This window comes from Mesorhizobium alhagi CCNWXJ12-2, from assembly GCF_000236565.1.
Taxonomy (GTDB): domain Bacteria; phylum Pseudomonadota; class Alphaproteobacteria; order Rhizobiales; family Rhizobiaceae; genus Allomesorhizobium; species Allomesorhizobium alhagi.
Window position 1 is genome coordinate 1 of the sequence record NZ_AHAM01000206.1, and the last position, 56,152, is coordinate 56,152.

The 56,152-nt window shown below is 60.8% G+C and carries 55 protein-coding genes and 4 pseudogenes; 24 read left to right on the top strand and 35 right to left on the bottom strand.

Annotated elements, in window-relative coordinates; all coding sequences use genetic code 11:
- Positions 1-146 precede the first annotated feature (146 nt).
- Complete coding sequence (locus MAXJ12_RS36990) at positions 147-383, top strand: hypothetical protein (RefSeq protein ID WP_139044004.1); 237 nt, start codon at positions 147-149, stop codon at positions 381-383.
- Between the two features lie 238 nt (positions 384-621).
- On the opposite strand, the gene MAXJ12_RS23060 is transcribed toward MAXJ12_RS36990, so the two are convergent.
- The 11 genes from MAXJ12_RS23060 to MAXJ12_RS23110 are packed head-to-tail and all read right to left on the bottom strand — an operon-like array spanning position 622 to position 9,041.
- Positions 622-1,659 (bottom strand): EscU/YscU/HrcU family type III secretion system export apparatus switch protein, encoded by a 1,038-nt coding sequence (locus MAXJ12_RS23060; RefSeq protein ID WP_008838441.1) that lies wholly within the window; start codon positions 1,657-1,659, stop codon positions 622-624.
- The gene (gene sctT / locus MAXJ12_RS23065) at positions 1,656-2,474 is read right to left on the bottom strand and encodes a type III secretion system export apparatus subunit SctT (protein WP_008838442.1); all 819 of its coding nucleotides are present in this window, start codon (positions 2,472-2,474) and stop codon (positions 1,656-1,658) included. The genes MAXJ12_RS23060 and sctT overlap by 4 nt, the downstream gene beginning before the upstream one ends.
- Positions 2,475-2,482: 8 nt before the next feature.
- Positions 2,483-2,731, bottom strand: a complete 249-nt coding sequence (locus MAXJ12_RS23070) for an EscS/YscS/HrcS family type III secretion system export apparatus protein (RefSeq protein ID WP_008838443.1) — start codon at positions 2,729-2,731, stop codon at positions 2,483-2,485.
- 29 nt (positions 2,732-2,760) lie between these two features.
- Positions 2,761-3,426: a type III secretion system export apparatus subunit SctR gene (sctR, locus tag MAXJ12_RS23075; RefSeq protein ID WP_008838444.1), complete on the bottom strand. Its 666-nt coding sequence runs from the start codon at positions 3,424-3,426 to the stop codon at positions 2,761-2,763.
- The gene (sctQ, locus tag MAXJ12_RS23080) at positions 3,419-4,498 is read right to left on the bottom strand and encodes a type III secretion system cytoplasmic ring protein SctQ (protein ID WP_085984039.1); all 1,080 of its coding nucleotides are present in this window, start codon (positions 4,496-4,498) and stop codon (positions 3,419-3,421) included. Before sctQ ends, sctR begins: the two co-directional genes overlap by 8 nt.
- 26 nt (positions 4,499-4,524) lie before the next feature.
- Positions 4,525-5,061: a hypothetical protein gene (locus MAXJ12_RS23085; RefSeq protein ID WP_008838446.1), complete on the bottom strand. Its 537-nt coding sequence runs from the start codon at positions 5,059-5,061 to the stop codon at positions 4,525-4,527.
- On the bottom strand, positions 5,037-6,395 hold the full coding sequence (sctN, locus tag MAXJ12_RS23090) for a type III secretion system ATPase SctN (protein ID WP_008838447.1): 1,359 nt from the start codon (positions 6,393-6,395) through the stop codon (positions 5,037-5,039). The genes MAXJ12_RS23085 and sctN overlap by 25 nt, the downstream gene beginning before the upstream one ends.
- Positions 6,392-7,015, bottom strand: coding sequence for a type III secretion system stator protein SctL (sctL, locus tag MAXJ12_RS23095; RefSeq protein ID WP_008838448.1), 624 nt, complete (start codon positions 7,013-7,015; stop codon positions 6,392-6,394). The genes sctN and sctL overlap by 4 nt, the downstream gene beginning before the upstream one ends.
- On the bottom strand, positions 7,012-7,644 hold the full coding sequence (locus tag MAXJ12_RS23100; RefSeq protein WP_008838449.1) for a hypothetical protein: 633 nt from the start codon (positions 7,642-7,644) through the stop codon (positions 7,012-7,014). Before MAXJ12_RS23100 ends, sctL begins: the two co-directional genes overlap by 4 nt.
- An 11-nt stretch (positions 7,645-7,655) precedes the next feature.
- Complete coding sequence (sctJ, locus tag MAXJ12_RS23105; protein ID WP_050898881.1) at positions 7,656-8,519, bottom strand: type III secretion system inner membrane ring lipoprotein SctJ; 864 nt, start codon at positions 8,517-8,519, stop codon at positions 7,656-7,658.
- A gap of 9 nt (positions 8,520-8,528) precedes the next feature.
- Positions 8,529-9,041 (bottom strand): nodulation protein NolB, encoded by a 513-nt coding sequence (locus MAXJ12_RS23110; RefSeq protein WP_008838451.1) that lies wholly within the window; start codon positions 9,039-9,041, stop codon positions 8,529-8,531.
- Positions 9,042-9,227: 186 nt separating this feature from the next.
- Here MAXJ12_RS23110 and MAXJ12_RS23115 point away from each other — a divergent pair, with 186 nt between their 5' ends.
- Both MAXJ12_RS23115 and MAXJ12_RS23120 read left to right on the top strand, forming a co-directional pair.
- Positions 9,228-9,929, top strand: coding sequence for a secretin N-terminal domain-containing protein (locus MAXJ12_RS23115; RefSeq protein WP_162097504.1), 702 nt, complete (start codon positions 9,228-9,230; stop codon positions 9,927-9,929).
- 463 nt (positions 9,930-10,392) lie between these two features.
- On the top strand, positions 10,393-12,165 hold the full coding sequence (locus MAXJ12_RS23120) for an HrpF/NolX family T3SS translocon protein (protein WP_008838454.1): 1,773 nt from the start codon (positions 10,393-10,395) through the stop codon (positions 12,163-12,165).
- A gap of 334 nt (positions 12,166-12,499) precedes the next feature.
- Here MAXJ12_RS23120 and MAXJ12_RS34585 read toward each other — a convergent pair.
- The 4 genes and pseudogenes from MAXJ12_RS34585 to MAXJ12_RS23140 form a co-directional block, all read right to left on the bottom strand.
- A pseudogene (locus MAXJ12_RS34585) lies at positions 12,500-12,945 on the bottom strand (transposase); the annotation flags it as partial.
- A gap of 385 nt (positions 12,946-13,330) precedes the next feature.
- Positions 13,331-13,891, bottom strand: a complete 561-nt coding sequence (locus tag MAXJ12_RS23130) for a CpaD family pilus assembly lipoprotein (RefSeq protein WP_008838456.1) — start codon at positions 13,889-13,891, stop codon at positions 13,331-13,333.
- 9 nt (positions 13,892-13,900) lie between these two features.
- The gene (locus tag MAXJ12_RS23135; RefSeq protein WP_008838457.1) at positions 13,901-15,352 is read right to left on the bottom strand and encodes a type II and III secretion system protein family protein; all 1,452 of its coding nucleotides are present in this window, start codon (positions 15,350-15,352) and stop codon (positions 13,901-13,903) included.
- A gap of 26 nt (positions 15,353-15,378) precedes the next feature.
- A complete protein-coding gene (locus tag MAXJ12_RS23140) occupies positions 15,379-16,065 on the bottom strand; it encodes a response regulator (RefSeq protein ID WP_008838458.1) in 687 nt (228 codons plus the stop codon).
- Positions 16,066-17,009: 944 nt separating this feature from the next.
- On the opposite strand from MAXJ12_RS23140, the gene glmS reads away from it, so the two are divergent.
- The 3 genes from glmS to MAXJ12_RS39715 all read left to right on the top strand — a co-directional run bounded on the left by glmS (position 17,010) and on the right by MAXJ12_RS39715 (position 20,967).
- On the top strand, positions 17,010-18,833 hold the full coding sequence (gene glmS / locus MAXJ12_RS23145) for a glutamine--fructose-6-phosphate transaminase (isomerizing) (protein WP_008838459.1): 1,824 nt from the start codon (positions 17,010-17,012) through the stop codon (positions 18,831-18,833).
- 243 nt (positions 18,834-19,076) lie between these two features.
- A complete protein-coding gene (locus MAXJ12_RS23150; RefSeq protein ID WP_040587532.1) occupies positions 19,077-19,832 on the top strand; it encodes a carbonic anhydrase in 756 nt (251 codons plus the stop codon).
- A gap of 523 nt (positions 19,833-20,355) precedes the next feature.
- On the top strand, positions 20,356-20,967 hold the full coding sequence (locus tag MAXJ12_RS39715; RefSeq protein ID WP_040587533.1) for a cold-shock protein: 612 nt from the start codon (positions 20,356-20,358) through the stop codon (positions 20,965-20,967).
- 168 nt (positions 20,968-21,135) lie between these two features.
- Here the strand turns inward: MAXJ12_RS39715 and panD are convergent.
- The 10 genes and pseudogenes from panD to MAXJ12_RS23205 all read right to left on the bottom strand — a co-directional run bounded on the left by panD (position 21,136) and on the right by MAXJ12_RS23205 (position 31,146).
- Positions 21,136-21,587 (bottom strand): annotated as a pseudogene (gene panD / locus MAXJ12_RS23160) (aspartate 1-decarboxylase).
- A 56-nt stretch (positions 21,588-21,643) separates the two neighbouring features.
- On the bottom strand, positions 21,644-22,627 hold the full coding sequence (locus MAXJ12_RS23165; protein WP_008838463.1) for a beta-ketoacyl-ACP synthase III: 984 nt from the start codon (positions 22,625-22,627) through the stop codon (positions 21,644-21,646).
- Entirely contained in the window at positions 22,624-23,889 is a 1,266-nt protein-coding gene (locus MAXJ12_RS23170; RefSeq protein WP_008838464.1) for an adenosylmethionine--8-amino-7-oxononanoate transaminase, read from the bottom strand. Before MAXJ12_RS23170 ends, MAXJ12_RS23165 begins: the two co-directional genes overlap by 4 nt.
- A complete protein-coding gene (bioD, locus tag MAXJ12_RS23175) occupies positions 23,886-24,524 on the bottom strand; it encodes a dethiobiotin synthase (protein WP_008838465.1) in 639 nt (212 codons plus the stop codon). The genes MAXJ12_RS23170 and bioD overlap by 4 nt, the downstream gene beginning before the upstream one ends.
- Positions 24,521-25,660: an 8-amino-7-oxononanoate synthase gene (locus MAXJ12_RS23180; protein WP_008838466.1), complete on the bottom strand. Its 1,140-nt coding sequence runs from the start codon at positions 25,658-25,660 to the stop codon at positions 24,521-24,523. The genes bioD and MAXJ12_RS23180 overlap by 4 nt, the downstream gene beginning before the upstream one ends.
- Entirely contained in the window at positions 25,657-26,598 is a 942-nt protein-coding gene (gene bioB, locus MAXJ12_RS23185; RefSeq protein ID WP_244421568.1) for a biotin synthase BioB, read from the bottom strand. Before bioB ends, MAXJ12_RS23180 begins: the two co-directional genes overlap by 4 nt.
- Before the next feature lie 150 nt (positions 26,599-26,748).
- Complete coding sequence (gene nadC / locus MAXJ12_RS23190) at positions 26,749-27,609, bottom strand: carboxylating nicotinate-nucleotide diphosphorylase (RefSeq protein ID WP_008838468.1); 861 nt, start codon at positions 27,607-27,609, stop codon at positions 26,749-26,751.
- Complete coding sequence (locus MAXJ12_RS23195; protein WP_008838469.1) at positions 27,606-29,150, bottom strand: L-aspartate oxidase; 1,545 nt, start codon at positions 29,148-29,150, stop codon at positions 27,606-27,608. Before MAXJ12_RS23195 ends, nadC begins: the two co-directional genes overlap by 4 nt.
- A complete protein-coding gene (gene nadA, locus MAXJ12_RS23200; protein WP_008838470.1) occupies positions 29,147-30,121 on the bottom strand; it encodes a quinolinate synthase NadA in 975 nt (324 codons plus the stop codon). The genes MAXJ12_RS23195 and nadA overlap by 4 nt, the downstream gene beginning before the upstream one ends.
- A 62-nt stretch (positions 30,122-30,183) precedes the next feature.
- A complete protein-coding gene (locus MAXJ12_RS23205; protein ID WP_008838471.1) occupies positions 30,184-31,146 on the bottom strand; it encodes an NUDIX hydrolase in 963 nt (320 codons plus the stop codon).
- A 177-nt stretch (positions 31,147-31,323) separates the two neighbouring features.
- Between MAXJ12_RS23205 and panB the strand changes: the two genes are divergently transcribed.
- From panB to MAXJ12_RS39095, 6 genes are all read left to right on the top strand, one after another.
- Complete coding sequence (panB, locus tag MAXJ12_RS23210; RefSeq protein ID WP_008838472.1) at positions 31,324-32,178, top strand: 3-methyl-2-oxobutanoate hydroxymethyltransferase; 855 nt, start codon at positions 31,324-31,326, stop codon at positions 32,176-32,178.
- On the top strand, positions 32,175-33,104 hold the full coding sequence (gene panC, locus MAXJ12_RS23215; protein ID WP_008838473.1) for a pantoate--beta-alanine ligase: 930 nt from the start codon (positions 32,175-32,177) through the stop codon (positions 33,102-33,104). Before panB ends, panC begins: the two co-directional genes overlap by 4 nt.
- A gap of 192 nt (positions 33,105-33,296) precedes the next feature.
- Entirely contained in the window at positions 33,297-34,022 is a 726-nt protein-coding gene (locus tag MAXJ12_RS23220) for a LuxR family transcriptional regulator (protein WP_420492388.1), read from the top strand.
- Between the two features lie 101 nt (positions 34,023-34,123).
- Positions 34,124-34,756: an acyl-homoserine-lactone synthase gene (locus MAXJ12_RS23225; protein WP_008838475.1), complete on the top strand. Its 633-nt coding sequence runs from the start codon at positions 34,124-34,126 to the stop codon at positions 34,754-34,756.
- Positions 34,757-34,796: 40 nt separating this feature from the next.
- Entirely contained in the window at positions 34,797-35,051 is a 255-nt protein-coding gene (locus tag MAXJ12_RS39090; protein ID WP_008838476.1) for a transcriptional regulator domain-containing protein, read from the top strand.
- Positions 35,052-35,349: 298 nt separating this feature from the next.
- A complete protein-coding gene (locus MAXJ12_RS39095; protein WP_244421569.1) occupies positions 35,350-35,604 on the top strand; it encodes a DUF2285 domain-containing protein in 255 nt (84 codons plus the stop codon).
- A gap of 28 nt (positions 35,605-35,632) precedes the next feature.
- Here the strand turns inward: MAXJ12_RS39095 and MAXJ12_RS23235 are convergent, their stop codons facing one another.
- Positions 35,633-35,899, bottom strand: coding sequence for a DNA -binding domain-containing protein (locus MAXJ12_RS23235; protein WP_008838478.1), 267 nt, complete (start codon positions 35,897-35,899; stop codon positions 35,633-35,635).
- Positions 35,900-36,023: 124 nt separating this feature from the next.
- Between MAXJ12_RS23235 and MAXJ12_RS23240 the strand changes: the two genes are divergently transcribed.
- Positions 36,024-36,242 carry a helix-turn-helix transcriptional regulator gene (locus MAXJ12_RS23240; protein ID WP_008838479.1) on the top strand — a complete coding sequence of 73 codons (219 nt, stop codon included), beginning with the start codon at positions 36,024-36,026 and terminating at the stop codon, positions 36,240-36,242.
- 329 nt (positions 36,243-36,571) lie between these two features.
- Here the strand turns inward: MAXJ12_RS23240 and MAXJ12_RS23245 are convergent, their stop codons facing one another.
- The 3 genes from MAXJ12_RS23245 to MAXJ12_RS39100 all read right to left on the bottom strand — a co-directional run bounded on the left by MAXJ12_RS23245 (position 36,572) and on the right by MAXJ12_RS39100 (position 40,985).
- A complete protein-coding gene (locus MAXJ12_RS23245; RefSeq protein ID WP_008838480.1) occupies positions 36,572-37,267 on the bottom strand; it encodes an OmpW/AlkL family protein in 696 nt (231 codons plus the stop codon).
- 175 nt (positions 37,268-37,442) lie between these two features.
- Positions 37,443-39,530, bottom strand: a complete 2,088-nt coding sequence (locus tag MAXJ12_RS23250; RefSeq protein WP_008838481.1) for a prolyl oligopeptidase family serine peptidase — start codon at positions 39,528-39,530, stop codon at positions 37,443-37,445.
- Positions 39,531-40,598: 1,068 nt separating this feature from the next.
- A complete protein-coding gene (locus MAXJ12_RS39100) occupies positions 40,599-40,985 on the bottom strand; it encodes a hypothetical protein (protein WP_008838482.1) in 387 nt (128 codons plus the stop codon).
- Between the two features lie 441 nt (positions 40,986-41,426).
- Here MAXJ12_RS39100 and MAXJ12_RS37740 point away from each other — a divergent pair, with 441 nt between their 5' ends.
- From MAXJ12_RS37740 to MAXJ12_RS23285, 8 genes and pseudogenes are all read left to right on the top strand, one after another.
- Positions 41,427-41,600: a hypothetical protein gene (locus tag MAXJ12_RS37740; protein ID WP_157999654.1), complete on the top strand. Its 174-nt coding sequence runs from the start codon at positions 41,427-41,429 to the stop codon at positions 41,598-41,600.
- 284 nt (positions 41,601-41,884) lie between these two features.
- Entirely contained in the window at positions 41,885-42,517 is a 633-nt protein-coding gene (locus tag MAXJ12_RS23260; RefSeq protein ID WP_008838483.1) for an acyl-homoserine-lactone synthase, read from the top strand.
- A gap of 21 nt (positions 42,518-42,538) precedes the next feature.
- Positions 42,539-42,949 (top strand): transcriptional regulator domain-containing protein, encoded by a 411-nt coding sequence (locus tag MAXJ12_RS40125; RefSeq protein WP_420492389.1) that lies wholly within the window; start codon positions 42,539-42,541, stop codon positions 42,947-42,949.
- An 11-nt stretch (positions 42,950-42,960) separates the two neighbouring features.
- On the top strand, positions 42,961-43,374 hold the full coding sequence (locus MAXJ12_RS23270) for a DUF2285 domain-containing protein (RefSeq protein WP_008838485.1): 414 nt from the start codon (positions 42,961-42,963) through the stop codon (positions 43,372-43,374).
- Entirely contained in the window at positions 43,367-43,786 is a 420-nt protein-coding gene (locus tag MAXJ12_RS38275) for a ParB N-terminal domain-containing protein (RefSeq protein WP_008838486.1), read from the top strand. Before MAXJ12_RS23270 ends, MAXJ12_RS38275 begins: the two co-directional genes overlap by 8 nt.
- Positions 43,787-44,108: 322 nt before the next feature.
- A pseudogene (locus MAXJ12_RS39105) lies at positions 44,109-44,328 on the top strand (GNAT family protein); the annotation flags it as partial.
- A 126-nt stretch (positions 44,329-44,454) separates the two neighbouring features.
- Positions 44,455-45,747 (top strand): nodulation protein NoeE, encoded by a 1,293-nt coding sequence (noeE, locus tag MAXJ12_RS23280; protein ID WP_040587536.1) that lies wholly within the window; start codon positions 44,455-44,457, stop codon positions 45,745-45,747.
- Positions 45,748-46,022: 275 nt separating this feature from the next.
- Positions 46,023-46,280 (top strand): Lrp/AsnC ligand binding domain-containing protein, encoded by a 258-nt coding sequence (locus MAXJ12_RS23285; RefSeq protein WP_008838488.1) that lies wholly within the window; start codon positions 46,023-46,025, stop codon positions 46,278-46,280.
- Positions 46,281-46,305: 25 nt separating this feature from the next.
- On the opposite strand, the pseudogene MAXJ12_RS23290 reads toward MAXJ12_RS23285, so the two are convergent.
- The 6 genes and pseudogenes from MAXJ12_RS23290 to MAXJ12_RS39110 all read right to left on the bottom strand — a co-directional run.
- Positions 46,306-46,910, bottom strand: a pseudogene (locus tag MAXJ12_RS23290) (carbonic anhydrase family protein); the annotation flags it as partial.
- A gap of 280 nt (positions 46,911-47,190) precedes the next feature.
- Complete coding sequence (locus MAXJ12_RS23295) at positions 47,191-47,862, bottom strand: FkbM family methyltransferase (RefSeq protein WP_040587566.1); 672 nt, start codon at positions 47,860-47,862, stop codon at positions 47,191-47,193.
- A 659-nt stretch (positions 47,863-48,521) separates the two neighbouring features.
- Positions 48,522-49,286 carry a hypothetical protein gene (locus MAXJ12_RS23300; RefSeq protein ID WP_008838491.1) on the bottom strand — a complete coding sequence of 255 codons (765 nt, stop codon included), beginning with the start codon at positions 49,284-49,286 and terminating at the stop codon, positions 48,522-48,524.
- On the bottom strand, positions 49,280-50,299 hold the full coding sequence (locus tag MAXJ12_RS23305; protein WP_139044006.1) for a helix-turn-helix domain-containing protein: 1,020 nt from the start codon (positions 50,297-50,299) through the stop codon (positions 49,280-49,282). The genes MAXJ12_RS23300 and MAXJ12_RS23305 overlap by 7 nt, the downstream gene beginning before the upstream one ends.
- 476 nt (positions 50,300-50,775) lie before the next feature.
- A complete protein-coding gene (locus MAXJ12_RS23310; protein ID WP_244421570.1) occupies positions 50,776-51,441 on the bottom strand; it encodes a MurR/RpiR family transcriptional regulator in 666 nt (221 codons plus the stop codon).
- Positions 51,410-51,967, bottom strand: a complete 558-nt coding sequence (locus tag MAXJ12_RS39110; RefSeq protein WP_244421571.1) for a MurR/RpiR family transcriptional regulator — start codon at positions 51,965-51,967, stop codon at positions 51,410-51,412. Before MAXJ12_RS39110 ends, MAXJ12_RS23310 begins: the two co-directional genes overlap by 32 nt.
- Positions 51,968-52,752: 785 nt before the next feature.
- Here MAXJ12_RS39110 and MAXJ12_RS23315 point away from each other — a divergent pair.
- The 3 genes from MAXJ12_RS23315 (at position 52,753) to MAXJ12_RS23325 (ending at position 55,982) form a co-directional block, all read left to right on the top strand.
- Positions 52,753-53,718 carry an ArdC family protein gene (locus MAXJ12_RS23315; protein ID WP_008838493.1) on the top strand — a complete coding sequence of 322 codons (966 nt, stop codon included), beginning with the start codon at positions 52,753-52,755 and terminating at the stop codon, positions 53,716-53,718.
- Complete coding sequence (locus tag MAXJ12_RS23320) at positions 53,715-54,143, top strand: DUF2958 domain-containing protein (RefSeq protein ID WP_008838494.1); 429 nt, start codon at positions 53,715-53,717, stop codon at positions 54,141-54,143. The genes MAXJ12_RS23315 and MAXJ12_RS23320 overlap by 4 nt, the downstream gene beginning before the upstream one ends.
- A 99-nt stretch (positions 54,144-54,242) precedes the next feature.
- Complete coding sequence (locus tag MAXJ12_RS23325) at positions 54,243-55,982, top strand: ParB/RepB/Spo0J family partition protein (RefSeq protein ID WP_008838495.1); 1,740 nt, start codon at positions 54,243-54,245, stop codon at positions 55,980-55,982.
- Positions 55,983-56,152: the final 170 nt, after the last annotated feature.

Here is a 56,152-nt window from a genome sequence, read left to right on the forward strand (position 1 = left end):
CTAGATAGACCGCCTGGTTGACGATTAGCTGACGAAGGCGTTCTCCCGGACGCACAAAAGAAAAACCGACCTGGCTTTAAGCGTCAGCGATTGCGGGTCTTGCCAGGGCTGCCAGTTCCAAGGGAGCAGTTGCGTAGAAGCAGGCCATGGCAGTGCTGTTCCGAGCTCGCCAACGCCTCGTCCATCAGCGCACCGATCTGGTGCATGCATTGCGTGCCATTCTCTGCGAATACGGCCACGTCGTCGCACAAGGTATCCACCACCTCACTCGCATTGAGGGGATCGTCGAGGACCCAAAGAGCAATCTGCCTCGGAATCCGGCGTCGGCTGAGGCTGATGATCGACCTGCAGCAAACAGCCCGGCGCCGGAAAAGGGGGGTTGAGAAGGCGACGACCCGAATGGGCGCAAGGATCGAACACATCTGGATCAGGAAACCAGCCGGAGCCAAAGCCAATGCGCTCGTTGTTGAGACTTGGACCTGATCTGCAGATCACCAAACCGGCCAGCGGCTCCTGGAAATGCCGCACATGAAGGCCTGACAGAAGACCGCACTCGATCACATGTCGAAAAGGGCCAGAAGCCTCTCGTATTGCGGGCAGTAACCGCAGAAGGTTCCACAACTAGGCTAAGCCTGCGGCGAAGAGTGCTTTCGCGACAGGCTCGAAATGTTGCGCAGGAACGGCGTCACCCAGCTTCGTTGTGCTGATGAGCTGATGCGCAAGAACATGATCATCGACAATGTGGACACGTAGCGCCCGCGCCTGAATCAACATGTCTGAAGCAGCCTCGCCCTCGGCGCGGCAAACCAAGACCGGCACCCCGACCTCGTCACGAACATAACGCAGACCGACCAGAATCGCCCTCCCTCTCAAGACCAACGTGGCGCGGTGCACCCCAAGCGGAGGCTCGCCAGCAGCCTCGTCGCGGAGGCGACGTCGTTCACTCTTCAACTCCGGCGTACCTTGCTGTTCCTTCAACTCGCGCGTCACTTCGGTCTTAGTCATGCGCATTTCGCGCAGAAACAACGCACGCTGCACCAGGAGATCGATCAGTCCGCCGACCAGAAGTGCACCGGCGCCGATCGCGCACAGCAGTTTCGCCTCCGTAAAGACGAGGCCGATACAGCCCATGCCGCAGACCGGCAGGTAGACCATCGTCTTCCACGTACCGAGAAGGAAGAGGAGAAAGGTTGAGCTGAGGACCATTACCTTAAACAGCGTCTTCCCAACCTCGACTAAAGAGCGCGCAGACGCCATGCGCTTCAGCCCTTGAAAAGGGTCTATTTTCTCGAGGTTGGGCTTCATCGGCTCGAGAGAGAAGATAAATCCACCATTGGCTATTAACCCGGCCAAAATGACCGCGGCGACGAGAGTTCCAAGCAGCGGGCCAACGGTTGCCAAGGTGAGTTCGATTAGCAGGACCAGTGCCTGCCGGACCGCGATATTGAAAGGCAGGTTCTGCAGCTTGTCGGTTAAGAGTAGCGCTTCGTGGCATCTGTCCAATATCACGCTCCCTCTTAGCCAAAGATAGGCGAGCCCAGCGCAAGTGCCAGCCGCGCGGACGAAGTCGGAGCTGCGTGGAATCTGGCCTTTTTTACGCGCGTCGCTTAGCTTCTTCGGGGTGGCGGCGTGGTTCTTCTCTTCACTCGTGTTGCTCATTTCAGCAGCTTGTCGAACCACTCAAGCGCGCCATTCGCTTGTGTGATCTCCAGGTTCATCCCCTCGATGAGATAGGCAGTGTAGGTAATCATGATAATCGGAAAGCCGATATTCTTGATCGTCGGGGACAGTTGGCTCGACTTGAATTGGGGCGCAAAGCGCCGCAGTATCATCATTGACACGTCAACCAGCACCAGGAAGGACACTACAGGCCCGGAGACCAACAATGTCGTACGCATGATGTGGTCGAGGAGCCTTAATAACTCCATTGCTCCTTGCGCGGTCAATGTGGGGTGAAACCGATACAGGGGCCAGATCTGGAAGCTGCCATAAAGGGCGCTGATCACAGCCTCCAGGCCTCCTGATGCGACAAAGATCGTAATTGCAGTGATCCCGAGAAAAACCGCCATAGCGGAAGCCTGACTGTTCGTCGCGGGGTCGGACGGAGCGGACGGGCTGGTGATGCCGCGTTGGTTGTCGATAAACTCGCCGGCCGCCTGAAGGCTCCACAACGGGATGCCGAGAAAAGTGCCAAGTAGCAGGCCGACAAAAACCTCCTTTAATGCGAGTAGAGTTACTTGGATCAGACGTGTTTCAGGATCTAGCGCCTGCAACCCGTCACTGACGTGTGCCAAGCATGGTAGTCCGAAGGCAACAGCCAGGCAGCTGCGAATCAGCCCGCCGATCTGAGCCCGCGTAAACACAGGAAGGACCATCATGATGCCTATCGCGCGGGCTGCGCCAAGGCCGGCTGCAACGACGAGTTCGATAGCCGCATGGATCAGGATTTGAATCTCGGCCGATGACGCATACATGGCGGAGGCTAGTAGCTAGGTGTCATTGCGGGAAACTCCGTAAAGATCTGGTCGGCCAGCCCAATGAGCGGGGCGCTCAGCACAGGGGCAAACAGGCCAATCACCGCCACAACGACCAGAAGCTTCACGGTGAGGGGCAAGCTTTCATCCTGGATCTGCGTTGCCGCCTGGATGATACCAATGACTAGGCCAACAATCACCGATGCAATGAGCGGTGGCAGAATCCAGATCATGAAAACCACCAACGACTGGCTCATAAGAGTGACAATACTGGATTGAGTAATAATCAACCTCCCGGCTGGGTGTAACTCAACACAAGTCCGTGCATTAATCTCGACCAGCCATCAATAGCGACAAACACAAATAGCTTGAAAGGGACAGATATGACTGTGGGTGATACCATAGACATGCCCATCGCCATCAAAATTGTCGTTACAATAAGATCGATGACGATAAAGGGAAGGTAGAGAAGGAAACCTATTTCGAATGCGCGCTTGAGTTCTGAAATTAGGAAAGATGGTACGAGAATGGCGAAATCGTCAGGTGTGGTTCTGGCGCGCATTTCCTCTGGCCAGAGTTTTTCGGTCGAGGATAGAAAAAAACGGCGCTGCTCTTCATTTGTGAACTTCTTGAGATAACCGTGCATGGGCTCACGCCCCTCTTTAGCGGCGCTTATCCAGTCATCCAACGTTTCATAGCGGTGCTTTGGATCGGTCATCCGATCATAGGTCTGTTCAATAACAGGCGCGCTAACGAAAATGGTGAGGATGAACGCCGCAGCGTACAGCACTATGTTCGGCGGTATCGTCTGGGTTCCGAGCGCGTTGCGGACGAGGAATAGAACAACTGAGACTTTTATAAACGCCGTGGTTGTGACGACTGCTAAAACCAGCAGACCGAGTCCGGCTGTAACCGCAAGAAGCGACAGAATTGCCGGCTGAATCTCAGTCATTGGATGCCAAGCTGCCGCGGAGTCTGACGCCCAGCTCATCTCCGATCCGCACGATGTCGCCACGCCCGATACGCCGACCGTTGGCAAGTATGTCGACCGGACCGTCGATCGGCCGACCGAGTTCGAAAACATGCCCTTCGCCGGCACTCCTCAATTCCGCTAGAGGCATAGGCCAGCGGCCGCATTCAAAGACAAGCACGATCTCGACATCGTCGAGATCGGCTTCCGACGATTCTTGCTGCGATTCGGATTGTGTCGTCATATGCACATTCTCCAAGAGGCACGATCGCGGGCGGAAAGGCCCCCGCAGGATGAGGTGGTCGCGCTCAATATCTGCCCCGGCCCATAACCGGCCGACGGATAGAGTGATCTGGCCGCGGCCGAACGGCGATATGTCTGGCAACAGAGCATCACCGACACATGCTTTGCGAAGAAGCGCTGCCGGAACGCAAAGCGTCCCGATCTCTCCTGCGACTATGATCGGCAGCTCTGGGGATAGCTCGCGCGGCTGTCGCGGCAACTGGCCAAGCAGTTCGCCTAGCGCGCGGAAGGCAGACGGCACCAAGCCATCAAGAGGCGAGAACAGGAACAGACGGCCCTTGCCATTGACTGGGCCGAAGCCGATATCAAGTTCCAGATAAGGAGCCAGTGTCATGGCTTCACGCACGTGCAGAAGCTGCACGTTCAGCTGCGTCATATCCTCCAGTCGAGCGATAAGCGGCTCGAGTGCAAGTTCGAGAATGAGCGAAGCAGTTGGCTCGGAAGGGAAAGCAAGGCCGCTCTGCACTGTCGACACGAGCGCCTCGACAAGCCGTCGTGACAGCGACAAGACGATCGTTTCAGCCCCCACGCGCCAAACGCAGTCAAGCATCGGAATGGCAGAATGTTGCTGATGCCAGACAAGCCCTTCCATCCGCACCGATAGCGGCTTGTCGCTGATCCGGCTCTGAAACGGCCTGCGGGAGGTCGCTATATCATTGAGCCACGAGACAACCACGTGGGACAGTGTTAGCGCTGGTTCGAATATAACGGGTCTGACCACAGTTGTTACCAAAGCGGCTCTAAGCTGCACGATCGCGTCATTCAGAGAACCTGCGGTTATCGGACCTGGTTATCCGACATCAGGGCGAGCGAAACCCTCCCATATCGAAGCAATATCTCATCATCGGCCTCAATTTCGCCTGCGGCTTCCGAATGAATATCGACGGCGCGCCGGACGTCGTCCTCGATTTGTTGCCATTTATGCCTTGCCGCCGAACGTCTGACCCATAGGGCCCTCGTCTCAGACGCCGCTGTCTCTGCCTTTTCTTGAGCGATGCGTGCATCATCAAGCATCTGGCGTCTGGACGTGACCTCTGCCGCAAGCCGCTCAATGTGAAGGTTGTGATGGTCGAGTGCTGCGCTGGACAAGGTGTCGAGCGACATCAGCTCCTGGTAGAGCGCCGCTTCGGCGCCTGCACAGTGTTGCTGTGCGATTGCAAGCCCCTGGGAGGCATTCTGTACGGCCAAGGTGGCCCTATGGCGCTGGGCTTCCTTTGTGGACAGCTCCCTAAGGGCACTACGCTCTTGCATTTCCTTCAGAAGCCGTAGCCTCGAAGCGTGAACACGATTCACGCGGTCAGACGCGACATCCATGCTACCGTTTCCTCAAAATCCGACGCCTCGCCTTCGCCCTGGCGCAAAAATTCCCTCAGGTCGCCAATCGAGGCGACAGCCCGGTCAGTTAGGGGATCGCCGCCTTGCTTGTATTCGCCGACGTTGATCAAAAACTCGGACTCGGCGTAGCGCGAGAGGAGATCCCTGAAGAAGGATGCTGCCTTGCTATGTGTCCTGGAAACGACCGCATCCATGACGCGGCTGCGACTCTGCAGCACATCGATGGCGGGGAAATGCGATCGCGCCGCGATAGCGCGTGAGAGGACGACATGGCCGTCGAGAATGCCGCGCGATTCCTCGGCGATTGGATCGCCTGTGCCATCACCTTCGACAAGTACAGTATAGAAGGCCGTGATTGAGCCGCGCTCACCCATGCCGGCACGTTCCAGCAGGCCTGGCAGCATCGCAAAAACGGAAGGAGGAAAGCCCCGCCGGGTCGGCGGCTCGCCCGCAGCAAGCCCAATTTCTCGCATGGCGCGGCAGAAGCGCGTCAGCGAGTCCAACATGAGGGCGACGCGTAGCCCTTGTTCGCGAAAGTATTCCGCGAGCGCGGTCGCCATAGGAGCACATTGCGCCCGCTCCACTGCCGAGCGGTCGGAGGTTTCAACGACAACGACCGTACGGCGCAGGCCCTCCTCCCCGAGATGCCGCTCGATGAATTCACGAACCTCACGTCCACGCTCGCCTATGAGCGCGACTATGATAACGTCGGCGGCGGCGCCTTTTACGATCTGCGACAACAACGTCGACTTGCCACAACCAGGCTCGCCGTAAATCCCAATCCGCTGGCCCTCGCCGCATGTGAGGAGACCATCCAGGGCACGGACCCCGAGCGGGAACGGCAGCTCAACCATGCGCCTTGTCATTGGATTGGGCGCCCTGCCGTGCAGCGGGCGAGCTTCGGCGGTTTTGACTTCGCCTTTGCCGTCGAGTGGGCGGCAACGGCTGTCAATCACACGGCCAAGCAAATCGGGGCCGACTGGCACTTCACGCATTCGTCCAGTGGACACGACTTCTGCGCGGCTGGACAGGCCCACCAAGTCACCGATCGGCGTGAGCAACACGCCATTGTCCAGCAAACCGATCACCTCGGCTTCGAGCGACAGGCCGGTTCGCGTATCCTGCAGCAGACAAAGTTCTCCAATCCGAGTGTCTGGCAAGATGGCATGGACCAGTGTACCGACAGCCCGCGTGATCCGTCCGCGCACGACACGCGTGTCGATTCGCTTTGCTGTGGACCTCAAAGACGAGATCGCCGGATCGGGAGCCCGGCTGCCAGCGAGATTATTCTGCTGTGGTACCGGCGTGATCACAGTTTGCCTTCTTCAGAATGCGACCCGAAGCCGAGGCGCAGCGCGCGCATCTGTGCATCAAGCCCAAGATCGACATTGCCGTACTCGCTCCACAGCACGCACTGTTGCGGCGACAACGTCGGATCCGGCTCAATCCGAACCCTCGGGCGGCCCTCCCGTCCGTCGCAGCCAGCAAACTCGCGCTCGAGCATATCGACTTGCGTGGGACACCCATGAAGGCAAACTTCCGCCCCGTTATATTTGCGGTCAATCGCGTGACGAACAGCCCTCACCAACAGCTCGCCCGGATCGAACGCACCCAGAAGATCGCTTAGGATTTCTATCACGAGCTGTGGCAATTCCTGCTCCAGAACCGCCTTTCGTCGCGCAACTTCGGAGACTGCCCGTGCAATCAGCCGCGCCATTTCCTCGGCGCCTGCATTCAAGCCCTCGGCATGGCCGCGCGCCCGTTCACGCTGATAAGCGGCACGTACCCAGTTGCGAACCCGCTGCCGATGCCGTTCTACTGCGTCACGCGCTTCTGCGGCGCTGTACCAGATATCGAGCTCACTCGCTGGTACCAGTGGCCCCACTGGACGCATCTGCGGCGCGACGGGCGGTGCGGAAACATCGGCTGTCATATCACCGGGATCTCCGTCTCAAAATGGGCTACGACAAGCGAAAACAACTGGCCCGAGGCATTGCTGTGTTCGGGCGCTGGGGTCTCGGCGGCGGTCCCGACGGGCAACCGTAGAAGCACGCGGTTGCGCTCAAGCGCTGAACTGTCATTGAGCCAAGCACCAAGGCAGGCATGTCCATCGTGTTCAATTTGCTGTGCGAGTTCTTCCGGCTCAGCGATCAAGCTGTTTGCGATCGCATGCGCCAGATGTCGGATGCCAAACGCGTGGGCATCAGCGCCGATATGTCCAACAAGCGCGGTGAGGTGAGGCTTTGAAACAAGCTTCAGCAGCGAACGGGCATGCCAGATACTGCCGGCAAGGAGAGCAGCCCGACGCGGATCATGTCCGCGCAGAAGATCTGGCCCCCAGCCGCTTCCGTTCGAATCCATTTCATTGTCAAGCAGCAATTCTGCCAGTCTTGGCTGCAGCCTGGGACTCTTCTGCAACTGCGCCAACGTCGCAGCGGACAACGCCGGATCAAGACGTGCGGCAAGGCGAGTCGGGTGGGCCGAAGCGGCAAGATCGCTCAGGCACACGGAACGCAATTGGAACGACTGATCGCGTTCGGCAGTCTGTATCGCTATCGGCATGGGAATCTTACCTACGCCGTATCGCCGATGATCTTTTTGCGAGTGGCCGCGACAGCGGAAACACCCGAAGGGCCCTCGACCTTGGATAGTTCGCCCGATGATTGCCTGCGCCGATGCCTGAGAACACTGGCTAAGAGATAGCACGCTACTGCGAATACAGCTGCGGCAACACCCATCACCATCGCCAGAAGTGGCGATGGGACGGACCCAGCTTGGGCCGAAACAGTCGCCGGTACGGACCGTTGCTCCTGTGCGGACCGTTCCACTGGCACCAAAACCACTTCGACCTTTTCGTAGGACAGGCCTTCGATGCTGTCGGCGACGAGCATCTTTATCTTCGGCAGCAGAACTGAGAGATTTGCTTTGGCGTCGTGCCGGATAAAAACCGAGGCCGAGGATGGCGTACCTCCCGCTCGTAACAGGTCGTTATTGGGCAGAACGACATGAACACGTACTGAGAAGACGCCATCGATATCGCTGATCGTACGCGACAACTCTTCGCTCAGCGCATAGACGTAACGAGCACGCTCCTCGGTCGGCGAGGCAATCAGGCCCGATCCATTGAATATCTCGCCGAGGTTCTTGAAAGACTGGCGCGGCAGCCCCTTGGCATTCAGGAGGTTGATTGAGAAAGCAAGCAGCTTTTCGTCGACCTGGATCGTGCTGGTCCCATCCTTAGCGGCAATCCGGACCGCATCAACCCCGTTGTCGATCAGAAGCGCGAGCATCTCATTCGCCTCGCGCTCCTGCAATTGCGTGTAGAGATCGACCTTGCAACCACTCAGGGCAAGGAGAAGTGGCAGCACGATAAAATGAAGCAATCGCCGACCAGTCTGGCGACTATACATGATTTCGCCATGGGCTAAGCCAATCATGCGCGCCGTTCATCCTTCTTTCAATAGCTTGTTCACAGATGAGGTGATGCCGCTGACACCTTTGGAAATAAGGGCAACTTGGGTGGCGCCGTTGTAGAGATCCCGCAGATCAGCAATCATCGATTCGAAATCATGTCCTGCTTGCGGAACGCCCGACATCTGCGCTCCCGCTGCGCCACCTTCGACAGGGAGCTTCTGCGCCGGCCCAGGTAGACCGTCCTTCGCAAGGCCTACCTGATGGTCAAGCGCGGCAGAAGTAACTGCATTGTCCCGGTACATAGAAGAAATCGTCTGGAGCACGCGGTCGCCCAGCGGGCTAGACTGCGCAGTCGCGCGTTGAACATCCAACTGCGGAGGAATTGGCGCCGATGTCGCTGGCCCCGACGCGGTATCGTTTTTCATCGAGGCGGCCGCCTGCGCTAGCGCGTGCTCAAACTGGGCCTGCTCGCCGAATGAAGGTGACCCGACTCCGGGAAGAGAGTCTGTCAGACTGGCAGAGATCGACGGGACAGGCATCATCATGCAAGGACTCGATTGCTTTCTCTTTGACGTGGGATGAGTCCAGCCGGTTGTCACCCGCTGTTGGGTCAACACCTAGAGAGGCGAGCTGACGGCAGGCTGACGAGGGCGTCGTTTAGTCATTTAAAAAGTCACATTGGCGACTTTAGTGACTTGTGAGAGTTTCTGCCTTTGGTTTACCAAGACGAGATGTCAAGAACGCTCATCCGATCCATCATCCTGCACAGCTTGAAGGGACTTCTCTGTGTCGGGTTTTTTCTCTCCGGGATCCACGCAACTCTCGGCGTCCCTCTGTCGCTCCCCTCGACACCCTATACGTATACGGTTCTAGATCAGGATCTCTCTGCCGCGTTGCAGGAATTCGGCAGCAACCTGAATATCAGGGTCAACATCAGCGCCGAGGTGAAGGGGCGGATTCGCGGGCGTATGCCGGATTTGCCACCGCGCGAGTTCCTCGACCGCTTGACCAAGCTGTACGATCTCCAATGGTACTATGATGGGCTTGTGCTCTATGTATCTGCTGCAAAAGAAGCGCAAACTCGGATGCTTGTGTTGACTTCGATTCGCTTCGATGCGTTCAAGGCGGCTCTCGATGAGCTCAACATCTCCGATGATCGCTATGTCGTGAGACCCGCGCCGGGAAATGGCCTCGTCTTGGTTTCCGGTCCGCCGCGCTTCATCGCGCTCGTGGAGCAGACGTTCAACGGCCTCGTTGCGGAGGCGCAGGCGCGGCCTCACGTCGCGGCGGCGCCGACGAGAGAATCCGTGCTGATATTGTTTCGGGGCTCCTCCACCATGGTCGTCCGCGATGGACGACCGGAAGCCTCTTACTCTTCTGACGTGCCGCAACAGGACGGCGTTGGCGGGAAGCCTGAGCTGAGTCAGAAATGACATCTGTGGATACGCCGCAGCTTCCGGAGAAAACATTACCGGCGGCCGCCTCCTGATTATTCTTTTGAATTCGTCAGCTTCTCGAAAGCTGAACCGCTCATGATGAGATTCAGGATCTTCAACGATCGCCGGCCATTGTGCTGGAGTTGAACCCTGGAGCTACTAAGGAGCGGAGCAATTGAAGCGCGGCCAAGGGCAATTTGGTGACCCGGCCAATGCTCGGAATTGTCAACGTTCGTGAACACACATTGGCGTCACCCTTGCGGGGGATTGCAATTTCACGTCTGAGGAGCCACAAATGTTAATTACTAACGTCAGTAACGCCACTAACGTTTACAACAGCGCGAACCTCCCACAGTACAACAGCCCGAACCCGCAGTCCGCACAGGTCTGGTCGGGCCCGATACCTTCTGGGCATACGTTTGACAGGAGGACGCCGGAAAGCACGCCGTCCTTTGATGCGATGATGGCCATTTACATGCTCGAGGACAGGGCCGGTTCCTTCGCGCTCCGGGACCCGCTGCCGCGGAATTTCGAGTCGTCGATGGAAGAGTTTTTCCGGAACCCATTGGAACTGCTGTCGCCGGATGTCGGGGCGTCGTTGGACGAATTGTGCCGGAACCCCTTGAGCCTGCTGCCGCCAAATATGAGGGCAGCAATCGAAGCGATGGATCAGGGCCCGCAGCCCTCTGGGGTCGCCTCCGGTTCCGTCGCGCCGGCGCCCGTAAAAAGCTCGAGAATCACGTGGAACGGCGGCTCGCTGACCGAGCCCGAGTTGCAGATTGTGGCGGTGCTGAACCGTCACAAGGACCAATGCCCGCTCAGTTGGAAATCGTTGGGGGACAAAGCCAATGATCCCTCTACGCCACCGGATCTGAAGGCGGCGATCGAGGGATTGCAGCAGGACCCGGAGCTTTTTTATGCGATCGGCTCGCAGGGCGATGGCCGCTGTGGCGGCAAGATCACGGCGAAGGATTTGTCCGGATTCTCCCGCCATCACTCACAAGTTGCCGAATTTCAGGACCGCCAGGCGCAAAGCTACGCGCAGAACTACATTCCATCCGACAGCGCTGGAAATCCGCAGCCGTCGGTCATGACCTTGAGCGATGCATTGCGCGAGCTTTACCGGTACTCCGAAAACCTGCCCAAGAACCTGAGTCTGGCTGACTTCAAGCAGATCGTCGAAGGCGAATCGAAAACCGGCAAATGTCCGCCCCAGGTCATTGCGGCTGCTCAGTACTTCGTCAGTCACCCGGATGAGTGGAAGCAGTTGTACGGTGGTGCGATAGACAAGGTCCACAAAGAGGATTTCCTGCAAGTCGCTTCATCGTCGATGAGCCTCACGCGACCCGAGCTGGACACGATCGAAACGATTAAGCACAATCAGGATGCCTTCTTTGGGAGCGGTGTCCTGACTCGTGACAAGCTCGCGAGCATGGCACAAGACAAGAGTCTCGATCCGAAAGTGCAACAGGCGGCCGCGCAGCTACTCTCAGATCCTTTATTGTTCAGTCTGCTAAACAATTCGATCACAGGCTATAAGACCCACAATAAGTTCTTCGACTTCGGCGGCGGACATACGGTCGACTCTGGTGATGTCAGCAAAAAAGACTTTGCCCGCTTCTACGACGGCATGTCGTCTGCGAACCGCACCGTTCAGCAGCCAAAAACCAGTGTGCCCGAAACCACTGCGGGGCAGGACGCCGCCTCGGACATGATGATGGGCCGGGCGGACCAGCCTGATACCAAATCACCCAAAAAGAACGGCGGGGCTTTCATCCACACGGTCGGCGACGTGCTCAAGGTGGCCGCGCCAGTGCTTGATTGGGCTGCGACGGCGGTGGGTGTATTCAGCTTCGTTCCAGTCCTGGGCCAAGTGGCCGATGCCGTATCGATGACGCTTGCCTGCGAAGCGCAAGCGGCAAATCTTCTCCGTACAGCCATTACCGGAGGCAATATGAAGCAGGCGTTGCAAGAAGCTGGCATCAGTATCGGAGCGCAGGCGGCCAGCCTTGTCGCGGGCCCCGGGGTCAAGCTGGCAATTCGCAACGGGCTCGTGAAACAGGCGATGGAAGAGGCCGTTTCGGCCGGGATCAATCTGCCGGTTTCCATGGCGCAAACCTATGCAGATGGCTATTTGAACAACCTGCAAGCACGTCTTGCAGCCGAGCCTGTGCAAGCCGCTGGCGTTTCCAACCAGATCGGCACAATGCCATTATCCCAGAACGTGGCCTGACCAGCATATGTGCGCTGCCTCCACGTGCTTCGTCCATTCTATCAACCAGCTGCCGCTCAAGCTTTGCCTACACCGGCAGGTCTGAGCGGCGCTCGGAACATCGGAAGGTCGCGTCCAGTCCAGAGTCGGTCCAGCTTGGCCCGGCTTATATCCTGCGGCCTTGAAGTGCTTTCACCCTTGGCCGCTGAGAAGGTGAGAACAGCTCGACAGTGGAACCCGGCAGAGGGAATTCTACGCGCCAAAGCAGAGCGAACCAGCAAGGCCCTATGCGATGTGGGTTTTGAGAACGCGTTCTCGATTGCGGCAGAAATTTCAGCGTCGCGACGGCCAGTTCGATCGCGCCGCCGAATAGCCTAGCGAATGCACGCCGCACGCGCCTGGTGTTCGTGCCGGCGAGATAAACAGAGCGATCAGCGCGTCGACGGCCATCGTGCGCCGCTGATAGGCGCGCAGGGCCTTGCTCTTCCATTCCACCGGCTTGTCTTCGCCGGCATCGAGGCGCGCCCGCGGAACCGTGATCTCGGTGATGCCGAAGGTCCCTGTCAGCGTGCGCGTCCGGCGGCCGTGGCGGTGGCCGGCGACACCAGTGGTCTCATCACTGCGCGCCGCCGGCTGCCGGCCATAACGGGGGCGGGCAAGCACCGCGTCCAGCTCGGTCTTGAGCATCGTCTCGATGAAGCCGCGCACCCGCTCGCGCAGACCAGCTTCGATCGGATCAAACCAGTTGTCGAAAAGATAGTTCGTCGCCTCATCCTCAGGATGAACGGCTTCGGCATTCATGGTAGTCCTTGTCATGGCGTAGTCTGCTGTCCGGCCCTCTAACGCCGGATGATTCGAGGTTTGACACCCCGGAGACTACGCCAACTCCCAATTCCAACACTCCCGCGACGGCACCCGTCCCGGCTCCAATGGGGCGCTTGGAGTGGGATCCGTCCCGGCTCCGTTCACACTTTCAGCGTGATAGTAGCCGCTGTCTCACCAAGCAAAGTCTTGAGCGCAGCGCCCACACAAGAGCGCCGTAGTTTGGTGAGGGCAGCCTGTTGCCCATCTGGATTGTCGAAGGTCAATGACCTCGATGAGGCAACGATCGTGCGCCAAATCCGATGGATCCGCAATGTTAGTGCTGGAGCAGGTGCCGGGATCTACGAAGACGAGGGACCTGACATCAGCCATCTTTGCCCGTCGCGAATGTCCTGTATGTGGCAGCTGGTATGGCCGCACGATCACCATTGCTTGGCTTGACAGCCCTATTGTCGAGCAAATCGTGCGGATCGTTAACCATTACCGCCAGATTATGGCGTATCGAACAGCCAAGCGTCTGGTCGAAGGACTTTTCGTTAGGCAAAGGGCTGGAAAACGAGGGACAGACAGGAGGGTCGGCATGGAAGACGATCGCCTCTATTCGCGCTGCGCGGCCGTCGTCTTGGTCAAATAAGTGGATGTTGTAAACGTCGATGCCCATCTCCTTGGCCTGATGGACTGTCTCTGCGCTGAGCCGGCGCGACCCGCTGATAAGGAGATGAAGCGCATCGCGCCGACCGCGACTGGCCCTCTCAAGGAAAACACGCAAACGCTGCCGTTCGGAAGCGCGAAGGCTCTCGAACATTAGTACGGTGGTCTCCTGCCGGATAAGGATCGGTGTCAATGGTTCGACATTCGCGGTGCTTGTGCAGCCACTTACGCTTGCCGTCAGAGCGATCAGGAGACCTGTGATCCGCAACGTCATTCGGCACCGCTATTCGATGATAAAGCCGAGACCGCCCTTGGCGCCTGGCGCGCCGACGCGGTCTCGTGGCGGACTTGCCAACGAATTCGTCAGCGTGGCCCCCCCGTCCAAAGGCTGCCCCATCCGGTCCGTGGGTGCGCTCATCTGGTTGGGGGTCGATCCTGGTCTTACGATGTAAGGCGTAACCAGAATAACCAATTCCGACTCCTCCTTTTGAAATGAGGACGAACGGAACAGGGCGCCAAGGATCGGCACCTCGCCGAGCCAAGGAAAAGCTCTGATGTTATTGCTGACGTTACGCCTGATGAGCCCCCCGATTGCAAAGCTCTGCCCGCTGGCGAGTTCGACGACTGTGTCGGCACGGCGCGTGGAAATCGCCGGCACGGAGATACCGTTGATTTGAACGGCACCTTGTGACGTGAGTTCACTGACTTCCGGCTTTACGCGAATGTTGATTTGGTTGTTGTTGAGAACGGTGGGTACGAATTCCAGGCTGACGCCGAAGCGACGGAATTCAATCGAGACTTGCCCATTTTCCTGCGGGACAGGAATGGGGAATTCGCCGCCGGCGAGGAAGCTGGCGGTTTCACCGGACATCGCAGTGAGATTCGGCTCAGCCAAGACGGAAGCGATTTGCTCCTTGGCGAGCGCGTCGAGAACCGCGCCGACGCTGATATTGCCATCGTCGAATCCGACTTCTGCTGTACCGCCCCCGTTCGCCGCACCAGAGCCGGCACCTCTGCCGCCGCGTAACAAACCCACTTTGAAATTGCCGATTTGACCGGCGGCGGACAAGTTAATACCGAGTTCCTTCATGGCGCTACGGGAGACCTCCGCTACGCGCACACTCAGATTGACCTGCAAGGACCCAGCGACCTTGACGTTGTTGACGACCTGCGCACCGTCACCGAGAAATTGCTCAGTGACTCTTTTCGCGGTGTCGACGACCTCGGCATCGGGCGCTGTACCGCTAAGGATTGCGCCGCGCGGCGTGTAGCTGACATGGATCGGATAGTCGCCGACCTGGTCCCTCAACATGGCGCGCAGGTCCCCGATCGGTTGTGTGACGACAATACGCAACTGGGCAAGAGCCTCCCCGTTGTCGTTCAAGGCGAATAGGCTGGTCTGCCCGGATTTCTTCCCAAAGACGAAGATGGTTTTGTTCGAGGGCGCCTGATAATCTGCAATCGTCGGGTCGGCAACAAAGATGGTCGCGGCTGGCGCAGACAAATGAACTGTCTTGCCGAGCGAAGAGGAAAGGTTCAGCGTGGCGTTGATGCTATTGGAAGCGGCACGCGTCGCCCCATCATCCCCGCTGTTTTGGGCCGCGGCAGAATGTGGAGATAACAGAATGAGCGCGCAGAGGAGATGGCCCAAGTAGGGGGAAACCGTCGGTCTCGGACCGTCGATGAGGATCGGCTGCCGATTGGCGCCAGGATGGCGAGTTGGAACGATTTTCAAGGCAGTCTTTCTTTCAATTCGACCAACTATGCGGATGCCGCCTCAGTCAATTCAAGAATGTAACCAATGCCGCGCACGGTCTTGATCCGTGGCGTTGCACCCGACCTACACAGGTGTCCACGTAACCGATAGATTCCGACTTCGAGCGCGTTGGCAGATACCTCGTCGTTGAACGAATAGAGGTGATCTTCCAACTGCGCACGCGGCACGATGCGGCCTGCACGGATAAGCAGATGCTCTAGAATACAGAGTTCGCGGCGTGCGATCTTCAGCGGATGACCCGCAACGGAAACCTGTCGGCCGATCGGATCGAAACTGAGATTGCCAAATAAAACGATGGGGTCGGTCACCTGTGTCGACCGGCGCAGAATGGCTCTCATTCTGGCGATGAGCTCATCGGTAGAGACGGGCTTGAGCAGAAAGTCGTCCGCCCCACCGTTGAAAATCGCAATTCGCTTCTCAAGATCGTTGAGGCTACTCATGATGAGGGCAGGAACTGAATGCCCGTCGCTCCTTAGCTGCCTCAGCCAGCCCAAGCCATCACCATCTGGCAGAGCCAACTCCAGCAGGAGAATTTCATAGCTCGCGCAGCAAAAAGCACTCGACGCCTGTTCCAGGGTCCCAACGACATCAACGGCGAAACCGCTATCCCCGAGCGCAGCTCGCACGGCGCGCGTAAGATCCGCATGATGATCAACGAGCAGCGTTCGCATTTCATCTCCTATCAAGGTAGGACAGGCCACCGTCCGCTATGAGACCGGGGCGACAGCAGAAGTCGCGCAACTCGTCGCAGTGTTCGTAACCCTCTTTCCGGCGGGTAGTCGCAGGAGCATGCAAGCTGCACCCCTGCAATAGTTGGAGATGGAGCATGTAAGGACCTGTTGACGGGCCGAAACCGCCGGTTGGCCAGCCCAAAAAGCCACCAACTCTGCTTACCATTTCTCTGCGCATCGATCCTCCTTCGTACGGCCCCCTGCATTCGTTAAACCAGCGTCGCCTTCCAGAGCCCCATGATTCCACGACTAAGAGGGTTAGCTTTCGAGAAGTGAATTGAGCAAATCGATTGTTCGGATGGTAAGCAATCCATATGACGGATGTATCCGCATGCTCACCTCAGATGGCGTCTGCTCGTTCGCACTCTGCCCTACCGGTGGCATGAAGTGTTCGCACCGAAGGGCGGGCCGCCATCAAATTCATCTATGGCCGACATGCTGCGGCTGCCGGTTAATATCGACCCTCACCGATCTTTCGGTCGAGGATCGCGGGACGACACTGAAGGGCATCGACAACACGCTGGAGCGACTCAGGTAAGCTCAAAGGATCTGGCGACGCGAGCGGATGGGGAAACATCAGGGGAGGACTGCGACCGCGGTTGCGGGGGAGGCGCGTAGCCGCGCAATGGATAGCCGGCTGACTAAGGTTGATGCTTCTTGCCGCGACCGTGAGGTTGCGTTCGATCATCAGGGTCGAGCGCAACGAGGAGATTTAGATCGGGACTCGATTCCATCCATATGGCGGATGCTGGTTATCCCAATAATCAATTTTACCAATCTTACCGGATGCTATTAGAAGTCCTGAATGAAAGCGCGCCGGGCGGGTGTCTGTCCCCGTGATTGCTGCGTCGACTGAGGCGGCCGGTAAGAATTCGGAGACGAACATGTGCGGGATTGTTGGCATCGTTGGGCAACAGCCGGTGTCGGAGCGGTTGATCGACGCTTTGAAACGTCTGGAATATCGCGGCTATGATTCAGCCGGCGTTGCGACGATCACCGAGGGCGCCTTGCACCGCCGGCGCGCTGAGGGCAAGCTCGTCAATTTAGAGACGAGACTGAAGGAAGAGCCGCTGAGCGGCACCATCGGCATCGCCCACACGCGCTGGGCCACCCATGGAGCACCGACGGAACGCAATGCGCACCCGCACTTCACCGACGGTGTGGCCGTCGTCCACAACGGCATCATCGAGAATTTCGCAGAGCTGAAGGACGAATTGGCGGCGGCAGGAGCCGAGTTCCAGACCGACACCGACACCGAGGTCGTCGCGCATCTCTTGGCAAGACACCGCCGGGAGGGCATGAGGCGGCGTGAGGCGATGCACGCCACGCTGAAACGCGTCAGGGGTGCCTACGCGCTTGCCATCCTGTTCGAGGATGATCCGTCGACCATCATGGCGGCGCGCAATGGACCACCGCTGGCGATCGGCCACGGCGACGGCGAGATGTTCCTGGGCTCCGACGCTATCGCGCTTGCTCCCTTCACCAATGAAGTCACCTATCTCATCGACGGCGACTGGGCCGTTATTGGCAAGACGGGCGCCCATATCTTCGATTTCGACGGCCGTCCCGTCGAGCGTCCGCGCCAGACCTCCATGGCTGCGGCCTATCTGGCCAACAAGGGCAACCATCGCCACTTCATGGAGAAGGAAATCTACGAGCAGCCCGAAGTCATCACCCATGCGCTCGGCCATTATATCAACTTCATAGAGAATAGCGCCGATGCGGTTTCCAGCATCGATTTCGCCAGGATCCCGAGCCTGGCGATCTCTGCCTGCGGCACCGCCTATCTCGCCGGACTGATCGGAAAATACTGGTTCGAGCGCTATGCGCGCCTGCCGGTCGAAATCGACGTTGCGTCCGAATTCCGCTACCGCGAGATCCCGTTGTCGCCGCAGTCGGCGGCTCTTTTCATTTCGCAGTCGGGCGAAACCGCCGATACGCTGGCATCGCTGAGGTACTGCAAGGAGCTTGGGCTGAAAATTGGCGCCGTCGTCAATGTCCGCGAATCGACCATCGCTCGAGAGGCCGATGCAGTCTTTCCGATCCTTGCCGGCCCGGAGATCGGCGTCGCCTCCACCAAGGCTTTCACCTGCCAGTTAGCCGTTCTCGCCGCACTCGCCATCGGCGCCGCCAGGGCCCGCGGAACCATAAGCGAAGATGAGATGCAGGCGCTCGCCGGAAGCCTCGCCGAAATGCCGCGCCTCATGAGCCAGGTACTGAACAGCATCCAGCCGAAGATCGAGATTCTGTCGCGCGAACTGTCAAAGTGTCATGACGTCTTGTATCTCGGCCGTGGCACCAGTTTCCCACTGGCGATGGAAGGTGCGCTGAAGCTCAAGGAGATTTCCTACATCCACGCCGAGGGCTATGCGGCAGGTGAATTGAAGCATGGTCCGATCGCATTGATAGACGAGAACATGCCAGTGATCGTCATCGCCCCGCATGATCGCTTTTTCGACAAGACTGTCTCCAATATGCAGGAAGTGGCCGCCCGTGGAGGACGGATTATCCTCATCACCGACGAAAAAGGAGCAGCCGCATCGAAACTCGACACGACGGACACGATCGTGCTACCGACCGCCGACGAGATCATCGCGCCGATGATCTTCTCACTGCCGATACAGCTTCTTGCCTACCACACGGCGGTCTTCATGGGCACAGATGTCGACCAGCCGCGCAATCTCGCAAAATCAGTCACCGTCGAATGATTGTGACGCTTTCATAGGTGGCAACGCTCGTCCATCGGAAGACGCCAACACCTTCGTGTACGTCGCAGCACCCGCGCCAAGGAACGTGATGAACGGCATCCGCCAATTCCAACCAGACCGAGTGACCGGTCATGTTCCCGCTCGGATCTTCCCGCAGGACACGCGTGGCAAGGCCGTCCAACTCTCATCCCTGCGGACGCAGAGGCTTTTGATCCCACAACAGAAATGAAATGAAAGAACGACATGCAACGGCGCAATTTAATTAAAGGATTCATAGCATTGGGGGCATGCGCAATCTGCGCGCGGGCAGGTATTGCCAACGAGGGCGTCCATTGGAGTTATGGTGGGAAAAACGGTCCGGAGCACTGGGGCGCGCTCGATGGCGCGAACGCCGCGTGCTCGGCCGGGGCGCAGCAGTCGCCGCTGAACCTGACGGGCGCCATCAAGGCGGATATCCCGCAAATCGGCATCGACTGGAAGGCAGGCGGCGGCACGGTCGTTAATAACGGCCACACGATCCAGATCGACGTGCCGGAAGGCAGCACGCTCGCCCGGGGCGGCAAGACCTACGATTTGCTGCAATTTCATTTCCACGCGCCGAGCGAACATCTGGTGGAAGGCAAGACCTTCCCCATGGAGGTGCATTTCGTCCATAAGAATCGCGAAAGCGGAGCGCTTGGCGTGCTGGGCGTGTTCATGACACCGGGTGCGAAGAACGAGACGTTTGCAGGCCTCGCCGCGGTTTTCCCGACGCAGACGGGCGGCAAAGCCTTGGTCGGGGATGTCGATCCCAACAGCCTGCTGCCGGCCTCGCTGGGCTATTGGAGCTACGAGGGCTCTCTGACCACGCCGCCATGCTCGGAGATCGTCGACTGGATGGTGGCGCGTGAGCCGCTGCAGGTCGATGCATCCGACATTGAGAAGTTCACGGCGCTTTACCCGATGAATGCGCGGCCGGCGCTGGCTCCGAACCGCCGTTTCATCCTGACCACGAGCTGACACAGGGGCCCGCAGCGTTAAGCTAAGGGCCTGGGTGGATAATCAGGACACCGGGTACGGATCGCAATGCAGCAGCAGCTGCTTCCATGGCGTCGCGATCCGCATAATCGAATGGTTGGACGACTGAACTCTTGCCTTTTAATCGTCGCCATTTTCGGGGCGACGGCCCGGGGCTTAGAAGGTCAGCTTGAAGCCGGCCGATAGGGTAACGGCCGAGAAGTCCAGGCCTGCCGCCATCCTCGGGCGCAGCACGGTGGAGACATGAGTTTTATATTGGCTGGATCCCGGTGGCATCGATTTTTCGCTCCATGCAGCGCCGACAAAAGCAGGCCTGCTTCGAAGAGGACAATATCATGCCGGCTATGCTACTGTAATCGCGTCACTTCTACGCACGGGATCGAATGATTGTGCAGGTTTTGGGGACTTCGACGACGGCCGGAAGGCGTTATTCCTGCCACTCACATTGATCAGGGATTTTCCCGATGATACTCTGCGCCTTCCACCAGTTTTAGCCGGTACGAGAATGGGCAAATACCGAAATCATCGCGAGCCGCGACACCAAAGCTTCCACAACACAAAAACCGACAATCAGCCTCAAGAGCCCAGCTATTTCCAACGTCCAACTTCAGCAACTTCAGCTTCGGCTGAGGTTGATGCCGAGGTGCTGTGGTTCAACGCTCAGAAGGGATTTGGCTTCGTCAAATTGGCGGATGGGTCCGACGCCTACCTGCACATATCGAAATTGCAGGCCTCAGGGCATGCCGAAGTTTCCGAAGGGATGCTCCTGCGGGTCAGGACCGAGGCAGGCCCAAAAGGGCCACAGGTTGCGCAAGTGATCACGGTCAGTGGCGGCACGGAGCGCGCGTCGAGTACCGGACCCCGCGATCGTGTTGCGCCGAAGGGTGTCACAAGACCCGAGGTACCGGAACTGGAGAGCCCCGGCGCCGTGAAGTGGTACAATGCCGCCAAGGGGTTCGGTTTCATCAGCCTTGAAGACAGTGGCAGGGATGTGTTCGTTCATGCCACGGCTTTGACGCGCTCTGGTCTCGTCGGGCTGGACGAGGGTCAGAAAGTCATTGTCCGGTATGCTCGGGGCCAGAAGGGGCTTGAGGCTCGAGCCATTCATCCTGCCTAGCGAAGAGATGCGAGGGTTCGTGGCGTCTCAGCCCCTTGCCGAGACTCCCCTGGTGAATGCCTCAGGTTGAACGGTCCGGCGCTTTTTTGTCTAGCGCATCCGGTTCCGCACCGATGATCGGCGGCCAATCAAACCGGGCGGAAAGCTCGCGCATGTGTCGGCGAGAATTCACGCCCCAGAGACCAGGGCAGGGATGGCCAAAGCCGTATTGGACTCGTCAAGGATGGAAAGCTGTATCGGCCATGTGCATCGAGATCGACCGAGTAGCTCAGGCGGTCGCGTATGTGGTTGTCCTGGTCGAACGTGACGATCCGCGGCTTCAGCGAGGTGATATGCGCTTCGTCCAGATAGACGGAGTTGCAGACGATGATCTGGTCGCCTGGCTGGCAGGTGCGCGCGGCAGCACCGTTCAGGATGCAGCATCGTGAGCCGCGCTCGCCGAGAATGACATAGGTCGAAATCCGAGCACCGGAATTCTTGTTCCAAATCTCCACGAATTCCATGGGCAGGATCCCGGCTGCTTCGCAGTGGGCAGGATCCAGGGTTATCGAGCCATGGTAGTCGAGGTTCGCTTCGGTGACGTGGATGCCGTGCAGCTTGCCGGCCACTATTTTTCGCATTGGTCCCATCCATTTCAAATAGCGGTCTTGCCGTCCCGTGGGCGGTAGCAGTCCGACTAAATTCCGACGACGAGAGCGCCGCCGCTGAGACCGGCGCCCGCCGCCGCCAGAAGAATCTTTTCGCCCGGCCGAAGCGGCTCCGCCCGGTGGGCGAGCGAGAGCGAGAGCGGGATCGTCGCGGCGGATGAATTGCCGTATTCTGCGATCGTCTTGACGATCGCGTGATCGGCAATGCCGAGGTTTCGCCCGACGGCATCGAAAATACGGGCATTTGCTTGGTGCGGCACGAACCGATCGATGTCTTGCGGTTGCATCTGGGCAGCAGTGAGCGCTTTCTTTGAACAGGCAGTCATCATCTCCACGGCCTTGGCAAACACTTCGCGGCCGTCGGTGATCGTCATTCGGGTCTGCCCGAGATCTACACCGCCATGGAACGGCCTGTTGCTGCCGCCTGCCGGAATCTGGATCAGCCCGTAACGCGAGCCGTCCGAATCCACCGCGGCGCCAAGGATGCCTCGATCGGGGTCGTTGCACGGACCAATCACCACGGCGCCTGCGGCATCGGCAAACAGCACGGCGCTGGCCCGCTCGGCCGGATTGATGCGGCGGCTGAGGATATTGGCGGCAATCACAAGGGCCGCTTTGCCGTGCAGGCGGGTGAATCCATCCGCGAACATCAGCGCATAAATGAAGCCGGCACAGGCGCCGGTCAGATCGACCGCGCCGGCGCGACCGAGCCCCAACCGGTGTGCGACCAGCGGCGCGCTGGGCGGCAGCAGGTGATCGGGCGTCGAGGTCGCAAGCAACAGCAGGCCGATATCGCCGCGATCGATGCCGGCATTCGCCAGCGCCATGTCGCCGGCGCACGCGGCAAGGCCCGACAACGTGTCTTCGTCCGTTGCCCAGAAGCGCGACCGAATCCCCGTTCGCCGCTCGATCCAGCCGGGTTCGAGCCCGAGACGGTTTTCGATTTCCGGGTTCTCTACCTTGCGTGCGGGCGCATGATGGCCGAACCCGAGAATGCGCGACGACCTGCTCATGGCCTCGAACCGAAGCGTTCGCCGGCCTCCTCGATGGCATCATAGAGTCCATCCAACTCGTTGCCGGTGATGCAATAGGGCGGCAGAAGATAGAGAACATTGCCGAGCGGACGCACGAGCAGGCCGCGCTCGAGGAAGAACGCGCGAAGCTTCGGTCCGATCTCTGCCAGATAGCCGGCAGAGCCGGCGCGCAGATCGAGAGCCGCGATGGTCCCGGTCGCCCGGCTGTCGGTGAAAAAGGGATTGTCGCGAAAGCGCCGAAGCCCGGCGGCCTGCCTAGCGCTCAAGGCCGCGATCCGCTCAGTCACCGGTTCGTCACGCCAGATCTCGGCATTGGCGAGTGCTGCCGCGCAGGCAATCGGATTGGCGGTGTAGGAACTCGAGTGGAAGAAAGTCTTCTTCCGGTCCACGGAATAATGGGCCTGGAAGATGGCATCGGTGGCGAGCGTGGCCGCCAACGGGATGGCGCCGCCGGTCAAGCCTTTCGAGGTGCACAGGATGTCTGGAGAGATGGATGCCTGCTCGCAGGCGAATAGGGTTCCAGTGCGCCCCCAGCCGGTCATCACCTCATCGGCGATGAACAGCGTGCCGGAGGCCTCGGCGATCTTCTTCAGTTCGGCGAGCACCCATGCGGGGTACATCAGCATGCCGCCGGCACCGAGTACGAGCGGCTCGGCGATCAGCGCGGCAGCGCTTCGGTCGCGCGAGACCGCCTCGAACCGATCGAGCGTCTCCTGCTCGCGCCCGGCGGCCGGGAAGGGGATGGTGTCGACCTCGAACAGCAGCGGCTCGTAAGCCGCATTGAACACACCGCGGGCGCCGACGCTCATCGCGCCGATCGTGTCGCCGTGATAGCTGTGCTCCATGGCGACGATGCGCGAACGTGGCGCGCCGATGTTGCGGAAATAGCCGAGCGCCATCTTCAAGGCCACTTCGACGCTGGTCGAGCCGCTATCGGAATAGAACACCCAGTCGAGTCCGGACGGAGCGAGGCCAATGAGGGCGTTGGCCAGGCGCTCGGCCGGTTCATGCGTGAGTCCGGCGAAGATGATCTGGTCGAGGGAATCGGCCGTCTTTCGGATCGCCTCGACAATCGCCGGATGGCGATGGCCGTGGGTGACCACCCACCAGGACGAAATGGCGTCGAGAATGCGCCTTCCGTCCGCCGTTTCCAGATGGGCGCCCCCGGTCCGCGCAATCGACGGCATGGCCGGTTCGGCTGCATGCTGGGTGAAGGGGTGCCAGACAGCCGAGCGGTTCATGCGCGGAGCTCATCGAACGCCGCCATGTTGAAGTATGTGGTCATGGCCAAGCGCAGGATCCCGGCCGTCAGCGGGTCGAGCAAGGGCAGGCGGCCGAGCACGCGTACCTGGCCCATTCCAGCGATCGTGCACTCGGTGTCAGGCGCTGCCTCGCCGATAAAGGCCACGCCGAGCAACGGAATGTCACGGCGGCGCAGCGCCTCGATCGAAAGCAGCGTATGGTTGATCGTGCCGAGCGAGGTGCGCGCGCAAAGCACGACCGGCGCCTGCCATCGGGCGAAGACGTCGACGAACAGGGTGTTGCGGGTGAGCGGCACCATCAGGCCGCCGGCGCCCTCCACGATCAAGGGACATTCGACTTCGGGCAGGACGAGGCGGTCGGGGTCGATCGTCACGCCCTCGAGCTCGGCGGCACGATGCGGCGACAGCGGCCGCGTCAGGCGCCAGGCTTCAGGCAGGATCCGCTCGGGCGTCAGTTCGCCGAGGCGCGCAACCGTCTGGCTGTCGGTTTCGCCGTCAAGGCCCGACTGCACGGGTTTCCAGTAGGCGCCGCCCAGCAGGCCGGCGAGACCGGCCGCGACAACTGTCTTGCCGATTCCGGTATCAGTGCCCGTGATGACGATGCGTTTGGTCATGTCGAGGCCAGCACCTCGGCAAGCGCCTCGACCATCGCCGAAATGTCGGCTTCGTCCACGTTGAGCGTCAGTGAAATGCGCAGGCGCGATGTGCCCTCAGGCACCGTCGGCGGGCGAATGGCTCGTATGTCGAAGCCGCGGGCCTGCAGTGCTGCCGCCACCGCCATGGTGCGCCCAACGTCGCCGATGACAAATGGCTGGATCTGCGAGCCGCTGGGCTTCACGCCGCAGCGCTCGGCCAGCTGGCGCGCCGCGAAGGCAACGCGCTCATGCAGCTGAACACGGCGCATGGGCTCGTCGGACAGCATGGCAATCGCTTCGCGCGCCGCCACTGCCATCAGCGGCGATGGCGCGGTGGCGTAGATGAATGGCCGGCAGCGGTTGGCGAGATAGTGGCACAGCGTTCCCGGCCCGGTAACCAGCGCCCCGGACGCGCCGAGCGCCTTGCCGCACGTATGGAGCGCCACGATGTTGTCGCGGCACTTGAAGGGGGCGGCAAGGCCGCGGCCGTCCGGTCCCCACACGCCGGTGGCATGTGCCTCGTCGACAACGATAAATGCCTCATGCCGGTCGGCAAGCGCGACGAGGTTCTCCAAAGGGGCGCAGTCGCCATCCATGCTGTAAAGGCTTTCGGCCCCGATCCAGACACGCCCCATGCCACCTTCGGCGCGCCAATGCTTGATCGCGTCCTCGACAGCATTGACGTCGTTGTGCGCGGCCAGCTTGAACTCGGCGCGTCCGGCTAGCGCCCCCTCATGCATGCTGGCGTGGGCAAGCTGGTCGAGGATCACAAGGTCGCCCTTCTGCGGCAGCGTGGTCAGCAGAGCGAAGTTGGCGATGTAGCCGCTGCCGAAGAACAGCGCGCGTTCGGCCCCGAAGAACGCCGCCGCGTCTGCCTCCAGTTGCTCATGTTCCGGCGCATTGCCGCGCAACAGCCGCGATCCGGTGGCGCCAACAGGCGTGCCCCGCGCAATCGCCGCCGCGACCGCGTCTCCAAGTCTCCTGGAGGCGGCAAGCCCGAGATAGTCGTTCGACGAGAAGTCGAGCCCTGCGCGCGGTGACAGCGTCCGCAGCCGGTCCTTGCGCGCCAGTCCCTGCAAGGTCGCGCTATAGCGGGCAAGCGGTCCCCCGTTCATTGCGCATCGAGTTCCATCGGCTCGATGCCGAGGCGCCGGAACAGCAGAGTATCCTTGTCCTCGCCGGGATTGTCAGCCGTCAGCAACGTGTCGCCGACGAAAATCGAGTTGGCGCCGGCAAAAAAGCACAACGCCTGCATCTCGTCGGTCATGGCAGTGCGGCCGGCGGACAGGCGGACATACGATTTGGGCATCATGATGCGTGCCAGCGCGATCACGCGCACGAATTCGATCGGCTCGATCGGCCTGGCGTCGGCAAGTGGCGTGCCGGGTATCGGGATCAGCATGTTGATTGGAACGCTTTCGGGATGTTCCGGCAGATTGGCCAGCGTGACCAGCATGTTGATCCGGTCCACCGGTTCTTCGCCCATGCCGACAATACCGCCGCAGCACACCTTGATACCGGATTGGCGAACATGCTCGAGCGTCTCGAGCCGATCGGCAAAGCTGCGCGTGTTGATGATCTCGCTGTAGTAGCGCTCCGACGTATCGATGTTGTGGTTGTAGTAGTCGAGGCCAGTCTGTTTCAGTCGAGCGGCCTGCTCAAGATCGAGCATGCCAAGCGTCATGCAGGTCTCCATGCCCAGGGCCTTGACGCCCTCGATCATTGCCACGACCGCATCCATCTCGCGCGGCTTGGGGTTTCGCCAGGCCGCGCCCATGCAATAGCGGGTGGCGCCGGCGTCACGCGCCTTGGTCGCTTCGGCGATGACACGTTCGACCTCCATCAGCTTCGACGCCTTCAGGCCTGTTTCGTGATGAGCGGACTGGCTGCAATAGCCGCAATCTTCTGGGCATCCGCCTGTCTTGATACTGAGAAGCCGGCTGAGCTGGACCTTGTTGGCATCGAAATTCTGCCGGTGAACGGTTTGCGCCAGGAAGAGGAGGTTGTTGAAGGGAGCATCGTGAAGTGCCCGAGCCTTTTCCACGGTCCACATTTCGCCATCCGCGGATTGTGCCTGTGGCGTTGTCTTCGTCGAATTCGGTGCGTGCATATCTATCCTGTTCATTGCGTTCTGGCCCTTACGGCTTCTTTGCTGGCTGATTTATGGCGACCGGAAGGCCATCAGCCCGCTGCCGTCCGTTTGTCAGTCGATTGAGCCCCGATAGTCGAGGCCGATATCCAGAATGGGCGCGCTATGGGTCAGCCAGCCGACGGAAATCAGATCGATGCCGGTCGCGGCGATGGCTGGCGCCGTCGCGGCGGTGATCCTGCCTGACGCCTCGGTGATTCCCCGGCCGGCCACTACCACAATTGCCCGGCGCAATTCGTCAAGCGACATGTTGTCGAGCAGGACAGCGTCGGGGGCAAGTTCCAGGGCCTCTTCCAGCTGGGCCAGCGTATCGACCTCGACTTCGATCTTGACCAGATGCCCGACGCTACTTCGTGCCCGCTCGATGGCGGCGCGGATTCCCCCGGCGATGGCGATGTGGTTATCCTTGATCAGGATGGCGTCGTCGAGACCGAAGCGGTGATTGGAGCCGCCGCCGGCGCGCACGGCGTATTTTTCCAGCGCCCGCAATCCGGGCGTCGTCTTGCGGGTGCAGACGATCTTCGCCTTGTGCCCGCAGATCGCATTGACAATCGATGCCGTCGCCGTGGCGATACCGCTCAGATGGCACAAGAAATTGAGCGCTGTCCGTTCGGCGGTGAGAATGGCCTGCGCCGGGCCGGCCACCGATGCGATGATCTCGCCCTGCGCAACATGGCTGCCGTCTGCTCGCTCCACCGTGATTTCGAGGTCCTGGTTGACGAGCCGGAACGCCAGCACCGCCAGATCGAGCCCGGCGACGACTCCGGTCTGGCGCGCAACCAGCGCGGTCCTCGCGCGATGGTTCTTCGGTACGATGGCATCGGTGGTCAGATCACCCGCCCGGCCGAGATCTTCCAGAAGTGCTGCCCGCACCAGGGGCTCAAGCATGATTGCGGGAAGCGGCGAAAGGTTCATTGCTCAAGCTCTTCAAGCGTTGACGAACATGCGAATTCCCGAGCTGTCGCCAAGGCTCCATCGAGCGTGAGCCTGGAGCGACGGGCAAATACCGCAAGATCGGGGAAGTCCGTGCGGTAGTGCGCGCCGCGGCTTTCTTCGCGCAGCAAGGCGGCAACCGCGATCATCAGTCCAACTGCCGCGGGATCGGACGCTGCATGATGCAGCTCGGCAAGTGGAAGCATTGCGCTCACGGCATCTCGCAAAAACTCACCATGCCGCTTCACGCCAAGGGCGCGTGAGAGGAGAGGGCGCAAGGAGAGCGGATTGGGCGCCGGAATTTCCCGTGCCTTTGATCGTGTTCTGACGCCGATCGGCGAACCCGCCACGCTTTCGGCGACCCAGCGCGCGCATACGACGGCTTCAGTCAGCGAGTTGCTGGCAAGCCTGTTGGCGCCGTGCAGTCCGGTCGAGGCGACTTCGCCGCAAGCCCACAGTCCGGCAACGGAGCTACGTCCGTCCGGGTCCACCGCGACACCGCCCATGTGATAGTGCTGGGCCGGCCGTATGGGTATGAGGTCATACGCCGGGTCGATGCCGGCGACCCGGCAGGCTGATGCGATCGTCGGAAACTGCCGCGCAAATGCCGAGCCGGGCTTTTCTCGTACATCGAGAAAGGCGCGATGGCCCTTCGAAAGATGTTTAGAGATGGCGCGCGCCACGACGTCGCGCGGCGCGAGTTCCGCGCCCGGCACGCCTTCGAGGAACCGCCGGCCGGTTTCGTCGACGATCGTCGCGCCTTCGCCGCGAACCGCTTCGCTGATCAGCGGCATGGGACGATCGGGCCCGTCAAGCGCGGTCGGATGGAACTGGATGAATTCCAGATCGGCAAGGACAGCACCGGCGCGCGCCGCAAGCGCCAGGCCCTGTCCGCAACTGCCCGATGGGTTGGTGCTGTCGAGGAACAGTCCGCCAATTCCGCCGGTCGCGAGAACGACCCGTCCCGTACCGAAGAACACGGGACTCATCGAACAGCTTGCCCAAACGCCGCGGACCGTATTGTCCTCCACCGCCAGCCGCCGCGCCTCCACACCCTCCACGACCGTAATCGACGGAGCAGAACGCACGGCCTCGACCAGCGCCCGCATGATTTCCTGTCCACTGCCGTCGCCGCCGGCATGAACGATACGCCGGCGGCCGTGTGCGGCCTCGAGTCCGAGAAGCAACGCTCCTTCAGAGGTCCGATCGAAACGGACCCCAAGGGTCGCCAGGGTCTCGATCGCGTCAGCAGCCGCATGGAGAATGCGAGTTGCGATTTCTGCATCACACAGCCCGTCGCCGGCGGCCAGGGTATCGGCGAGATGCAGGGCCGGATCGTCGTCAACGCCAAGGCTGACAGCCAGCCCGCCTTGTGCCCACGCGCTCGATGCGTCTGCTCCGAGCGGCGTCCTGGACAGAAGGAGCACGGGCTCGGGCGCCAGATGGAGCGCAGTCAACAACCCGGCAATGCCGCCGCCTATAATGATAGGCCGGCCAAAGAAGCTGCGGACATCCGCGCTCATACGGAGAGCATCCGTTCGACGGCGAGCCGTGCCCGTCCGGCAATCTCGGGCTCGATCGTCACCTCGTGCCGGTTCCGCTCGAGCGCCGCACGGATGTTGGCGAGCGTTATGCGCTTCATATGCGGGCACAGATTGCAGGGCCGGATGAACTCGACGTCCGGATGCTCGACCGAAACATTGTCGCTCATCGAGCATTCCGTCATCAGCACGACGCGAGGCGGTTTCTGGCTTCCGACGTAGTCGGACATGGCGGCCGTCGAGCCCGAAAAGTCGGCTTCCGCGACCACGTCGGGCGGACATTCGGGATGGGCAAGCACCGTCACACCGGGGTGATCCTCTCGCAGCTGCCTGATGTCGGCCGGCGTGAACCGCTCATGCACCTCGCAATGCCCCTTCCAGGCGATGATCTCCACGTCGGTCTGCGCGGCAATGTTCTGGGCCAGATATTCGTCGGGCAGCATGATCACCCGAGCAACGCCGAGTGATTCGACGACGGCCTTGGCATTGCCCGAGGTGCAGCAGATGTCGGACTCGGCCTTCACCTCGACCGATGTGTTGACATAGGTGACGACCGGCACGCCGGGATATCGTTGCCGCAGCAGGCGGACATCGGCGGCGGTGATGGAGTCGGCCAGCGAGCAGCCCGCCTTCAGGTCCGGGATAAGCACCGTCTTTTCCGGATTGAGCAGCTTCGCGGTCTCGGCCATGAAATGCACGCCGGCGAGCACGATCACATCCGCTTCGACAGCCATCGCCTTGCGGGCCAGCGCCAGGCTGTCGCCGACAATGTCTGCGACGCAATGGAATATCTCCGGCGTCTGGTAATTGTGCGCCAGTATCACGGCGTTTCGCTGTCGCTTCAGCCCGAGAATGGCGTCGATGTCGTCCGAAAAAGTCGGCCATTCGATCAGGGGGATCACGCGCCGAACGCGGTCGTACAGGGACGCGCCCGAAGGCAGCATGGCGCTCATCGAGCCCTCCGGTTATACTCTACCTGAATATAAGGCGTATATATTCGTGGTGAGTATAAGCGTCAAGCCCGCGAGAGCGGCAATTTTGCCCCGGCAACTTCCCCCTCTTCCAGAACGGCGTGCCGGAAGCGGTAGAGCTTCGCCGGCCGGCCGCCTGTCTCCGTGCTGGTTTCGCCAGTCTCCTCGACCAACTGGTGCTGCTCGATGAGGCGACGGAAGTTCGGTTTGTGGATGAGCCTACCGGCGAGCGCCTCCACGGTTCGCTGCAGTTGAAGAAGCGTGAAGGCCGGCGGCATCAGTTCGAAGACGACCGGCCGGTATTTGATCTTGGAGCGCAGCCGCGAAATGCCCGTCGCAAGGATGCGGCGATGATCGGAAACCATGGACTTTCCGCGAACCGGCGGGGGCAGAGTCGAACCGCGCATCGCCTCTTCCACCAGGGCTGCTTCATAAAGCAGCTCGTAGCGCTTGAGTGTGAGATCCTCGTTCCACGGACGGTCGCCGAAGCCGAAGGCGATCGCCGCCCGTCGTCGACGCTCAAGGCGCGTCGCGTCGTCGTCGGCGCTCTCCGCCCACTCGATCAGGCGTGGCCGCAGCAGGTCCGACACCATCGGCGGAGCACCGGCACGATGGTCCTCCCAGGGAAAGTAGTCGTACCAGCTTTGCCAGCTGGACTTGGACGGAGCCGTTGCATGTTCCTTGCGGGTGAGGGCGAGATAGCTGATGGAGATGACGCGCCGCTCCAGCTCGGCGCCGGCACGGTCCCGATCGGCGAAGGTGTAGAGCTGCTCGATATAGCCTAGTGGGTGGCCGGTTTGCTCCTCGACCCACGTTCTTAAACCGGACTGCAGCGATCGGTGCTCGAGCGCGAGCGGACCGGAGGGCAAGGTGTCGGTCTGCCCGATGGTGAGGACACAGGGCTCATTGTTGCTCACAGCCACGACGACGGCGGTCAGGTCCACTTTGGCCGTGTCGGCCTTGCCTCCGGGACTGTTTCTCCTGATCCTTTTTGCGCGATCGTCCATGGTCCCCTAAAGGTGCCTGGGCAGGGCCGAGAAGTAGCTGAACCGATTAAATTTTGTTCTCACGAATATCGGCCGCCACGTCAACTCATGCACTTCGCAATTTAGCCCTTCGCACCTGCACAAAAATATGCCAAACGCGACACCCGCGGTTGGTAACGTTAGGGAAGGAGGCCTCTATTGAGTGCGGTTGCTAACACCAAGGCGATCACACCGCCGGATATTCGTTCGCGAAAGGGTGGGACGCCGCTCGTCTGCCTTACCGCCTACACGACCCCGGTTGCCCGGTTGGTCGATCCCCATTGCGATGTGGTGCTGGTCGGCGACAGCGTCGGCATGGTTCTCCACGGCCTGCCCTCGACGCTCGGCGTGACGCTCGAGATGATGATCATGCACGGAAAGGCCGTGCGCCGTGGCCTGGAGCAGGCGCTGATGGTCGTCGACATGCCGTTCGGCTCCTACGAGGAAAGCCCCGAGCAGGCCTTCCGCAATGCCGCGCGCGTCATGGCCGAAACCGGCTGCGCGGCGGTCAAACTCGAAGGCGGCGCGGCGATGGCCGAGACGATCCGCTTCTTGGCCAATCGCGGCCTCCCGGTGATGGCTCATGTCGGGCTGACGCCGCAGGCGGTCAATTCGTTCGGCGGGTATCGTGTGCAGGGCAGGGGGGAGGATGCCGAGCGCATCAGGCGAGATGCCCTTGCAGTGGCCGAGGCAGGCGCCTTCGCGGTCGTGCTGGAGAAGGTCCCCGAGGCGCTCGCCCGCGGGATCACCGCAGAGGTGGCGATCCCCACCATCGGCATCGGCGCCTCGGCGGCGTGTGACGGCCAGATTCTCGTAGTCGACGACATGCTGGGCCTCTTCGGCGACTTCCAGCCCAAATTCGTCAAGCGCTACGCCGAACTCGGGCAGGCCGCCGAGGCGGCGATCGCGGCCTACGCGCAAGAGGTGCGGGAGCGGATGTTCCCCGCCGCCGAGCACGTGTTTGCCGATCCGCTCAAGGGCGCCCACGCCACCAAGAGCGGAGAAGCAGCGTGAGCGTGCCGATTGTCAGGACCGTTGCCGCGCTTCGCGAAATCGTCGCCGCATGGCGCCGCTCGGGTGCCCGTGTCGCTGTGGTGCCGACCATGGGGGCCTTGCATGAAGGACATTTGAGCCTCGTGCGTTCCGCGCTCCAAACGGCCGACCGTGTGATCGTGACGCTTTTCATCAACCCCAAGCAGTTCAACAGTGCCGCCGACCTCGCCGCCTATCCGCGCACGGAAAACGAAGATGCGGCGAAGCTCGCGCCGCTGGGCGCGCATCTGCTCTACGTGCCGGATCCAGAGGAGATGTATCCAGCTGGCTTCGCCACGACCGTGTCGGTATCAGGCGTCAGCGAAGGCCTGTGCGGCGCGTTCCGACCGGGCCATTTCGACGGAGTGGCGACCGTCGTCGCCAAGCTCTTTCTGCAGACCGGCGCCGACTTGGCCTTTTTTGGCGAAAAGGACTTCCAGCAGCTGCACGTCGTCAACCGTATGGTCCGGGATCTGAATATTCCGGTCACCGTCGTCCCTTGTCCGACTGTCCGCGAAGCCGATGGTCTGGCTCTATCGTCGCGCAATGTCCGGCTCTCGCCAGCGGAGCGCTCCGTTGCCCCAAAGCTCGCCTCGGTCCTGCTCGAGACGGCGGAGCGGCTTGCGAACGGCTCTCCCGTCATGCCAACGCTTTACGAAGCGCGCGTAGCAATTCTGGCTGCAGGCTATCGCGAGGTCGAATACCTGGAACTACGCGCGGAAACAGACCTGCAATCGTTGGCAGGCCTTGACCGACCGGCGCGCCTAGTTGCAGCAGCCTGGCTTGGCGAAACGCGGCTCATCGACAACATCAGCACATCACCGTCTGTTTCATCAAGTGAGCAAGTTCGCGGCGTTGAGACACGCTCCGCAAAGTGGGTTCTTCAAGCAGAAGTAGGAAAGCAATGAGGGCGATGATGGCGACAAGATCGTACGCGCTGTAGCGGTGCGCTATCGTTTGGCCATCGGTGCGGATCCTGTTCGCCGCGCAAGCAGCAAGATCGGCCGCGCTCATGCCGGGAGGCTGACCGTCGCGTCTACACGCCAGGGTGAGGCACAGCAGAGAAATCGAGGCATTGAGTTCAAGGCATGACGAAGGACATGCAACTTCTCTTCGAGACATTCCTGGAACAGCTGTCGGAAAGCGTCGATGAGGCGGATTTTCGCGACGCCATGGCTGGTGCGGCCGCTGGACTCGAGCTGATCACCTTCGCCTACCTGTCCTTGCCGCCGCAGCGTTCGGGCGAGCCCAGGCTGATCTCGAATTATCCGGCTCGCTGGACCGCGCACTACCTGCAAAACCGGTATCAGAAGGTCGATCCGGTCATCATGCGTGCACGCTGTGGCGGATGCCCGTTTCGGTGGGGACCGGATATGCGCGGCTTTGCGACATCGCAGGTTCAGCAGAGGCTGTTCGAAGAAGCGGCCGAGTTCAGCATCCGCTGTGGCTTGACGATCCCGATCGTCGATCGACGGGGCTGCATCGCAGCAGTGACCTTTGCCGCTGATGAGCCCAATCCGGCGTTCCTGCGCATTGCCGAGCGATATGAGCAGGCGCTCCAACTCATGGCGACCTGCTTTCACATCTGCGTTCGCCGCAAGCTGTCCGGCAATCGGACAGTGGACGGCGTTTCGCTGACACCGCGTGAATATGAGTGCCTGCAATGGGCCGCGCGCGGCAAGTCCGCCTGGGATATCGGCGGCATCCTGGGCATCAAGCCGCGCACCGCCGCCTTCCATCTGGACAATGCCAAGAAGAAGCTTGGCGTGCGCACCAAAAATCAGGCCATCGCGCTGCTGGCCTCCTCACGATCTTCGATGCTCTGAAAAACTGAATTTGGTCTTTGCTCCCCCTGTGCATTTGCACAGGCTGTTTCGGCGGGCGCATTCGCCTCCAATGGCAGGGTCATTTCTGCCCGGAGGCCCTCATGATCCAGCTGATCGCACCCGATTGCTGCGGCGACTTCGCCGACGAACTGCATGAAATGCACCGTCTGCGATACCGCGTTTTCAAGGAGCGGCTCGACTGGGATGTGCGGACCAATGGCGGGTACGAGATCGATTCCTTTGATGCGCTCAAGCCGCATTATCTGATCTTGCGCGGTTCCGACGGCCGTGTCGATGGATGCGTCCGCCTGCTTCCGTCGAACGGGCCGACGATGCTTCGCGACACGTTTCCGGTGCTGTTGGAGGGGAAGACGGCGCCCGCCGAACCGGGCGTCTGGGAAAGCAGCCGGTTCGCCCTTGATCTTCCGCCATCCGCCCCGAAGGGCGCTGGCGGAATTGCCGTCGGCACTTACCAGCTCTTCGCCGGCATCATCGAGTTCGGCCTGTCGCGCCGTCTCAGCCGAATTGTCACCGTCACCGATCTGCGCATGGAGCGCATCCTTCGCCGCGCCGGCTGGCCGCTGACGCGGATCGGCGAACCGCACACGATCGGCGCCACCCGCGCCGTGGCCGGATATCTCGACGCCTCCGCCGACAGGCTGGAGGCCATTCGACGGAACGGCGGTTTTCATGGTCCGGTGCTGTGGGCGCCGGTGGCCTGCAGGGCCGCGTGATGTCCGGTCGTAATCTCCATGCTCCTGGCGGGCCTGGGTCATGAGTATGACGGAAGGCAGCGCCGCCGACTGGCCGGATTGGTGGGATAAGAACTCGTACGACTACACCGCTCATCTGACCCGGCGCGGCTGGGCCTGGGAGTTCTTGCGGCGCAATCCGGCATTCCGGCATGATTTGGCCATTGCACTGGAGCGGGCCGAATGGCTGGAACGTCGGACATCGCTCGACATCATTGCCTCGCGCGTCACCCTGGCGCGTTGGGGCGTTCTGTTTCGCGGACTCTCCCAAGCGTAACGCGGCCGTATTCTGGGGTCCACGCCAGTGCCCATATGTCTTGCCAGTTGTGGCGGAACAGTTTTCCTCATCGTCGGGGGCGCCGCCGTTCGACCTGGCCACGCTGCCATGCCGTGCAACAGTCCTGCTTTCCGGCGCCGGCTGCCAACATGTTCTGTTGCGGCATGCCGACCGGCATTTCCAGCTTGTCGTGTCTGGCGAAAGCGTTTTGCTGCCCGTCCGACTTCATATTGACGCAATCTGGCCCGCCCAGCAGTTGAAGCCTCGGCTACGGGCACTTGAGTGTATCAACAGTCTTGTGGCGGACGGGCGACTGCCAAAAACCCTGTTTCCGCCGGAAGCGCGTGGCGACCGCCTCCGCTTCGTCCTCCAGGCGCTCGACGGTTCGCTCGCGGGGGCTTCACATCGCGAAATCGCCGAAGCGCTGATCGGCGAACCGCGGGTCCAGGCCGACTGGAACGATCCTCGCGATCATATGCGTGACCGCATCCGCCGCGCCATCCACCGCGGCCATGCGCTTATGAATGGTGGATACAGGGAGTTCGTTGCCTAAAGCGCGACGGAACGCATTGCCGATTTTGTCAGCTGGCGAACAAGTGCTTGTAACCGGTCGTGACCATCCAGTTCGCACGGTCGAGATGACTGCGAAGAGCCTTGCGGGCGCGCTCCGGGTCGCGTGCCGGATCAATGCCGAGGATCAGATGGGCCATTTCCTCTTCAGTGGCGTTGTCGGCGGAAGCATCGAGCAGCCGCATATAGGTCGTGAAATGCTCTTTGTCGTAGGCCGTGACGCTGTCCGACCAGGGGACTTCGTCGGCAATCGGCGCGTTCGATCTAGGCTGTAACATCGCTGGATTCTATCTCCGGACAATGGCCTCCGCGAAGCCCTCCGCCAGCGGATTCGGCCGCTCAATGTGGATTACATATTATAGTTGATAAACTCAAGCTGCCCAATCCGATGGCTTGTCGTGCATGGATATGCGCAAGTTGGTCGGTCGGAATGTGCAGAGAATCAGACAAAGGAAGCGTCTGACGCAGGAGCAGCTTGCCGAGATTTCCGGGTTCAGCCAACAGTACATCAGCGGCTTGGAGAAAGGCCGAAGAAATCCGACGATCATCACGATCTATGAACTGGCATCGGCCCTCGGCGTCAGCCACACAGATCTGGTTCGGCCCGACAAACAGGCCTGATACACCCGACTTCCAGCTAATTTCTCCGCGCCCGCGGGCCTGACGAGGCCGCGTTGACCAGGGGTACTCTTCCTGGTTGGGTGGAACCGGGAAAGCCGCCCTCTCTCAAAGGCTTCTTCAACTGTCGCCTTACAATCGGCTGCTATGCGTCGGATAGTCATCGATAAAGTTGATCAGAACGTTCCTTCGATTTCGGACACTTCCCCGCCCCAGGCAACAAGGCCGCCTCCTCGAATGGGTCGATTCGCCCGTACAGGGCCGACGGCAAAAGGGCGCACGAGGCGCCCTTCATTTCAGATTGCGTCAGCAAGCCGCCTTAGCCCTTGATATCAGAAGTGGTAGGTGACGCCCGCGCCAACCAACCACGGATTGAGCGCGGCCTTCCCCGTCAGGTTCGCCCCGTCCACCGTGACGTTGAAGTCTGGCTCCAGGAAAAGCTTCTTCACGTCGAAGTTGACGCCCCAGTGCTGATCCACCATGTAGTCGAATCCCACCTGCAGCGCAGCGCCGAACGTGTCCTTAACATCGAGAGCATCGGCGCTGCCGGCATCCTGGTTATAGAACACCGTGTAGTTCACGCCGGCGCCGACATAGGGCTTGAAGGCGCCGAAATTGGTAAAATGATACTGCAATGTGAGCGTGGGCGGCAGCAGCCAAACCTTGCCGATCTTGCCCAGCCCGCCGATCGTTCCTTGGCCGTCGATGTTGGCATAGGTGGTGCCGAGTATGAGTTCGGCGGCGATGTTGTCGGTGAAGAAATAGGAGATATCGAGTTCAGGCGTCACCGTGTCCGAATAGGAAAGATCGGAGCCGGGCGCCGCATTGACGTAACCCGAATCCTCAGTGATGACGCCCAGCGTACGCAGGCGGATCTGCCAAGGGCTCGGCGCTTTTGTGACCGAGGCTCCTGCCTGCGGGACGCTCGCGGCTTGCGCAAGGTCCGCCGCGACGGCCTGCTGTCCCACCACGATGAGGACGATGGCCGCTATTACTCCCCGGGCAACGCCCATTTGCTTGCTTGCCATGATATTCTCTCCTTGATCTTCAGAAACGACACACTGCACCATGATGAATCCTGTTTGAATTGATTGAGATTGACGGAGCGCTCATGCTCAATTTGCGTGAGACTGTGCAGCCGTGCTCGCAATCATCGACCTGTGCTCACTTTATTTGAACCGTTGCCCTCTGGGTTCGGCCCACCTATCGAACGCGATCGGCTTGCCAGCCGATCGCACTGCGAAGGAAATTGTTGCCCAGGGCAATGAATGCGGCCCGCTCCCGATTGTTCTTGCCGTAGCTGTGCCCGCCCGCGTCGGGCTCGTAGAAGTAAGCGGGATAGCCAAGAACCTGCAGCTTGGCGGCCATCTTACGCGCGTGGCCCGGGTGGACGCGGTCGTCACGCTTCGTGGTGGCGAGCAGGATCGGCGGATAGCGCTGTCCCGGCGCCGCGGCGTGATAGGCGGACATTTCCTTGAGGAAAGTCCAATCCTCCGGCTTGTCGGGATCGCCATATTCGTCAATCCCGCCTGCGCCAAAAAGCTTGGTGTAGCGGCGCATGTCGATAAGCGGAAGCGTGCAGAACAGCGCGCCGAAACGCTCAGGATAACGGATAAGCATATTGGCGATCAGGAGGCCGCCATTTGAGCCGCCCTCGGCGGCAATCCGCGACGGCCGCGTAATGCCTCTCTGCACAAGGTCGGCGGCAACGGCCGCGAAATCGTCATGGGCGAGACGCTTGCCCTCCCTACGACCCGCTTTGTGCCAACGTGTGCCGAACTCGCCGCCGCCCCGGATGTTCGCCACCACGCTCGTGCCGCCGCGTTCGAGCCACAGCTTGCCGAGCGAGGAGTTGTAGGAGGGCAGGAGCGACATGCCGAACCCGCCATAGGCGGTGAGGTGAACCGGGGCATCCCCGTTCCCGTCCGCCGGGCCGACCTGCGTATAAGGGATCATCTCACCGTCGGTCGAGACTGCCTCGTGGCGCGTGACCACCAGCCCGGATGCGTCGAAATTCTCCGGGGCGCGCTTCAGGATCACTGGAGCGCCGAGAGGCGGCGCGGCATTGAGGTCGAAGAGGAGAAGCTGCGGCGGCGTGATCGGGTCCTGAGCCGAAACGAGGACCTTTCCATTGGTCTCGTGATCTTCCCTGTCGAGCGGCCAGAGGCGAACAGTCCCTTCGGCGGGTACGGTGTCCAGGGCTCGGCGCGTCCATTCCTGGCGGCCGGGCGTAAACACCTCGAAACGCGGAACGAGGTTGACGAGGTAGGAGATGATGAGCTTCCCGTCATTCCAGAAGAATGACTGCAGGGAGCGCCTGTCGCCTGGTTCAAAGAGGGTGCCAAAACCGCGCTCGCCGGCGATGAACGAGGAGAGGGAGATGCCGATCAGCGCGTCGGCGGCATGGGTCGTCCCTCCCACCGTCCAGGGCTTGCACGGCTTTACCGCCAGCCAGTCGCCGAAGACGTCCCACCAAGCGTCCCAAGGAAGGTCGATCTGAATCTTCGGACCGCTCCTGTCGCCGATTCGGCCAATCGCCTCGAAATAGGCCGGCTCCTCGATGAACCAAAGGCGCTCGCTCTCGGCGGTGCGGTCCAGATGGCCAGACACGCCGAGGGATTCGGAACCGGTCTCGAAGATTATCGGCGCGGTGAGCGGATCTGCGCCACGCTTCCACAACCGCACGGTGCGCGCGTAGCCGGAGCGGGTGGCCATGCCATCACCAAGCGCACTGGAAAGCAGAAGCGTGTCAGGGTCGAGCCAATCAATGTCGCCCTTGGCCTCCGGGAGATTGAAACCGTCGCCGACCAAGCTCAGAGACGCCAGATCGAATTCGCGATGGACGACCGCGTCGCTGCCGCCGCGAGAGAGGTGCAGAACGGCTCTTTGCCCTCTCTCCGGCTCGAGGGACGCCCCGCCCCAGACCCAGTCCTCTCCGTCGCCAGCGGCGAGGGCATCGAGATCGAACAGGATCTCCCACTGGGGATCCGCCTTCGTATAGGCGGCAAGGGTGGTCCGGCGCCACAGTCCGCGCGGGTTACGGGCATCTTGCCAGAAATTGTAGACGTACTGACCACGGCGCGTGATCATGGGAATCCTGTCGGGACGGTCGAAAATCGCTGTCAGGGCATCCCGGTCGTGCTCGAACCGCGTTCCACCGAAGTGCTCCAGGGTCCTTGCCGACTGGCTGGTGGTCCAGGCAAGTGCCCGTTCGCCTTCCACATCTTCAAGCCAAAGATAGGGATCATCGTCCGGAGCATTCAGCGTTGGGCGGGGATCGATTGCGGTCATGTCCGGACAACCTGAAGAATAATGCCGAAAGGTCTTTCGTCGGCTAGGGGAAGCTCAGTTTTCGCGGCAGCGACCGCATGTTCGGCTAGCGTGATCACGGGTTATTTCTCCTCAGTTCCCTGCCGCAGCGCGCGCTCGGCGCGCCGGTGCTTGCGGATAGCCCTGCATGTGTCGTGCCAAAGGAGAGAATCGTTTCAGAACAATGCAATCGCTCTGGTAGCGCTGTGTCTCATGTCCGACATCGTCGAAAACCCGACAAAGAGTGCAACCACAAGGGCGGATCGATCTCCTGTGTGAGCTCGCAGGACACCGTGGAAAACTCAAGCAGTTGAGCTCACAGCGAACTTGGTTGGGCGCAACATCGTCGCTCTAAGGCGCTTCACGTACCCGGTATCACGTGGCAGATACCCTTGAGGTGACGGACGATCTGAGCGACGAAGACTGGCTGGGCGTGTGGAACCACACACCGCCAGCGGAAAGAGTGGGGACCCGAGGAAAAGGAGATGTTGGCTGTCCTGCCGGTTAGCCGACCTGATGTGCCGCGCGCGCCGCCAACATTCTCGGCCTCACTGTCCGCCAGCTCAACAAACCGGTTGACCTATTTGAAGTCTATCGATCGCACCAGCAAGCTGCGTTTAAACGGACGCACGCAACCAGCCCCATGATTGCCGGGCCTGAGGGCTGCCCGTCATCAATTTCCGGCGGTGCCCTGTCGGGCCAGGCGATCTCTCGGGTCAAAGCGCAGGAGCGCATGCTCGGCGCCGGTGCCAAGCGTGCGGCAGCCAGGCATAATTAACGAGGATGGGCCGCCCGGAGCGCCGAACGGCAGAGCCGAGGAGCTGATGGAACCTCGACCGAAAACGGGTATTCGTGGTACCGCACTTGGGTTGGAGGCCGAAGACAGCCTTCTGGAAACGCCTTGACGTGCCCAGCCACGACGCCGCAGTTTTCAACCGACAAGGGGACGATGGCAGCTCTTGGGCACCGCCGTGTCTCGCGGAGAGGATGGGCCATTGGCCGCCAGCATCGCGGAGTGTGCGGGAGTGCGGACTTGCGGGTGGGCGAAAATCAGCCGCGGCGGTCGACACCGCCAAGCTGCCGACCCTGCCGTCGCAACCGGGCCCTGTCTATTCTGAGCAAGGCCGAGTGCCAGGCCCTGCCGATGGCGCTGAGGATAAGTTGCATTTCTTCCTTCCTATGCTGCCCCACCGCCAGGACGTCAAAACCCTCCACCATCTGATTCCGATCTTCTGCGTCAGTCGATTTCGTCGTGCTGGTTTCAAAGACCGCTACGATCCGAATCGCGGCGGTATCAATCTGCTTTTTGGCTGCCCATGCAAGGCATTTTTGAGCGCCGTCCTTCGCACGGCGCTCTTCAGCCGCTGCGAAGCGGAAGCGGCGCCGCAAGCTCGCCGTGCCGTGGGCGCGAGTCCTACCGGCTGCAGGCAATGCCATTACATCTCGGGCAGGGCGCCAAGCTTCGCGGAACTCACGCCGCTCGTTCGCCCGCCATTCCAGCTGTTGGCGCTGTGCGGGTGGTCAGCCCGGGCCGCGGCAATTCTCATGGCTGCGCCCGGGCAACAGCGATCGCGAAGAACTGCCGTTCCGTCCGATGAATAGCAACGGCTACGCCGTGCGTTGCATTCCCGGATGAGGCCACGTCCGGTCCGCGAACGTATAGCGCCGTGTCTCATGTCGACCTCGTCGAAGACGACATCGAGTGCAATCGTAAGTGCCTGATCGATCTCCCGTGCGAGCTCTGAGAACACCCGTGGAAAACGCAAGCAGTGAAGCTCGCCCGACCTTAGTTCGACACAACACGACCTGACGGGCCGTGCGAGCCCGCCGACGAAAGCGGCGTCCTTCCGTTCCGAAAGCAGGCACATTGAGCCGTAAATGCCGTCGCGCTGCGCGTCAAAACTCACCTCGGCGCCGGTATCATCGATCCTTCACCTGACAGGCATCGCTGTCGAGATCGCCGGCGCGCCCTCGGTGAACAGGCCGGTCATCACATTGGCAAGCCCCTCCTGTCCGGCAGGCTCGCCGACGATTGGATGGTGGGTGGCGTAACGCTCACCGCGCGGGAGTTCGAGTGCCTGAAATGGGCGTGCGCGGCAAGTCGGCTTGGGATGTCAGCCAGATTCTTGCGATCTGTAAGCGCAGGTGACCTTCCATCTGGAAAACGCAAAGGCAAAGCTTGGCGTGCGAACGATCAAACAGGCCGTTGCACGGGTGGCTGCCTCCGGTCGCGCGATATCCTGATCCTACCGCCAGGATAGCTGTAAACGTCTACAGGCTGCATCACTGCCAGCTTTGCCCTTCCATGGCGGAACACATCCCACACGGAGGCGATCATGATGCAGCTGATAACCCCTGACCTCTACGGTGAGTTCGCAAGCGAGCTCAAAGAGATGCACGGGCTCAGGCATCGGGTTTTCAAGGAAAGGCTCGATTGGGAAGTTCAGACCGAAGGCGAAATGGAAACAGACGCCTTTGACGGCTTCAAGCCTGTCTATCTGCTTCTCAAGGGGTCCGATTGGCGAATTCGCGGTTGCGTTCGCCTTTTGCCCACCACCGGACCCACAATGTTGCGCGACACATTCTCGGGGCTGCTGGGTACTGACGTTGTGCCCTCGACTCCCGACATATGGGAAAGCAGCCGTTTCGCGCTCGATCTCCCTCCATCAACGCCCAAGGCGGCGGGCGGGCTGGCCCAAGCAACCTACGAGCTCTTCGCCGGCATGATCGAGTTCGCCCTGGCCAACAATCTCACCCGCATAGTGACGGTGACCGATACGCGTATGGAACGGATCCTTCGCCTCGCAACGTGGCCATTGTCGCGCATCGGACAGCCGAAGCCCGTCGGCAAAACCGAGGCGGTGGCCGGCTTTCTCGAGATTTCCCACGCGAGCCTTTTGCGCATCCGCTGGAGGGGTCGTCTGAACGGGCCGGTACTGTGGCAACCGGTTCTCGGTCTCTCGGCATAGCGCCATATGGACACCCTGACCATGAATCGGCCGCTTCCGCCCGCGGGCGCAACCGACTGTCGCGCAGGCTGGCCGGACTGGCGCCATCGCCAAGCTTACGACTATGCCGGTCGATTGCCGCGCACAGCCTGGGCCTGGGAATTTCTTCGGCGCAATCCGCAATTCCAGCGCGACCACGCCAAAATGGCGCCGCCCGCGCGCATTGTCCGAAGATGCGCCGAAAGGATTATCGAACTGAAGACGCGGGCCTCCCCGCTCACGCAATGCAGCCTCCTCTTTCGCGGACGCGCCGCAGCTGGACGCCACGTCAGCAAAGGTGTTTTGGGATCCGCGCGGTTGCCCGCACATCCTGCAGCGGCTGCAGAGCCGGCTGAGCGCGGCTTTGAACTGCTTGACCTTCCTCGCTCTCATGCGGCAAGGACATCCTGCTGACGCCGGCGGGAATGCAGCATGTGCTGCTGAGACAGGATTGCCGTAGCCTGCAGATTGCCGTTTCCGGCGCCTCCGTTCTGCGCCCATTGCGGCTAAAGGTCGACGCAATCGTGCCGCCGCGGCGCCTGAGGTTCCATGTCGCCGCCCTTCAATGCCTGAATGACATCCACGGCGGCGGCCGCCTGGCAGCCGCTCACCTTCCACCGGAGCCCCGCGGAGGGCGTCTGCGTGTTGTGCTCCAGGCTTTGGATGGGTCACTGGCAGGGGCACCCCATCAGGAGATCGCCATAGCCCTATTCGGGCGGCGGCGTGTCGAACAAGATTGGTCTCACCCAGGCGGCCATCTTCGCGATCAGGTGCGTCGCGCCGTCCGACGCGGCCGCTACCTGATGGGCGGCGGCTATAGGCACTTCCTCAATGGTTGAAGTGACAAAATTCGACGCCAGTTGGCAAGCAGATCCCGACAGCCTGCCCCAGTCGCTGCTTGTTCACGACAATGGCAGTCCGGACGCTTTCGAGATCGTCGCCGGACAGCGCCGCCGCCACGCGGCAAAGACCATCGCCGGTGAAGGCCTGGCGGTCGAAAACCCCGCCTTGCGCCATCACGATGCGGCCGCGCTCGAGGCCTCGCTGATCGAGAACATCGCCGGGCTCGGCCCGAATGAAGTCTCCCAATGGGAGACCTTCACCCTGCTCAAAGCAGGCCGCAAAGGCGGCACGCCAGTAGAAAAGCGTTCTCGCTGTTGCGGCTGTGACCGTCCCTGGCTTGTGCGATGGCACGAAGCCTTGTCAAAGCCGTTTTGCGATCTGACTGAGCGTGCCGCGGCCGGGAGCTGAGCTTGCATTAAGATCGTAGAGCAACGAGGGGTTTTGGATACCTTCGTGCATCCATAGCGCCGATGATCGTCATTCAAACAATCAATTTTACCGATCTTGCCGAGTGCTATTAGAAAACGCTGGATTTAACCGACATCAGGTGCGTTGAGGCAAAATTTACAAGGAAGGGCGGGAAGAGTTCATATCTGAATCGTGCTCCTATGGGGTCCTGGCAGCCGAATTGGCCAGCATCACGATTGGACGTTTCCCCGTGTAAGGTGCACCAACCCAAACCACTGCTTCTGAAGCGCTTGAAAAACAACAGGCAAGTGGAGTTCTTTGCATGCGCTCCCAGGTGCGGTTGAGACTATGCCGGGAAAATCAGTTGGAACTCTGCGACCACGCGGAACTTGCCGAGTTCTTTTGAAGAACCCATCGGCCGACGCGGGCGCTTTAATGCGAAGCCATCCAGTTGGGCCGGAGCATTGTACGGAGTGCGACCGGGTCTTGAGGGACTCGGCACGGGCCATTCAATCGGCGCCGTGTATCCAGTTCTGCAGGAGAGGCACCCAATCTGGCACCGACGGCACGCCACACTCGAAGTAGTCCGCTCGCATTCTTGTCATCACTGAACAAACTGACGTTGCGGCGAATATGCGTTCGCTTGCCCAGCTATAAAAGGTGGAATTATGAGCCGGAATGTTAACAATTCGCCTGCGGTCTGCTTTCTCCTCGGCCTTCCCCGGTCGGGGACGACGCTGCTGGCGCATTTGCTCCAGAAGCATCCAGATATTGCAGCCCCGCCTGAGCCCTGGCTAATGCTGGCACTTGAGGCATTTGGAAGGGTGGACCACCGTCACCCAGCAGGGCCATCACTGATTCAGTCTGCGACCTCCGAATTCCTGGGCCGAGTAGATCGTACCAGCGTCAGCCGCGCTTTTGCCGATGCGGCCTACAGCCAGTATTTGGCGGCGGTGGGCAAGCGCACCTTCATAGACAAGACGCCGCGCTATTGGATGGTGCTCGATTACTTGGATTCCCTCTACCCAGAAGCACCACACATCCTTCTGTTGCGCAATCCCTACGCAATTGCCGCATCACTGAAATCGACGTGGGGAGTCCCGTTCGTGTCAGAACGCTCCGCCCCACCAGCCAGCATGGCCTGCCTTGCCGATCTCGTGCTCGGCCTGCCTCAGCTCGATCTCGCATATTCTCTCGCCGATTTCGTTCTGGGCCTGCCTGCGCTGGCGGCACATCGCGCTCGCCGGCAGACGCAAGTGGTGCACTACGAACTCCTGGTGGCGCGCCCCGACGAGGAAATCCGGCGCGTGATTGCCGGCCTCGGCTACGATCCAGCCCGAATTGAGGCGGCAACGATCGAGCAAACGGACTATCTCCGATCCAGTAACTTCGGGGATCGGAAAATCCTAGAGAAGCAAGGAGTCGATAAACGCTCGGTTCACGCCTGGCAAACCGAACTGACCATCGAAGAAATGCAAGCAGTAACCGATCTCGTCGGCGCCGAGCTTTTCATGGAGCTCGGTTATGAGGACGAACTCCGGTACGCACAGCAAGCTGGGATCGTGGACAGGGGTCGGGCGGTGACCGAACGATACCGTCAGGTATTTCGAACCTGGTGGGACTTGCTCGCCACGGCAGGACCGTCGTTCGGCATATCCGCTGCCGCGCGTGAGCCAAACAGCACCGTCCAGCGAACTGGAGAGAACACCTCCTCGGGCTCCGGCGCCTCAACGGTTCGCAGGGCGCAACATCCAGCCGGGTCCGACGTGGAGGAAAATTTGCAGCTGGCGAATGCGATGGTGGCCCAGCTGAAACAGGCGCTCTCGGGTTCGGAGGCCGATCGAGCTGTGCGCCTGCATGCCATTCGTGATCGCGATGCTACCATCGAGACGTTGCGCGGCGAGATCGTGCGGCTTGAGCAGACCTTGTCGTTGCGCGAACCGGTCGAGTCGCGGGTCTAACCGTCGTGGGGAAGCAGAAACGTGGAACTGGAGACCACGAAACAAGCGAATTGATCGAAATGATAAAGCGGCAGTGGAGGCGCTTATGCCATAGCCAAGGCGGTGCACACCGCGTCGGGGAAGCCAGTTCCAGATCGCCGTATAAGCCACAGCTTATCTTTTTTGAATGCGGCGCGTAGCGCTACATCGCATCTCGATGACCTGCCTGGATATCAGCTGACAAGTGCGGCGCTTCGACTGGACGTGATGACACAGGGCGGCAGGAGGAGCTTTCCGTGAGCACCAGAATTCCGATCCGGATCGAGCTGGAAGCGCTCAACTCGCGTATGATCGAGCTTTTCGAACGATCTCTCCGGAAGCATTCAGCAATCGAGGAATGCTACGCTGTTACTGGCAACACCGATTACCTTCTGTTCGTCTCAGTGAATGAAATCCAGGAGTTCGAGGCGATACACCGGAATATTCTTTCAAAGCTTCCCGGTGTGAAGACGATCAAGGCCGAGTTCCCCTTGCGGCGCGTTCTCCCGACTTGATGGAAAGTGCTCCGCGAGCCGTGCTTCAAACAGGTTGGATATGCCGTCGCGGGCACCCTGAGCCGAGGCCAAGGACGAAGCGCCGACCGGGTGAACGGATCGGCCGCGCGTTCGCCGCGTCGACCCCGACCGGTTCCATGGCCACCTTCCAGTCGACGTTTTCGGTGCAGGGCGTCGTCGTCAGCGATCCCTCATAGGCCCAGTAGCCCAGGGATGTCGGCACAAGCCCGTTCGGATCGATTTCGTCGACCGCCACCCCCTCGTCCGTTCGCGCGGGAAAAGCCGCAGCCAGGCTGGCAAAGCTGGCATTAGGCGCGAGCCTGGCGTCAGGAATACGCCCAGGACGCCACGAGCGTCGCCTTTCGTATCCTTATGGACGAAGTGCGCCTCCATCGGGAAGCTCTTGCCCGCCACGTGGTGCTCGCTCGGCGCATGGAAATGGAACTGCATCCGTTCGTAAACGCGATCTGCGGGCGTCAACGTGCTGCCTTGCGGCATATTGATTTGAATGGTGTGGCCGTTGTTCACCATCTTGCCACCGCCCTTGCGCCAGCCGATGGCCACGCTCGGAATATCCGCCCTGACCGCGCCGGTGATCTCTACTGGCGACTGCTTGCGTGCCGGGCATGCGGCTACGAGGATGCCAACGAACTCGCCCTTCGACAAGCTCAGGCGACTGCGCACCGCCACGGCCTACAAGCTCGCCTGCGGGCGGCCAGCCTGTTCCGACAAATCGCTTTCACGCTGCGGCCCGCAGGACCATGAGCGCCGGGGCATCAAAGCCCGGCCAAACCCTGACTCTCCAGCGCGTTCCAAAGTCCAGTCCCAGCCGCGGTGAAAAAGACGCCTCACACCTGCATGACCGAACGCTCAGCGGCGCTCGAACCACAAGGCTCATGAACAGGACGGGCTAAAGGCGCGTATTCCTAAGCAATACATTGCCCTCCACTCCGTCGGGATAGCAGGTCACCACTTCGAACGAAGGCAAAAGATCAAGAATGGCTTGCAGGGACAGCTGCCCTTCATAGAGCTCATGATCGCTGTATTCGGTGTAGATGAAGCGCGTGTTGCTCAAGGTCTGTCTGCCGCCAGCGATGACATCCGACTCGGCTCCCTGCACATCCATCCAGATGAAATCGATCCTGCTCAGGTCCGCTTCGCTGCACCAGTCGTCAAGCCTTCGAGTTTCAACTGAGATGGGGCGATCGAACCGAACCCAATCATGTTCGACAAGATGATTCTTGGGTTGGCGTATCGAGCCAGATTGGTCCCATTCCTTCGCGCTTCCATCCGCATTGCTTGGATGGAAATCAATCCTGCCATTTCGGTTACTGATCGCGATCTCAAACAGTCTCACCTTGTCCAGGTGCAGCTTCATGTTTTTCTTAAAACGAGCAGCCGCTCGAGGGTCGGGCTCAAAGCAGTAGAGGTCAGCTTTCGGGCAGAGCCTGAGAAAACGTTGCGTATCGGTTCCGTCGTTGCAGCCGATGTCCAAGATGATGGGATCGCGCTTTTGCAGGAGTGAGACGATATGCCGATGTACTTTTAGTGAAGAGAGCGATTCCAGCGTTTGTATTTCCATCGAACTTTACCTAAAGCCTCAATTGCACACGCGACATCCCTGGCATGGATATCAAGCGGAACTCCGGGGCTGGCGCCCAACTGCGATTTGTTTCGAATGATCTCGCCGCGACCGCGCCGGTCGGTCCATCAGGACAATGTGACACGGTCGGCGAGCGGCAGCTCGCATTCTCAGTTGACCTGTTCTCCCAACCGATGTTGTCCTATCCGCTATTCTTCATAATTCGTAAAATCGATTGTGTTGATGCAGCGCATGCACACGATGGATACAGGCATGCCGTGCACGCGGGACAGGACCCAGGTTCCGGTGGGTTTCGCCTCTGCAGATCCCTCACGCTTCGCGGATGCGGGGGCATCCCATCAGGAGGTCGCCATAGCCCTGTTCGCGACGGCGTGTCGAACAAGATCGGTCTCATCCCAGGCGGCCATCTTCGCGATCAGGTGGCACCTAGAGGCGCTGATTCATGTAGTTGACACTGTTCTGGCGAAAGGTTCGGGAACCGATTGCCGATGGGCACCCCAAAGCGATCAACTGAACTTCAGCCCGCGCGGCGTGTGAAGCACTTCGCGAAGGCCAGCATCCTCGATTTCGGAGGCTCGCTGGTCGCGCCGGGGGGCGGGTCCAGCAATGGCGGGTGAAGCTGTAGATGAAGGTTCGGCTCATGCGTCGCTCAGCCTGTAGGCCGACCTGAGAAGAGCGATCGCTTCGTCGCGGGTGAACGGCACGTTGAGCGCTTTTGGGTCTAGGGTCCGGTCGGCCTGGGCCAACTCAAGGAAGCGGCGCATGTCTTCGCGAATTTGATCGGGCAATGTTATTGAGGCATTGCCGGGCACAAGCTGCGTCAGGCGGAGCACGTCATTGCGGTGTTTCTTGATGCTCTTGCTGTCGATCCTTTCCCCGGCTTCGGCGCGTGCGCTCAGATCGAGGAATGCTCGTGCTTTAAAAGGGATGAGAAGCGTTTCGTCGATGACCGTTACGCCTTCAATCTTTCGTTTCGCGGGCTGAAGCGCCTCATAGTATCCATCATCGAGCAGAATGGCCGAGAGGCTGACGATGTCGTCCTCGACCGGGATGGGGGTGAGTTCCGCATTTTCCGGAAGATCGAGCGTGCCCGGCTTGCGGGAAAACAGCTCGATCATGAAGGGGAAGCTCTGGTCCGAAGGTTTGTGGAAGCGATAGAATTCCTTGTCTCCGGTGCTCCGTTCCCGTGCCTGGTAACCGCCTTCATCCAGAAACTCTTTGAAAGCCGTGGCGAAAGCGGCATCAACCACCTCAACGCAGAGTACCATGTCGATATCCTTGGTGGCCCTGAAATCAAGACCGGCTTCATCGAACAAGAGATCACAGGCCGCGCCGCCGATGATGGCGTAGTGATCCTCATGGCCAGCGAAGTATTTCTGAAACTTGTCGATGCCGGTTACCAAGTCAGGTGCTCCAATAGTCGATCCGCAGCCATGGCGACACGCTCATCGCGATGGTCCCGGAATTGTGCGTATAACGATAGGGGGTCCACCGTGCTGGTGTCGGACAAGGCGGCTGGATCGTAGGACCATGTCTCGATGATGCAGTCTGCTTCATCCCGGTCGGTTTCGATGAGGCCAACAGTTTGCGAGATCGCTTTCCAGCCGCTGGCCGGCACGCCGAAGGTGTCTATGCGGGGGCGGGCCAGTTCCGTCAGTTGGGACAATGCGGCTTCCCCGGCCTGCTTCAGGGATGCCCCGAAGGCGTTCCCGCGCACGAATTTGAGGGAGCGAACCGGACTGCGCAGAAGCGGCGTTGCTTCTTCCAGGAGCTGTCGCCCTTCTGACTTGAAATGAATGTGTCTCTCTTTCCCGTGCCGGATAGTTTCAGCGAGACCGGCGGCGACCAGATCGTCGAACGCTCGGCCGATCGACATTGCCGAGTAATGCAGGCGTTCGGCCAGCAGGGACGGCGTTATCACGCTCCTGTCGGGACGCAGGATGTGGTGGAAAAGGACGGTTTGGGCAGCAGGGGACAAGCCGTCTGCCTGCCGGTGTCGAGGCGCACGGAAATGTTCGCGTAGATCGATCGCCAGATCCGGTATATAGAGCTGGTTGCCCGGAACGATGAAGGGAACACCTTGACCGATAAGGCGCGACCGGTTGTGCGCGCTGATGGTCATGGTGGCGAAAGCCACCGTCGCATTGGTGGCATTACGGACTATGTCGATGTGCTTGGCAATGTCGGCCGGAGTGCCTCTGCCGTCGAGCCTGGCAACGATGACGCAATGCCGACCTAGAATGCGGGCTTCGTAGAGCGTGTAGGTGCGTTCGATAAAGGATGGCAAGCTGCGCGTGGCCTCGAATGGACGGACATCGATGCGCTCATGAAGAAGCTCTCCCAGATAGCGTTCCAGCGCCTCGGGAAACTGAAAATTGTGATTGGGAATATCTTTTTCTAACATGGTTGTGAACACTAACAATGATAGCGTTAGTGTGCAACGGCAATGTTAGCAACCAGGAGTGGTTGCGTGCCTAGGCGCCAGCCGACTTGTTCCCAAAGGCCCGGTCATTCCGGACCTTTCTGTTGTGGATCCCGACGTGAAGCCGGCCGGCATTCCAATCAGTCACCGGCCGGGACCAGACTGCGAAGCACCTAGCGTTGGTCAGCAACTTCGGCATCAAGCACCTCGTGGTGAACGAGGAGGGCTTGATACCGGCAAGAGAAGGCCGACCGTGCGACTATTGAGACAGATGCTTCGGCTGACGGCCGCTATCGGATGCTGAGCGGACGCTGGCGAGCCGGGTCTGCTCCCGGAGCTCAGCTGTCTGCGCCTCCAGCCGGGCTATTGTGCGCGGCGTTCGCCTTGGCATTGGCCTTATGCGGCTGGGCCGGGGCCTGGTACGGCTTGGCTGCCGTCACGCCCGCCCGAGCGCAACCTTCCAGATGCTATCAGTTAGGCTTCCAATGAATGCCGAAAGCGGCGAGCTCCTCTTCCGACTGTTTTACTCGTTCGGCGGCTTTGACTTCAGACTGCGCAGCCGTCAGTGCCGCCAGAATCTCCACGGCAGCGAACGCCGGCGCCATGCTTCGGAAGAACGACTGCGAATTTGACGAAATAATGATTGTTTCCCGCGCGATCCGGGTCAGCGGCGACACGCTGCTGTCAGTGATCGCCACCACGTCCAAGCCCTGCCGAGCTGACTGGCGAGCCACGTGGATCGTCATGTGTTCATAAGGCGACATGCCCACGGCAAGGAGCACGTCGCCGCTTCCCGCATGCAGGAGCGCATCCAGACCCTGTCCGGCAGTATCGCCGACAAGCGTCACCTTGCGCTCACCCCCCGCCACAAACGACATGAAGCGAACGAAGTGACTCGCGACCGGATAAGCGGCGCGCGCGCCGAAACCGAACAGATTGCGTGATCTAGCCAGGAGGTCGGCGGCGGCGATGAATCGCGTGGCGTTGCCATATTCACCAAGGCTTGAAATCTGGGCTGCGAGATCGGCAACCACGCCGGCAGTCGAATATCCCGGATCGCCGTCCTGTCCCATACCCTGTCGCGCCGGCTCACCGACGCCTGTCTCACGCAGCGCCCGCCAATAAAGGCTGCGCATATCCTGGTAGCTGGTAGCCTTCAAGGCCAAGCCATCGCGCCAGCCGCATCATGGTGTTCTGCGATACGCCGGCCTGGCGTGCCTGCTCGCGCATCGACATCAGCGCGACATCCTTGGGATGATCCAGCACGAAACGCGCGGCGACCCGCAATTGCGGCGGCATGTTCTCGAACCGTTCAAGCAACAGATCGGCCAAGGGACCTTTTTCCATTTTAGAGTACCCCCATTCACCCCAATTGCTGGAGAAAGTCGGCAATGCAACAGTTGGAACCGAATGGCTCATAAATTCCAGATGGAATTCAATTTTCGATCGGGCTGCCTTCGGAGCTCTCGTCACAAAGCAGCGCGAAATGGTCATCATTGCGGCAACGGTCGCGCTTGGCAGGTGCACATAGCCGTCCTTCCTGACATAAACCTGACTTGCGCTCAGCCAAATCTTGATCTGGCAAAGGGCGACCACTGAAACAGGTGCGGTTGTCCGGCGCGCGCTGCAGCCCATGTCCAGGCTTGGCCGCCGTCCCTGCAAAGGTCATTCCCTCGGCCTTCTTGGCAGCACGCAGCCTACATTCGCCTCACGCGCGAGAGCGCAACTGGCCCTCGCCGAAGCGTTGGACCAAGCCGGTGGGCAGACGCTGGTCGTGGCAGGGCGCCGGCGCATTGCGCACCGCCGAGTCGGTAAGACTGGCAGGATGCAAAGGCCGTCGGCGCGGCCGCCGGCCTTTTCGCGGTCTCGTACACCCTGAAACTGATGACGAGGCGTGCGAGCATTTCTCGTCGGTGGCGCGCGAAAGAGGCCCGCATTAGAAAGACCAGAATGCGCTCGCCACCACGATAGTCTTGAATCGGACTGCACTCCTGCGCGCCAGATTAGAAGATCTTTCAAAAGGCGCCCGAGGGATCGTTTGGCGGGCGCCCGCGCGCCTGATGGCGCGCGCCGGGCTCTCGTGAACCGAGCCCGCTTTCCGTCGCCTTGCTCAGGGCGGTCTCGGCCCTTCGGGCTTCGATCCCTGGCGATAACAACCCTTCGGGTTGTCCAGCGGACGCCGCTCCTACGAGCGGCGACATCGTTCAGGTGGCCTCTCCCGGTGGCGCGGTGTGGGCGGCGCTCCCTTCTAGGCCCGCCGCGGCAGGCCGCAACCCTCCGCTTCGCTTCGGGTCCTCCACATTCGTTCCGGCCCGTAACCACTCCTTCGCACAGATACGACAACGCCCGCGGGTGCGGTCTGCCTTTCGGCGGGCCTTTCCGGTCGCAAGTCGCCGCCCACCCCGCTTCCGGGGAGGCGCGGCTTGGATCAGAGAGGATGAAAAGCCATGCGCCAGACCGCCACACGTCCCGCCAGCGGAAAACACGGGAGCCGGAACAAGGACGACAACCGGCCGAACCTTTATCAGGAGGTAACCAGCCGCATCATTGCCGAGCTGGAGCAGGGCCAGTTCCCATGGGTGCAGCCATGGGGCCGCGCCACGGCAGGCGTCGGATTGCCCCGCAACGCGGTCACCGGCCGGTGCTATTCCGGCGTGAACATTCTCATCCTGTGGGGCGCCGTCATCGAAAAAGGCTTCCCCTCGCAACACTGGATCACCTTCAAGCAGGCGGTGGGAGCCGGTGGCTTTGTCCGCAAGGGCGAACGCGGCACCACCGTCTGCTACGCCGACCGCTTCATACCGAAATCAGAGGCCGAACGCACAGCGCAGGATGGCGACGAGCCCGCGACCGTGCCGTTCCTCAAGCGGTTCACCGTCTTCAACATCGCGCAATGCGAGGGGCTCCCGGATGACTTGGCACGCGAAGCCGAGCCACTGCCGGAGCGCGAGATCGTTCCCCACGCCGAACGCCTGATCAAGGCGACGGGAGCGGATTTCCGCATCGGCGGCGAGCAGGCCTTCTACGTGCCGGCGCGCGATTTCATCCAGGTGCCGCCGCAGCCAGCCTTTCATGAGCAGATCAATTATTACCGGACCTGTTTTCATGAGATCGGACACTGGACGGGCCACGCTTCGCGGCTCGCCCGCGACCTGTCAGGCCGCTTCGGATCGGCGCTCTATGCGCGCGAGGAACTGGTCGCGGAAATGGCCAGCGCCTTCATCTGCGCCAGCCTCAACATCATCCCGACCGTCCGTCACGCCGATTACCTCGCCACGTGGCTCGACGTGCTGCGCCAAGATGACCGCGCCATCTTCCGCGCCGCATCGCAGGCCAGCAAGGCGGCGGATTTCATCCTTGGTTGTGGCGAGGGCGTCGAGACAGACGCGGTAGAGCGGGAGATCGCGGCATGACCCTGATCCCCGAAAACCTGCGCGCCCGCCTCGCTTCCAACGGCGCGGCGGAACCCGAAACCGATCACATTCCGCTCGTCAAGCTCTTCGACCCGTGCGGCCCCGCCACATGGCTCGTCACCGAAATGATGCAGGATGGCGACACCCTGTTCGGCCTCGCCGATCTCGGCTTCGGCAGTCCGGAGCTGGGCTCTTTCAGCCTGTCCGAGATGGAAACCGTCAAAGGTGCGTTCGGCCTCGGCATCGAGCGGGACATTCATTTCGTCGGCCGCTTTCCGCTCTGCGTCTACGCCGCAGCGGCTCGCAACAAAGGCTGCATCGTGGAGGCCGAAGCCGTCCTGCGTCGCTTCGCAGCCGCTCTCGGCAATCCTCAACCACCCGAATTCGAAATTCCGTCGCCGGAGCAAGAACACGGCGACGGATGACTGCGCCATCCTGGCGCAACCGGCTCCGTCCGCCGTCTCGGCAGATGTCCGGACGGAGCCGGCCAACCCCGCAAGCAAAAGCTTAAGGAGTAGATCACCATGCAACTCGCTCACATTGACCTTGGCAAGCTCACCGTCTCACCTTTCAACATGCGAGACGGCAAGCTTGCGCCGGATATCGCCGATATCCTGCCTTCCATCCGCCAGCGCGGCATCGTCCAGCCGCTGCTTGTTCGCGAAAACGGCAGCCCGGACACGTTCGAGATCGTCGCCGGACGGCGGCGCTACTACGCCGCAAAGACCATCGCCGATGAGGGGCAGTCGGTGGAACCCCTGCCTTGCGCCATCATGGAACCGGGCGACGATGCGGCCGCGCTCGAAGCCTCGCTGATCGAGAACATCGCCCGGCTCGATCCGGATGAAGTCTCGCAATGGGAGACGTTCACCCGGCTGCTCAAGGCAGGCCGCACGGTCGCCGACATCGCGGCGACCTTCGGCATCACCGAAATCATGGTCAAACACCGTCTGGCGCTCGGCAACCTATTGCCCGCCATCCGCAACGCCTATCGCCGCGACGAGATCGACGCCGAGAGCGTGCGCTATCTGACGCTGGCGAACAAGGAACGCCAGAAGGAATGGCTGGCGCTGTTCAACAATCCAGACATCTATGCTCCGCATCGCGGGCAGCTGAAGGCCTGGCTGCTCGGCGGACAGACGATTTCCACAAAGGCTGCGCTGTTTCCGCTCGACACCTATGCCGGCCAGATCGTCGCCGATCTGTTCGGCGAGGAGAGCTATTTCGCCGACGCCGAGGCCTTCTGGCAAGCGCAGAACGAGGCGATCGCCGGGCGCAAGGCAGCCTATCTCGAGGCCGGATGGTCCGATGTCATCGTTCTGGACGCCAACCGTTATTTCCATTCCTGGGAGTGCGAGAAGACGCCGAAGAAGAAGGGCGGTAAGGTCTTCATTGCCGTTTCCCGTCAGGGCGATGTCGCCTTCCACGAGGGGTACCTGACGACCAAGGAAGCGCGCCGCGCGCGATCCAAGCAGGCTGGCGGCGATGAGGAAACAGCTGCGCCGAAGCCATCGCGCCCGGAAGTCACCAGCGCCATCCAGACCTATATCGACCTGCATCGCCACGCCGCCGTCCGGAGCGCGCTCGCCGATCATTTGGGGGTCGCCCTTCGGTTGATGGTGGCGCATGCAATTGCCGGCTCGCCGCTCTGGTCCGTGAAGCCGGAGCCGCAGCGAGCAGGCAGCGAGGCCATCGCGGCAAGCCTCGCCGGCTGTGCTGCGCAAGCCGCGTTTGCACAAAAGCGGCGCGAGGTCCTCGCCTTGCTCGGCCAGTCGGGCGAACAAGAAACCGTCAGCGGCGGCAATGGCGACGACTTTTGGACCCCGAGCGTCTTTGCCCGGCTTCTGGCGCTTTGCGATGACGATGTGCTGCGCGTGCTCAGCGTCGTCATGGGTGAAACCATGCAGGCCGGCAGCGCCATTGTCGAAGCCGTCGGCATGCACCTCAATGTCGATATGGGCGCTGTCTGGCAGCCGGACGGGACCTTCTTCGACCTCATCCGCGACAAGGAGGTGGCCAACGCGATGCTGTCGAACATTGCCGGAACGAACGTAGCCGAAGCCAATATTTCGGAGAAGGTGAAGACGCAAAAGCAGATCGTGCGCGACTTCTCTGAAGGCACAAACGGGCGCACCAAGGTCGAGAACTGGCTGCCGGCCTGGATGGCCTTTCCGGCCCGCGCCTATACCGAACGTGGCGGCTTCCGGACCGCAGAACAGTGGGCGAAGGTCGCGCCGCTGTTTGCGCCGCCAACCGCTGAATGAGGCGATAAGCGCAGGGGCGGCGGATCATTCCGCCGCCCGTTCCTGCCGACAGGCGCTCGCATATTTTGCGGGCGATTCCGGACGCCGCGCCGCTATTGCGTGGCCATGTTCCTTGAGCCGCAGCGTCCTCGCCTGCGCCGACAAAACCCTCTTGCCTGTGCCGGAACCGC

Coding starts and splice junctions, on each gene's coding strand:
- MAXJ12_RS36990 (WP_139044004.1), top strand. CDS start 147: ATGGCAGTGCTGTTCCGAGCTCGCCAACGCCTCGTCCATCAGCGCACC.
- MAXJ12_RS23060 (WP_008838441.1), bottom strand. CDS start 1,659: ATGAGCAACACGAGTGAAGAGAAGAACCACGCCGCCACCCCGAAGAAG.
- sctT (WP_008838442.1), bottom strand. CDS start 2,474: ATGTATGCGTCATCGGCCGAGATTCAAATCCTGATCCATGCGGCTATC.
- MAXJ12_RS23070 (WP_008838443.1), bottom strand. CDS start 2,731: ATGAGCCAGTCGTTGGTGGTTTTCATGATCTGGATTCTGCCACCGCTC.
- sctR (WP_008838444.1), bottom strand. CDS start 3,426: ATGACTGAGATTCAGCCGGCAATTCTGTCGCTTCTTGCGGTTACAGCC.
- MAXJ12_RS23085 (WP_008838446.1), bottom strand. CDS start 5,061: ATGGATGTCGCGTCTGACCGCGTGAATCGTGTTCACGCTTCGAGGCTA.
- sctL (WP_008838448.1), bottom strand. CDS start 7,015: ATGACAGCCGATGTTTCCGCACCGCCCGTCGCGCCGCAGATGCGTCCA.
- MAXJ12_RS23100 (WP_008838449.1), bottom strand. CDS start 7,644: ATGCCGATAGCGATACAGACTGCCGAACGCGATCAGTCGTTCCAATTG.
- sctJ (WP_050898881.1), bottom strand. CDS start 8,519: ATGATTGGCTTAGCCCATGGCGAAATCATGTATAGTCGCCAGACTGGT.
- MAXJ12_RS23110 (WP_008838451.1), bottom strand. CDS start 9,041: ATGATGATGCCTGTCCCGTCGATCTCTGCCAGTCTGACAGACTCTCTT.
- MAXJ12_RS23115 (WP_162097504.1), top strand. CDS start 9,228: ATGTCAAGAACGCTCATCCGATCCATCATCCTGCACAGCTTGAAGGGA.
- MAXJ12_RS23120 (WP_008838454.1), top strand. CDS start 10,393: ATGATGGCCATTTACATGCTCGAGGACAGGGCCGGTTCCTTCGCGCTC.
- MAXJ12_RS23130 (WP_008838456.1), bottom strand. CDS start 13,891: ATGACGTTGCGGATCACAGGTCTCCTGATCGCTCTGACGGCAAGCGTA.
- MAXJ12_RS23140 (WP_008838458.1), bottom strand. CDS start 16,065: ATGCGAACGCTGCTCGTTGATCATCATGCGGATCTTACGCGCGCCGTG.
- glmS (WP_008838459.1), top strand. CDS start 17,010: ATGTGCGGGATTGTTGGCATCGTTGGGCAACAGCCGGTGTCGGAGCGG.
- MAXJ12_RS23150 (WP_040587532.1), top strand. CDS start 19,077: ATGCAACGGCGCAATTTAATTAAAGGATTCATAGCATTGGGGGCATGC.
- MAXJ12_RS39715 (WP_040587533.1), top strand. CDS start 20,356: ATGGGCAAATACCGAAATCATCGCGAGCCGCGACACCAAAGCTTCCAC.
- MAXJ12_RS23165 (WP_008838463.1), bottom strand. CDS start 22,627: ATGAGCAGGTCGTCGCGCATTCTCGGGTTCGGCCATCATGCGCCCGCA.
- MAXJ12_RS23170 (WP_008838464.1), bottom strand. CDS start 23,889: ATGAACCGCTCGGCTGTCTGGCACCCCTTCACCCAGCATGCAGCCGAA.
- bioD (WP_008838465.1), bottom strand. CDS start 24,524: ATGACCAAACGCATCGTCATCACGGGCACTGATACCGGAATCGGCAAG.
- MAXJ12_RS23180 (WP_008838466.1), bottom strand. CDS start 25,660: ATGAACGGGGGACCGCTTGCCCGCTATAGCGCGACCTTGCAGGGACTG.
- bioB (WP_244421568.1), bottom strand. CDS start 26,598: ATGTGGACCGTGGAAAAGGCTCGGGCACTTCACGATGCTCCCTTCAAC.
- nadC (WP_008838468.1), bottom strand. CDS start 27,609: ATGAACCTTTCGCCGCTTCCCGCAATCATGCTTGAGCCCCTGGTGCGG.
- MAXJ12_RS23195 (WP_008838469.1), bottom strand. CDS start 29,150: ATGAGCGCGGATGTCCGCAGCTTCTTTGGCCGGCCTATCATTATAGGC.
- nadA (WP_008838470.1), bottom strand. CDS start 30,121: ATGAGCGCCATGCTGCCTTCGGGCGCGTCCCTGTACGACCGCGTTCGG.
- MAXJ12_RS23205 (WP_008838471.1), bottom strand. CDS start 31,146: ATGGACGATCGCGCAAAAAGGATCAGGAGAAACAGTCCCGGAGGCAAG.
- MAXJ12_RS23220 (WP_420492388.1), top strand. CDS start 33,297: ATGCAACTTCTCTTCGAGACATTCCTGGAACAGCTGTCGGAAAGCGTC.
- MAXJ12_RS23225 (WP_008838475.1), top strand. CDS start 34,124: ATGATCCAGCTGATCGCACCCGATTGCTGCGGCGACTTCGCCGACGAA.
- MAXJ12_RS39090 (WP_008838476.1), top strand. CDS start 34,797: ATGAGTATGACGGAAGGCAGCGCCGCCGACTGGCCGGATTGGTGGGAT.
- MAXJ12_RS23235 (WP_008838478.1), bottom strand. CDS start 35,899: ATGTTACAGCCTAGATCGAACGCGCCGATTGCCGACGAAGTCCCCTGG.
- MAXJ12_RS23240 (WP_008838479.1), top strand. CDS start 36,024: ATGGATATGCGCAAGTTGGTCGGTCGGAATGTGCAGAGAATCAGACAA.
- MAXJ12_RS23245 (WP_008838480.1), bottom strand. CDS start 37,267: ATGGCAAGCAAGCAAATGGGCGTTGCCCGGGGAGTAATAGCGGCCATC.
- MAXJ12_RS23250 (WP_008838481.1), bottom strand. CDS start 39,530: ATGACCGCAATCGATCCCCGCCCAACGCTGAATGCTCCGGACGATGAT.
- MAXJ12_RS39100 (WP_008838482.1), bottom strand. CDS start 40,985: ATGGCATTGCCTGCAGCCGGTAGGACTCGCGCCCACGGCACGGCGAGC.
- MAXJ12_RS37740 (WP_157999654.1), top strand. CDS start 41,427: ATGCCGTCGCGCTGCGCGTCAAAACTCACCTCGGCGCCGGTATCATCG.
- MAXJ12_RS23260 (WP_008838483.1), top strand. CDS start 41,885: ATGATGCAGCTGATAACCCCTGACCTCTACGGTGAGTTCGCAAGCGAG.
- MAXJ12_RS40125 (WP_420492389.1), top strand. CDS start 42,539: ATGAATCGGCCGCTTCCGCCCGCGGGCGCAACCGACTGTCGCGCAGGC.
- MAXJ12_RS23270 (WP_008838485.1), top strand. CDS start 42,961: ATGCAGCATGTGCTGCTGAGACAGGATTGCCGTAGCCTGCAGATTGCC.
- MAXJ12_RS38275 (WP_008838486.1), top strand. CDS start 43,367: ATGGTTGAAGTGACAAAATTCGACGCCAGTTGGCAAGCAGATCCCGAC.
- noeE (WP_040587536.1), top strand. CDS start 44,455: ATGAGCCGGAATGTTAACAATTCGCCTGCGGTCTGCTTTCTCCTCGGC.
- MAXJ12_RS23295 (WP_040587566.1), bottom strand. CDS start 47,862: ATGGAAATACAAACGCTGGAATCGCTCTCTTCACTAAAAGTACATCGG.
- MAXJ12_RS23310 (WP_244421570.1), bottom strand. CDS start 51,441: ATGCGCAGCCTTTATTGGCGGGCGCTGCGTGAGACAGGCGTCGGTGAG.
- MAXJ12_RS23315 (WP_008838493.1), top strand. CDS start 52,753: ATGCGCCAGACCGCCACACGTCCCGCCAGCGGAAAACACGGGAGCCGG.
- MAXJ12_RS23320 (WP_008838494.1), top strand. CDS start 53,715: ATGACCCTGATCCCCGAAAACCTGCGCGCCCGCCTCGCTTCCAACGGC.
- MAXJ12_RS23325 (WP_008838495.1), top strand. CDS start 54,243: ATGCAACTCGCTCACATTGACCTTGGCAAGCTCACCGTCTCACCTTTC.